Origin of the sequence: Synechococcus sp. HK01-R (assembly GCF_014217855.1) — a bacterium.
Lineage (GTDB): Bacteria > Cyanobacteriota > Cyanobacteriia > PCC-6307 > Cyanobiaceae > Synechococcus_C.
The window spans coordinates 1,173,846-1,225,983 of record NZ_CP059059.1; the positions used below are offsets into that span (position 1 = coordinate 1,173,846).

The following is a 52,138-nucleotide window of genomic DNA, read 5'->3' on the forward strand; positions in this document are numbered from 1 at the left end:
AGTGACGGCGATACAGCTTCTGCTGGGGCTTGTTACCGCTGACACGCACCTTGTCGGCATTGATGACGACCACAAAATCGCCAGTGTCGAGGTGTGGGGTGTAGCAGGCCTTGGTCTTGCCGCGCAGGACAGATGCCACCTCGGTGGCGAGTCGGCCGAGGGTCTGATTCTCAGCGTCCACCAGATACCACTGGCGTTCGATCGAATCGATGGAGGGAACGGATGTCTTGTTCATCACGCCGGCATGCCGGTTCGGGTATGCCCCACCTGAGCTGGCGGAGCTGGGCAGATGGGATCAGATTGCGTCACCGCCCTCTGATCCGAGCTCAAACAAAGAGCTTACCTCGTCGTGGATTCCTCCCTGGAACAGGGCTGATTGCTGATGAGGTGGCGGGCCGTCCTGGCCGGTGCAGCGAACGAACACTGCTTCCGGAATGGTTCAGTGGCGTTCTGGCATGGAAGGAGGATCCGGTGGCGGATCGCTCGATGCCAGAAAATACCGCGGTTGGCAATCGTACCACCCGCCCTCACTGAAGATTGCCTCGGCATACCCAGCTCGCAGCAGGCAGAGGCCCTGGGATGGCGCGGCCTCTTTGACTTCGTGGCGACGCCGTTCCCGCCAGCGTTGTTCGAAGGCGGAAGGGCTGAGTCGATGTTCTCCCACTGCCACGAGTTGTGCGGTGAGCAGTCGCACCATTCCATAGAGAAAACCACTGGCCTGGATGTCCATGACCACCAGGTCCCCTTGCCGTTCCAGATTCACATCCTGAATCGTGGTGCGGGCATGGGCGCGGCGGCTGCCGGCACGCATGAAGGCTGAAAAGTCATGCAGTCCCAGCATTCCCTCCAATGCCTGGGCCATCGCGCTCTCGTCGAGGCGCAGCTGGTAGCGGTGCCACGTCCAGGGGCTGAGGAACAGGTTCGGACGGCGCCCGTTGTAGATCGTGTAGCGATAGCGCCGGTAGGTGGCTGAGTGGCAGGCATGCCAGTCCAGAGGGCGTTCCACGGCTTCACGCACGCGGATGCTCTTGGGGAGGCGCCCATTGAGTGCCGGCGCCCAGCGGCTCGCAGGAATCGGTCCGCAGCAGTCGAAATGCACCACCTGGCCAGCGGCGTGAACTCCTGCATCGGTACGACCGGCAGCAACGGCCTGGATCGGGCGGAAGGGATCCAGCTCAGCGATCGCGTTCTCCAGGACCCCTTGCACGCTGGTGCCTTGGCGTTGCCGCTGCCATCCACAAAACAGGGAACCCTCGTACTGCACACTGATGGCGATCCGTTTCCGGATGGGGCCGTCAGAGACAGACGAGGGTTCGACAGTCGAGGGTTCGGAGAACAGCGCTGATGTCTGGATCAGACCAATTCGATGATCGCCATCTCGGCGTTGTCTCCACGACGGGGCACCGTGCGGGTGATTCGGGTGTAACCCCCGTTCCGGTCGCCGTAGCGATCCTGAGCCTTGTCGAACAGGGCATGAACGAGTTGCTTGTCAAAGATGTAGCCGATGGCGCGGCGGCGGGCTGCGAGGCTGCCGTCCTTGGCCAGCGTGATCATGCGCTCGGCCTCATCACGCAGGGCTTTGGCACGGGCCTTGGTGGTGGTCACACGACCCTCACGAATCAGCTGGGTGGTGAGGCCACGGAGCATGGCCTTGCGCTGGTCAGCCGGACGACCCAGCTGGGGAACTCGACATTGGTGACGCATGGTTCAGGTGCGGAGGTGGGACGAACGGATGGAATCAGGCGCTGGTGCGGCTCTGGGGGATCGAGATGCCGATGCGCTCGAGGGCTTCGATCACCTCATCGGCTGACTTGGAGCCGAAGTTCTTGATCTCAAGCAGGTCTTCGTAGCTGAAGCCCATGAGATCGGAGACGGAATTGACCTGGGCACGCTTCAGGCAGTTGTAGGCCCGAACCGAGAGGTTCAGTTCCTCGAGGGGGATCTGGGCCTCTGCGGATGGCTCGGGCTCGAGTCCGGGCTCCTCCACCATCGTGACCGTGGCCAGAGGCTGGAAGAGTTCGATCAGCTGGTTAGCCGCCTGAGCAATGGCGTCATCGGGAGTGATCGAACCGTCGGTGACCACCTCCATGCGCACCCGCTCACGAGCAGATCCACCTTCGGCAACGGCTGTTTCATCGATGCTGAAGTTCACCCGTTGCACGGGCATGAACACGGCATCGATCTGAAGCAGATCGATGGCACTGGTGTCTTCGTTGTGGCGGTCAACGGGGCGATAGCCGATGCCGCGCTCCACATGGACTTCCAGCTCGAGGCTGTGACCATCACTCACCGTTGCGATCGGTCGCTCCGGATCCACCACCTGCACCTGGGAGGAAAACTGCAGGTCACGGGCCTTCACCTCAGCGGGACCAGAGACAACAAGCCGACCGATTTCCAGCTCGCTGGTGCGGCTGTTGACGCTCAGCTGTTTGCAGTTCAGGAGGATGTCGAGAACGTCCTCTCGAACTCCGGGAACGGTGGCGTACTCATGGTTGACGCCGGCGATGCGTACCGCGGTGACGGCGCTGCCTTCCAGGCCTCCCATCAACACCCGACGCAGGGCATTGCCGAGGGTGGTTGCCTGGCCACGCTCCAGGGGACCGATGAGAAATACACCGGTCTGAGCGCGATCATCAGCGATCTGATGCTCGATACGGTCGATCTGGTATTGCAGCACGGTCTGTAGCGGGGAGGAGGGAAGGAAACCTGGGGGCGGAACGTCGCTCAGACGCGACGGCGCTTGGAACGGCGGCAGCCGTTGTGGGGAAGCGGCGTGACATCGCGGATCAGGGTGATCTCCAGCCCGGCCACTTGGAGGGCGCGGATGGCGGTTTCACGGCCTGAACCGGGGCCACGCACCAGCACCTCGATCTGACGCATGCCCTGCTCGAGAGCACGGCGGGCGGCTGCTTCGGCAGCGGTCTGCGCTGCGAAAGGTGTGCCTTTGCGCGCGCCTTTGAAACCGCTCGCTCCAGCCGACGACCAGGAGATGACCTCGCCGGTGGTGTCGGTGATCGAAACGATCGTGTTGTTGAAGGTGCTTTGGATGTGTGCAACGCCGTTCGGGACGTTGCGCTTGGCCTTCTTGGGGCCTGATTTCTTGGCGGGTTTGGCCATGGGCTGGGGCCTGGAGGCGAATAGGGGGAGATGTCAGGGGCGGGCGGTCGTTGACGACGGGCGTCAGCGGCTTCGCCTCACTTCTTCTTGCCAGCGACGGTTTTGCGCGCGCCACGGCGGGTGCGGGCATTCGTGCGAGTGCGCTGGCCGCGCACAGGAAGACTCATGCGGTGGCGACGGCCACGGACGCAGCCGATGTCCTGCAGGCGCTTAAGGGCCATGCCCTCCTGACGCCTCAGATCACCTTCGATTGTGTAGGCCTCGGTGGCGCCGCGCAGTTTCTGCACATCGCCATCCTCCAGATCCTTGACGCGGATGTCAGGGTTGACACCGGTCTTGGACAGGATGGTCCGGGCCCGGGTGGGGCCGATTCCATAGATGTAGGTGAGGGCGACTTCGATCCGCTTGTCGCGGGGAATGTCGACGCCAGCAATCCTTGCCACTGAGCAATCAATCGAAGGGGGGACGGGGGCCGACGGTGTCGGCAGTTGAGGCGATGGCCTGAGGGGCTCTGCTGTCAGAGCTGAACCTCAGGTCCGGCAGCTGGGGATCAGCCCTGGCGCTGCTTGTGCTTGGGGTTGGTGCAGATGACCATGACCCGGCCGTGGCGGCGAATCACACGGCACTTGTCGCACATTTTCTTGACCGAGGCGCGCACCTTCATGGGGTGTGGCTCTCCAAAATTCCAAACAGCTAACCTATCACAGCGGGTCTATCAAGACCCTTGAAGCGCTTGTTCGATCCGCTCGGTGATCGCCTCGACGCTGCCCTGGGCCTCGACCGAGAGCAGTAAGCCCTGCTGGCGGTAGTGGTCAATCAGTGGAGCGGTCTTCTCGCGATAGACCTCGAGCCTGTGGCGGATCACGTCTTCAGTGTCGTCAGCGCGGCCGCGGGCGAGCATTCGTTCAATGAGCACCGCGTCATCAAGCTCCAGAAGCACCACGGCTTCGAGGGGTTGCTTGAGTCCGTCGAGCAGTGGTGCCAGGGCCTCGGCCTGAACAACGGTGCGAGGAAAACCGTCAAGCAGCCAGCCCCCGCCATCCAGGCTGCCGAGCTGGGCCTTGACGATGGCGAGCACCAGGGTGTCGCTGACCAGTTCTCCCCTGTTCATGGCCGCTTCGGCTTCCTTGCCCAGGTCGCTGCCGGCGGCTACCTCGGAACGGAGCAGATCTCCGGTGGAGAGGTGCTTCATGCCGTGGCTTGCGCAGAGGCGTGCTGCCTGGGTTCCCTTGCCGGCGCCGGGGGGGCCGAGGAAGAGGAGGCGGTTCTTCATGGCTGTAGTCGTGGGAAGAGGGGGATCAGGGAATCGGGGGTGTATCAGGCAAAAAGCACGTTACCGTGCTCAATGCGTGTTTTTTGCGTATCGAGAACGTGCCTATTGCCGCACAAGTCCTTCGTAGCGCTGGGAGATCACGTAGGTCTGAACTTGCTTGGCGGTGTCAATCGCCACGCCGACCAGAATCAGGAGCGAGGTGGCACCCAGGCCCTGGAAGGTCGTGACTCCTGTGGCTCGCTCCACCGCGGAAGGGATGATCGCCACCGCACCAAGGAAGAGGCCCCCCAGCAAGGTGAGTCGGTTTTGCACCCCAGAGAGATAGGTCGCCGTGGCACTGCCTGGTCGCACCCCTGGAATCGCCACGCCTCCCTTTTTGAGATTGGAGGCGATATCGCTTGGATTTACGGTGAGCGAAGCGTAGAAATAGGCAAATCCCAGGATCAATGCGAAGAAGAGCAGGGCATAGGGCCAGGGATTCGGAGCGCCAGGGCTGAGGGCGCTGGAGGCGCGGATCAGCAGCGGATTCTTGGTGAAATTGGCGATGGTGATCGGCAAGAAGATCAGTGCCGAGGCAAAAATGATGGGCATCACGCCACCGGCATTGAGCTTCAGAGGCAAATAGCTCTGACGACTAGGGAGCAGGGCGGTGCCGCCCACCTGGCGCTTGGCGCTCACAATCGGCAGTCGACGGGCGCCCTCCTGCACGAAAATGATGCCCACGATCGTGACCAGGAACACCAGTACCAGAACAATGATGCCCAGGACATCATTGCGGTCTCCGGTCTGAGCCTTTTCGATCGTGGCCCCGAGCGCCTGGGGCAGGGTGGCCACGATGTTCAGGAAAATCACAAGCGAGGCGCCCTGACCGATGCCCCGTTCGGTGATGACCTCACTGATCCACATCACCACCATCGATCCCGTGACCAGTGCCAGGGCGGTCTGAACCACGAACACCGTCTCGCTGAGACCTTCCACTGCGTACTGGCGCAGGATCATTGCGAAGACGATGCTCTGCAGCAGTCCCCAGCCCAGAGCCACATAGCGGGTGATCTGGGCGATTTTGCGTCGCCCGGCCTCGCCCTCATTTTTCTGAAGGTCCTCGAGTTGCGGCAGCGCCGCTGTCAGCAGCTGAAGGATGATCGAGGCATTGATGAAAGGCAGGATCCCCAGGGCGAAGACGCCCAGGGTGGAGATGCCTCCTCCGGTGAAGATGTCGAGGAAGCCGATCAGCTGGCCGCCTTGCTTCAGGAAGTCCTGGAAGGCCACCCGGTCGATGCCGGGCATGGGGATGTAAATCCCAAGGCGCACGAGCATCAACAGACCGAGGGTGGTGAGCACTCGACCGCGCAGCTCTTTGTTCTGCACCAGCTGGGTGATCACCTCTCCGGCGCTGGGATTGCGACCCCGACTGACGAGCATGGATGAATGGAAATGAAAGGGCTTGATGCCAAAAAGCCGTCCGCAGACCAGGGGACTGCGGACGGCTCAGACCTTAGATCTGCACTGGCGGATCCGTGAGGATTCAGTCGAGCAGTTCGCAGCTGCCGCCAGCGGCTTCAATCTTGGTGCGGGCGGAGGCGGTGAAGGCCGCAGCCTGAACGGTGAGTTTCACCTTCAGCTCACCATTGCCAAGGATCTTGAGCGGATGCTTGGGGCTGGTCACAACCCCTTCCTTGACCAGGGAGTCGAGGTTGACGGTGCAGCCGGCCTTGAGCTCATTGAGGGCAGACACGTTCACCACAGTGAAGAACTTTGGGTTCACCAGTGGGAAGTGCTTGAGCTTCGGTACCCGGCGGTAAAGGGGCATCTGGCCACCCTCGAAGCCGGGGCGGGTGGGTCGGCCGGAACGTGACTTCTGGCCGCGCATGCCGAAGCCGCAGCTGGCGCCCTGGCCGGCGGCGATGCCGCGACCCTTGCGCAGTTTGCGGCGTCGGGCGCCGGCGTTGGCCTTGAGGTTGTCGAGTCGGAGAGTCATGGGGAATCAGGAGTAGATCTGCTCGAGGGAGATCCCCCGTTCCTTGGCGGTCTCCTTGTGGGTGCGGAGAGCCTCGAGGGCCACCATGGCAGCCCGCGCATTGTTGAGGGGAGTCTTGCTGCCCAGGCGCTTGGCAAGCACGTTCTTGATGCCGGCCAGTTCCAGCACGGTGCGGATCGAACCGCCCGCGATCACACCCGTACCAGGAGCGGCGGGGCGGATCAGCACGCTGGCGGCGCCATCGCGACCATTGGACAGGGTGGGAATGGAGTTGTGGCGGGTCAGAGGCACCTTCACCAGATGCTTCTTGCCATCGGCCACGCCCTTGCGAACAGCACCGATCACATCGCCGGCCTTGCCGACACCCACGCCGACCTGACCTTTCTCGTTGCCGACAACGACGATGGCTCGGAAGCTCATCTTCTTACCGCCCTTGACGGTCTTGGACACGCGGCGGATTTGCACCACGCGCTCCTGCCATTCGGAGTCACGCTCCTGGTTGCGGCGGTCGCCACGGCGTCCACCACCACGGCGATCACCGCGGTCGCGGTCGCCACGGCCCCGGCGCTGCTCCTGCTGCCCTTCGGCGGCTGCAGGCACATCGGATGCTGCCGGGATGTCGTTCGGGTTGGTCTGGGTGTTGGGTTCGGTCATGGTGAGAGCAGGGTCAGAATTGCAGGCCCGCTTCCCGGGCGGCATCGGCAAGGGCTTTCACCCGTCCGTGGTACAGGTTGCCGCCGCGATCGAAGACCACCTGTTGGATCCCCTTAGCGAGGGCGCGTTTGGCCACCAGTTCGCCAACGGCGACGGAGGCATCGCAGCTTCCAGCGTTGGCTTTGAGACTGGTGCGCAGGTCCTTGTCGACGGTAGAGGCTGAGCAGAGGGTGCTCTGGGACTCGTCGTCGATGACCTGGGCGTAGATGTGGTTGTTGGAGCGGAAAATCGCCAGCCGGGGACGCTCGGCGGAGCCGCTGATTTGGCGACGCAGGCGCCGGTGGCGCTTCTGGGTCTGTTGTTTGCGGGAAAGAGTCGACATGGTGGGAAATGCGGAAGGGGGTCTGGCAGGGGGTTACTTCTTGCCCGACTTGCCGGCCTTGCGCAAGATGCGCTCGCCCGCATATTTGATGCCCTTGCCCTTGTAGGGCTCAGGTGGGCGGATGGCGCGGATCTTGGCGGCTTCATTGCCCACCAATTCCTTGTCGGTTCCGGAGACGGTGACGTTGGTGTTGTTCTCCACCGCAAAGGTGATTCCGTCGGGAGGAATCATCTCAACGGGGTGGCTGTAACCGGCACTCACCACAAGGTTCTTGCCTTTCACCTGGGCACGGTTGCCCACACCGACGATTTCCAGTTTCTTGCTGAATCCGGTGCTGACACCTTCGACCATGTTGGCCACCAGGGTGCGGCAGAGACCGTGACGCTCACGGGAGCGGCGCTTGTCGCTGCTGGGAGCCACCACCAGAGTGTTCTCCACCTGGCTAATGGTCACACCCTCAGGGAGGGTGCGCTTCAGTTCGCCCTTCGGGCCCTTCACGGTGACCGCGAGACCATCGAGGCTCACGCTCACCTTGTCGGGGATGGGGATGGGGGATTTACCGATACGAGACATGGTTCTGGCTCCGGATCAATAGACGTAGCAGAGCACTTCACCACCGACGCCCTGCTTGCGGGCATCGCGGTCGCTCATCACACCCTTGGATGTGGAGATGATCGCCACTCCAAGACCGCCCAACACTTTGGGGAGGCCACGGGTGTTCTTGTAGATGCGCAAGCCCGGCTTGCTCACACGCTGCATGGAGCGAATGGTGGGCTGACGGTGCTTGCCGCTGTACTTGAGTTCGAGCACAAGGTGCGTCTGCACGCCTTCGCCTTCTTCGCTGATTTCAGCGATGAAGCCTTCCTGCTGCAGCACCTTGGCGATGCTGCGGGACATCCGAGAGGCGGGAACTTTGGTGGTCTGATGACGTTTCTCACTCGCATTGCGGATGCGGGTGAGCATGTCGGAAATAGGGTCGTGGTTGGCCATAGTGGTTTCCGAGGGGGGCTCAGTTGCTGCGGAATGGCATTCCCATCTCGCGGAGGAGGGCCCGGCCCTCTTCATCCGTGCGGGCAGTGGTCACGATGGTGATGTCCATGCCCCTGATGGCGTCGATCTTGTCGAAGGAGATCTCAGGGAAGATGATCTGCTCCCTCACCCCCAGGGTGTAGTTGCCACGGCCGTCAAAGCTCTTGGGGCTCACACCGCGGAAATCGCGGATGCGGGGCAGAGCCAGATTGATCAGACGCTCCAGGAAGGCATACATGCGGTCTCCACGAAGGGTGACGGCACAGCCGATTGGCATGCCCTGACGGATCTTGAAGCCGGCGATGGCCTTCTTGGCACGGGTCACCACAACCTTCTGGCCGGTGATCTGCGCCAGTTCCGTCACGGAGGCCTCAAGGGACTTCGCGTTCTGGGCGGCTTCGCCGAGACCCCGGTTGACGGTGACTTTCACCACCTTGGGGACTTCGTGGATGTTGGAGAGACTCAGGTCTTTCAGCAATTTGGGCTGAATGGTCTCCCTGTAGCGCTGTTTGAGTGACATAGCTGGGGGATGAGGACTTCTGGGCTTGGTCAGAAGACGGGCCGGGTGATCAATCGATCACTTCGCCGGTTTTCTTGAGGCGGCGCTTCTTGGTGCCGTCTTTTTCGATCACCACTTCAACGCGGCTGGCGACCTTCTTTTCGGTGGAGTAGAGCATCACGTTGGAGGCATGCAGTGAGGCCTCTTCTGTGACGATCCGACCGCTTTCACCTTCCTGGGTGGGCTTGACGTGGCGGGTGCGCAGATTGATGCCCTGCACGATCACGCGGTTCTCGTTTGGCAGGGTGCGCAGCACCTCACCGGTCTTGCCCTTGTCTTTGCCGGTGATCACCTGAACGGTGTCACCTTTGCGCAGACGCATCTTGATCCGCTCGCTCGTGCTGGTTTTGGGAGTTGCGGTTGCCATCTCAGATCACCTCCGGAGCAAGGGAGACGATTTTGGTGAAGTTGCGCTCGCGCAATTCCCGAGCAACCGGTCCGAAGACGCGAGTGCCCCGCGGATTGTTGTCCGCGTTGATGATCACGGCCGCGTTGTCGTCGAAGCGGATCGAGTTACCCGTGTCGCGACGGAGGGTGTGCCTGGTGCGGACCACCACAGCCTTGACCACATCGGACTTCTTCACGCCCATGTTGGGCATGGCGTCTTTGACAGCGGCCACGATCACATCACCGACATGGGCGTAGCGACGGTTGCTGCCCAGCACGCGGATGCACTGGATGCGCTTGGCGCCGCTGTTATCAGCGACGGTCAAATAGGTTTCCTGCTGAATCATTTCGCGGCCTCCTCAGCCTTGGCGCTGTGGCTGAGCACTTCGGCGACAGCCCAGCGTTTGTGACGGCTCAGTGGGCGGGTTTCGGTGATCCGAACCCGGTCGCCGACGCGGCAGCTGTTGTCCTCGTCGTGAGCTTTGTAGCGAGTGGTGCGGCTGACCGTCTTCTGGTAGATGGGATGAGGGAAGCGGTTCTCCACCGCAACCACCACCGTTTTGTCCATCTTGTCGCTGACGACGGTGCCGACCCTTTCCTTGGTTGCCATGTCTGGTTCTCCTTAGGGGGTCAGGAAGCGGCGGAGCGCTGACGCTCCGCTTGCACCGTCAGCAGCTGGGCCAGCTTGATGCGGCTTTGCTTGAAGCGGTGCGTATTGCTCAGCTGCCGGGTGGCTTGCTGAAAGCGCAGATCAAACAGTTCGCGGCGAAGGCCGTCGATCTGCTCGTTGATGTCTGCGTCGGTGAGCTGGCGCAGCTCGGAAGCATTGGGGCGTGCCATGGTCAGGCCTCCACGGTTGCGGTGGACGCTGCCTTGGCATCGCTGCCAGCGGCGGCTTTCTCCTGGTCGTCCAGGGAGATGAACTTGGTTTTCACGGGCAGCTTGTACTGCGCCAGGCGCATGGCCTCCCGTGCAATCTCGGGGGTGATTTCGGCACCGCCCATCTCGAAGAGCACCCGGCCCGGCTTGATCACAGCCACCCAGAATTCTGGGTTGCCCTTACCGGAACCCATACGGGTTTCAGCGGGGCGCATCGTGATCGGTTTGTCGGGGAAGATCCGGATCCAGATCTTGCCGCCACGTTTGACGTGACGGGTCATGGCACGACGGCTGGCCTCGATCTGGCGCGAGGTGATCCAGCCACACTCCTGTGCCTGCAGCGCGAACTGACCAAAGGCAATGGTGTTGCCTCGGGTGGCGATGCCGCGCATGCGGCCGCGCTGCTGCTTACGGAATTTGACGCGTTTTGGACTCAGCATGGTTCAGGCCTCCTGTTCAACCCTCGTTAGAGCGGTCTTCGAACTGTTGGGGCCTGCGACCGGCCCGACGCCGTGGGGTTGCCCCCACAGGCAGTTGCTGCCGGGCCTCGTCGCCCAGCACTTCGCCTTTGAACACCCACACCTTGATGCCCAGCACCCCGTAGGTGGTGCTGGCCACTTTGGTGGCGTAATCGATGTCGGCACGAAGGGTGTGCAGTGGCACACGTCCTTCACGCGTCCATTCGGTTCGGGCGATCTCGGCGCCATTGAGGCGGCCGCTCACCTGGATCTTCAGGCCGAGCACACCAGCCCGCTGGGCCCGTTGAACGGCCATGCGGATGGTGCGTCGGAACGCCACGCGCTTCTCGAGTTGCTGGGCGATGTACTCGGCCAGCAGGAAGGCATCAGCGTCGACACGCTCGACTTCAACCACGTTGATCCGCACCTGACGGCTCAGATCTCCGACGGTCTTTTGAATGCCACTACGCAGCTCTTCAATGCCGCTGCCCTGGCGGCCGACCAGCACGCCGGGGCGTGCTGTCTTGAGTTCAACCTCAAGCTGGTCGGCCTTTCGGGCGATCAGCACATCGCTGATGCCGGCAGCGCCGTATTTCTTGTGGATGAACTTGCGGATCCGATCGTCTTCTTGGAGAAGAGTCGGATAGCTCTTGCTGGAGGCGTACCAGCGGGACCGGTGCTCCTGGGTGATCCCCAGGCGTAAGCCGGTTGGATGGATTTTGTGTCCCATCAGTCGGTGTGCTCGGGGGTCAGGAGTCGGTCTGAGCTGCCACAGCAATGCTGATGTGGCAGGTCTGCTTCTTGATCGCGTAGGCGCGACCTTGGGCGCGGGGCCGATACCGCTTCATGGCAGGGCCCATGTCGGCACTGGCCTGGGAGATCACCAGGGAGGAGGGATCAAGGCCCAGGTTGTGCTCGGCATTGGCCACAGCCGACCGAAGCACCTTGGTGATCGGACCGGTGGAGCGATAGGGCATGAACTCGAGCATGATCAGCGCGTCGCGATAACTGCGGCCGCGGATCTGGTCGAGGACACGGCGCACCTTGGACACAGAGCCGCGGATGAAGCGACCGTGTGCCCGGGCGGTGGTGGCCGTTGGGGATGACGTGGTCATGGTCTCAGCGGCCTCCTTTCTTGTCTTTGATGTGGCCCTTGAAGGTGCGGGTGGGGGCGAATTCGCCCAGCTTGTGACCCACCATCTGCTCGGTCACAAAGACCGGCACGTGGGTTTTGCCGTTGTGAACGGCAATGGTGTGGCCGATCATCATCGGCAGGATGGTGGAGGCCCGAGACCACGTCTTGATCACCGACTTGTCGTCGGCGGCGTTTTGCTTTTCAACCTTGCGCAGCAGGCTGTCAGCAATGAAAGGGCCTTTTTTAAGTGAACGTCCCATGGCGGATTAGGCGAACGACAGATCGGTGAACAACATCAGGAGTCGCGTCCGCCACGGCTCCGCTTGGACGTCTTACGACGCTTGCGGAGGACGAACTTGTTACTCGGCTTGTTCCGCTTGCGGGTCTTGAGACCCAGGGCCGGCTTACCCCAAGGGGTGACAGGACCGGAGCGGCCGATCGGTGCCCGACCCTCACCACCACCGTGGGGGTGGTCGCAGGGGTTCATGACACTGCCGCGGACCTGAGGACGACGTCCCAGCCAGCGACGGCGACCTGCCTTGCCCAGGCTGGTGTTGCGGATCTCGGAGTTGCCCACTTCGCCGAGGGTGGCGTAGCACTCACGGCGGACCAGGCGCACCTCGGTAGAGGGCAATTTGAGGGCGACATAGTCGCCTTCTTTGGCCATCACCTGGGCACTGGCACCAGCGGTTCTCACCATCTGGCCACCGCGACCGGCATAGAGCTCGACGCAGTGAACACTGGAGCCGAGGGGAATGGCCGAGAGCGGCATTGCGTTGCCGTCCTCGATCGGTGCCTCAGGTCCTGAGACCACGGTCTGGCCGACCGTCACACCGGCCGGAGCCAGGATGTAGCGCTTCTCGCCATCGGCATAGAAGAGCAGGGCCAGCCGCGCATTGCGGTGGGGGTCGTAATGGATAGCGGCGACCTTGGCGGGCACGCCGTGCTTGTTGCGGCGGAAATCCACAACGCGATACAGACGCTTGTGGCCGCCACCGCGATGGCGGCAGGTGATCACACCGCGGTTGTTGCGTCCCTTGCGACGGTGCTTGGCCACCACAAGGGAACGTTCCGGCTTGCGGCCGGTGACCTCACTGAAGTCGGTGACCACCCGGGTGCGGGTACCGGGGGTGTAGGGGCGGAAAGTACGAATTGCCATGACGTTTCAGACCCCTCAGGACTCAGGGAAGAGTTGGATGGAGTTGCCCTCGGCCAGGCGCACCACGGCCTTCTTCACCTGGGCACGCTTGCCGGCGAAGCGACCGACGCGACGGCTGCGCCGCGGCGGGTTCATGGTGCTGATGCCCGTGACCTTGACATCGAAGAGCTGCTCAACGGCAGCCTTGATGTCGGGCTTGGCTGCGCGGTGATCCACCTCAAAGGTGTACTGGTTGAGTTCCAGTGCGCGGGTGGCCTTTTCGGTGATCAGCGGGCGGCGGATCACATCGGCCAGACGTCCGGTGAAGCGCTCAGTCATCGCCGTAGACCTCCTGAATCGTTGCGAGTGCGTCCTCGCCCATCACCAGGGAGTTGGCGTTGAGAAGATCGAAGACGTTGAGTTGATCGGCGGCGATCAGCTTCACCTTCTCCAGGTTGCGCACCGAGCGGCGCACCACCTCAGAGGGGCTGGAAAGGATGATCAGCACCTTGGCTCCATCGGCAATGCCGAGGCGACCGAGTGCATCAGTGATCTCACGGGTTTTCGGTGCTTCCAGAGAGCTGCCGAAATCCTTCACCACCGTGAGGTCTTCGATGCGGGCCATCAGCGCGGTGCGCAAGGCCAGGCGACGCTCCTTGCGGTTCATCGCAAGGTTGTAGCTGCGGGGCTTCGGTCCGAAGACGATGCCGCCACCGGGACGCAGAGGCGTACGGATTGAACCCTGGCGGGCTCGGCCGGTGCCTTTTTGCTTGTAGGGCTTGCGACCGCCACCGCGGACTTCCGCCCGGGTGAGGGTGCTGGCGGTGCCCTGACGGCTGTGGGCCTGCTGACGCAGGACGGCACGGTGCATCAGGTCGAGGGCGGTGGTCTCCTTGGCCACCTTCAGGTCAAGGCTTGCCTTGCCGGCTTCCTTGCCCTGCCAGTCACGAACAACACAGTTGGCCATCACTTACCTCCGTTGGCGGGCTTGTCACCCACACGCTTGGCGGGCCGGATGTTGAGCAGGGAGCCCGGCTTGCCCGGGACGGAACCCTTCACCACCAGCAGATTGCGCTCGCTGTCGATCTTCAGAATCGTGAGCCCACGGGTGGTGATTTTTTTGCCGCCATAGCGGCCGGCCATGCGCTTGCCGGGGTAGATGCGGCCCGGTGTCGTGCCGGCGCCGGTCGAACCCGGTTCGCGGTGGTTCTTGGAACCGTGGGTCATAGGACCGCGGCTGAACCCGTGGCGCTTCTGATAACCGGCGAAACCGCGACCCATGGTGTCGCCGCTCACGTCCACCTTTTGGCCCGCTTCGAAATCACCAACGGTGATGGCACCACCGAGCTCGAGTCCGGCCACGTCATCGACGCGGTACTCGCTCAGGTGGCGCAGCAGATCCTCGCCGGATTTGGCGAGGTGACCCTTAGCGGGCTTATTGATCAGTTTTTCGCGGGTTTCGCCAAAACCGATCTGCACGGCGGCATAGCCATCCGTGTCATTTGTTTTGAGTTGGGTGATGCGGCAAGGGCCCGCCTCGATCAGGGTGACCGGGACGGCTCTGCCTTGCTCGTCGAAGAGCTGGGACATACCCAGCTTCTTCCCAAGGATGCCGATGGACATGGGGGGTAGAAACGCCAGCGTGGACAACCTCCATCCGAGAAGGAAGGGGGCCTGGGGGGCGCTGATCGAAGTAACGCAGTCATGGCCGGGAACGCGTCGCCTGAGGGGACGTGATCCGGAATGGGGCTAGCGAGCGAATCAGCTGGCTGGGACTTGTCCGGAAGTGACCGGTCAGTTTCCCGGCAACATGCCCGAAGGCAGGGGTTGCACTGGCCTGGGGATCCGGCGCAATCGCCGGACCTGCTCTGTGAACTGGAGGCCCGGCTAGCGGACGGGCACAGAAACACGGAGCAAACAAAAAACTTACACCACGACGGTTCCCCCTCCCCTCAAGCCTCCTCCTGCTGCCAGACTCCCCCAAGCTGTTCTGGGTTCATGCCGCTGCTGCTCTCTGGACGGGGATTCCGCCGCGAGCTCGAGGCTGAGGGTTGCATGGCTGTTCATGCTCCTCTTGAAGGTGGTGCCGAGACGCGTTTGTTGCGTCGTTTGCGGGCAGCCGGTTATCGCACCCACATCACAACGGCGCGTGGCTTGGGTGATCCGGAGGTCTTCCTCTTCCAAAAGCATGGCGTCCGTCCGCCGCACCTCGGTCATCAGAGCGTTGGGCGCGGTGCCGCTGTCGGTGAGGTGCAGGAGGTCATGCCTCTGCTCGGTGAGCGCATGCTGGGCGATCAGCCTGTGGTGCTCTGGTTGCTTGAAGGGCAGGTCCTGTCTCGCTCCGAGCTGCTCTCCCTCTGCGCGCTCTGTCGACGGGAGCCGCGCTTGAAGGTGGTGGTGGAGATGGGTGGTGCCCGAGCTTTGCGTTGGCAGCCCATGACCCGTTTGCTGGGGGCCTGAGCCACCCCATGACCCTCGCTGCTGCGGGCGGCGATGCCGGTGAGCGAGCCCTGGCGCAGGGACGCTGGGTCAAGCTCATCTGCGGGGCCAGCAACACGGATTTGCCTTCGATCGCTGATCTGTGTGCGCTCTATGCCGTTGCCGGTGTGCACTGCGTGGATGTGGCCGCAGATCCTGCCGTCGTGCTCGCTGCACGGGAGGGTTTGGCCTGGGCTGAGGATCAGATCGGCAGTCGCCCATGGCTGATGGTGAGTGTCAGCGATGGCAGCGATGCCCATTTCCGTAAAGCCGAATTTGATCCGGGTCGCTGCCCTCCCGATTGCTCGCGGCCTTGCGAGCGGGTTTGCCCAGCACTGGCGATTGATCAGTTTGTGGGGGTTCTCCCTGACCGCTGTTATGGCTGTGGTCGCTGTCTGCCCGCCTGTCCTCTAGCCCTGATCACGAGCCGCGATTCGATCATCGGACGCGACGACCTGGCCGCCCTGCTTCGGGAGCTGCGGCCCGATGCCCTTGAGATCCACACGGCCCCTGGTCGGATCGCTGCCTTTCAGGCAACTCTGGCGCCCGTGATGCAGGCGGAGGTGCCCTTCAAACGCTTGGCTGTCAGCTGTGGGCTGGAAGGCCATGGCCTCACGGTCGACGATCTGGCACGGGAGCTTTGGATGCGCCACGCCGTTCTGCGTGCCTGCGGCCAACGCCCTCTATGGCAGCTGGATGGTCGACCCATGTCGGGGGATGTGGGCAGCGGCACGGCCCGAGCCGCTGTGAAGCTGTGGCAGCAGTTGCTCCCGTTCGCTCCCCCCGGGCCGCTGCAGCTGGCCGGTGGCACCAATGAGGCCACGATCACCCAGCTGCCTGAGGGGGTTGACTCAGCACCGGCTGGGGTGGCCTTCGGAGGGAAAGCCCGCACCCTGGTGCAGCCATGGCTCCTGGAGGCGCAGCAGCGAGGGCGGAATTTGCGTGACTGGCCTGAGGGTTGGTCACGAGCACTGGCTAGCGCCCGCGCGTTGATTCGACCCTGGTTGCAGCGTCACACTGGTCCGGAAGCCTGCTAGAAGGCCTTCATGGCTGGGTGAATGGTGGTGGGCCGAGGCGCATGAGCACCGAGCGGATCACTGACGATCTTGATCGCTTGCTGGCTCTGTTGCCGGCTGAGGTGCAGGTTGCTCTGCAGACGGAATCCTCCCGCGAGCAGTTGCTTGAGGTGGTGCTCGATCTGGGTCGGGTGCCCGAAGCGCGATATCCGGGCCGCTCACTGCCTCTTGGGGAGCGTTGTTTGCTCAGGGACGATCTACAGGCGACGGTGGAGCGGCTTGGTCGGTTCGGTGCTGACAACAGGGCTGGGATTGAGCGCACCCTGCACCGCATCAGTGCGATCCGCAACCGTCGCGGCGACGTGGTGGGGCTCACCTGCAGGGTTGGTCGCGCGGTCTTTGGCACCGTGGCGATGGTGCGGGATCTGCTCGATAGCGGTCAGTCCCTCCTGCTGATGGGGCGTCCTGGTGTGGGCAAGACCACGGCCCTTCGGGAGATCGCCAGGGTGCTGGCCGATGAGCTGGAGAAGCGGGTGGTGGTCATCGACACCAGCAACGAGATCGCCGGCGATGGCGACATCCCGCATCCTGCGATCGGCCGGGCCCGACGCATGCAGGTGGCCCGTCCTGAGCTGCAACACCAGGTGATGATCGAAGCCGTGGAGAACCACATGCCCGAGGTCATCGTGATCGATGAGATCGGCACTGAACTGGAAGCGCAGGCGGCCCGCACCATTGCGGAACGGGGGGTGATGCTGGTGGCGACCGCCCACGGCAATGCCCTGGCGAACCTGATTAAAAATCCGACCCTCTGTGATCTGGTGGGCGGCATTGAATCGGTCACCCTTGGAGACGAGGAAGCGCGTCGGCGCCGCAGTCAGAAAACGGTGTTGGAGCGGGCGGCCGAGCCCACCTTCCCCCTGGCCGTTGAGATGCATAGCCGGCATCGCTGGGCGGTGCATGCCGATGTCGGTCGCACGGTGGATCTCCTGCTGCGGGGGCAGACCCCTCGGCCAGAAGAAAGGGAGCTCTCTTCTGATGGATCCGTGCGCCGATGCGATCCATTGCCTGACAAGGGCACCGGCCTTGCGGTGCGGCTTCGGCCACCTCGGGACCTTCGGGAGCCGCCACGGCTCGCCATGGTGCCGACGCCGGATCCCAGTCACGTCTCGGACCAACGACAGCCTGAACTGGTATCGGAACCAGCCTCAGACGCAGCCCGCGAAGCAGCCCACAAAGCCGCCTCGACGCCGGATGTTCTTCAGGTGATCTGCTGTGGTCTCACCCCCCGCCTGGTGGAGGAGGCCAGTCGTCGCCATCGCTGGCCCGTGCAGCTTGTGGACGATCTATCCGCGGCTGATGTGGTTCTCAGTGTTCGGCAAGGCTTGGGCCGTCAACCCGACCTGCGCCGCCAGGCCCGGGAGGCGCGGGTGCCGATTCTGGTGATCAAGGCCGACACCCTGCCTCAGGTGGAGCGGGCGCTCGAGCGTTTGCTCTCGCGCCGCCTTGCTCCTGAAGCCCCCGCCTTGCCTGATGATCAGGCGGATGCGTTCGCCGCATTGGAGGAGTGTCGCCTGGCGGTCGAGCAGGTGGTTGTGCCCCAGGGGCGTCCGGTGGAACTCCTCCCTCGTAACGAGGAAGTTCGGCGCATGCAGGCCGATCTCATTGCTCGTTACCGCCTCCGTAGCGATGTGTTCGGCCAGGCGGATCAACAGCGACTGCGGGTGTTTCCGCCCTGATGACGGTCCCCTCAGCGTGCTTTTGCGGAGGGAATGGATTGACGAAGGTCACTCCGCTGTGGGTAACTATTCAAACGCCGTTCAGAGCTGCCGCGGGTAGCCACTGATTCGGAGTCAATGGGCCGTCGCCAAGTGGTAAGGCAGCGGGTTTTGGTCCCGCCATTCCTAGGTTCGAATCCTAGCGGCCCAGTTTTTCCGGTTCGATCGTGTCCAACTCCCCGTTGTTGGTCTTCGATTTCGATGGCGTGATCATCGATGGCATGGAGGAGTACTGGTGGGCTGCCAGGCAAGCCTCCATTCGTCTGATCGGCCCCGCAGCTGAAGCAGCGCTCCCTGTTGAGTTGCCCGCCCTGTTTCGCTCCAGTCGTCCCTGGGTCCATCACGGTTGGGAGATGGTCCTCCTCGCCGCTGAGCTGATGGATGCGGAGAGTCCCTTGCGGCGCCTCGGTGCCCCCCAGGACAGTGCTGACTATCTCCGTAGAACCGAGCGGTTGCTCGAGGCCCGAGGCTGGCAGCCCGCTGTGCTTCAGGAGGCGCTGGAGCAGGTGCGACGGGAGGCTGTCGCCAAGGACAGGACCTCCTGGTTGGCGTTGCATCGCCCGTTCCCTGGTGTGGTTGACCGGCTTCGCCGTTTTCAGTCGGAGGGTGTGGCTTGGTCTGTGCTCACGACCAAGGGCCGTGCCTTCGCCGCAGAGCTCCTTGACGCTCTCGATCTCCAGCCTGCTTTGCTGCATGGCCATGAAGATGGCAGTAAGCCGGAGGTGCTGCTCCAGCTGCGTGCCGTTCGCCGACTGCGAGGGTTCATCGAGGATCGCCGCGCCACCCTCGAAGCTGTGCATCGCACTCCCGGGCTGGACGATCTTCCCTGCTACCTGGTCAGCTGGGGATACCTGAAGCCCCAGGATCGCCATGGGTTGCCGGATGGAGTTCATTGGCTTGAGCCGGAGCTGTTTGCGTCCCCCTTGGCGAGCTGGCCCTGATTCGTTAACGTACATCTGTACTACATGGGACAGATGGCGTTTGGCAGGGCACTGAATGGTCTGTCCGGCGTCGGTCGTCCCGGTCGCAGCGCTTTCTGTGCTGTCCCGGCCCGTGGTCGTCAGCGCCCGTCAGCCCCTTACCGTTTCCATCCATGCCAGTCGACGTGAAATCCTCCCCGACCCCTGGTCCCGACTCTCGCCCCGGCGAGAGAGACAAAGCCCTCAATCTGGTGCTTGGCCAGATTGAACGAAATTTCGGCAAGGGTTCGATCATGCGTCTGGGAGATGCCTCCCGGATGCGGGTCGAAACGATCCCCACCGGCGCACTCACCCTCGATCTCGCCCTTGGTGGTGGCTATCCGAAAGGACGGGTGGTCGAGGTCTACGGGCCGGAAAGCTCGGGTAAGACCACGCTGACCCTCCATGCGATTGCCGAGGTGCAGCGCCGCGGCGGTGTGGCGGCTTTTGTGGATGCGGAGCACGCTCTGGATCCGGTCTATGCAGCGTCTCTGGGCGTTGATATCGAGAATCTGCTGGTCTCTCAGCCGGATACCGGTGAGATGGCCCTAGAGATCGTCGATCAGCTCGTCCGCTCCGCCGCCGTCGATATCGTCGTCGTCGATTCCGTCGCCGCCCTGACGCCTCGGGCGGAGATCGAAGGGGAGATGGGCGATCTGGCTGTCGGCAGTCAGGCCAGGCTGATGAGCCAGGCGATGCGCAAGATCACCGGCAACATCGGCAAGTCCGGTTGCACGGTGATTTTCCTCAACCAGTTGCGCCTCAAGATCGGTGTCACCTACGGGAACCCTGAAACCACGACCGGTGGTAACGCTCTGAAGTTCTATGCCTCGGTGCGTTTGGATATTCGTCGTATCCAAACGCTCAAGCGCGGCACCGAGGAGTACGGCATCCGGGCCAAGGTCAAGGTGGCGAAGAACAAGGTTGCTCCTCCCTTCCGCATCGCCGAGTTCGACATCCTGTTTGGCCGCGGCATCAGCACCCTGGGCTGCCTGCTCGATTTGGCCGAAGAGACCGGCGTGGTGACCCGTAAGGGTGCTTGGTACAGCTACGAGGGCGACAACATCGGTCAGGGGCGTGACAACACCATCACCTGGCTTGAACAGAACCCTGAGGCGAAGGATGCCATTGAGGTGCTTGTCCGTCAGAAGCTCACGGAGGGATCTGAGGTGACGGCCAACTCGATGCGCCCTCTTGCTGCTGCAGCCAGGAGTGCTTCGGCTGCTCCTAAGGCTTCCGCGACGGACGACAGCTCGGCGGCTTGATCGATCAGCGGGGGAGCGTCAGCTCCCCCGGTCTGCTCATCGCTGGGCTGTCTTGACCGTCTCGTGAACGGACTCTTCAGACGGCTGCTGAAGGAACTGTGTCACCCTCTGCAGCTCCTGGATGGCCTCAGCGCCTTCGAGTTTTACCAGTTCGCGACCATTGCGGGATTCCACCCAACTGATCCCGAAATCAGAGACCAGAAAACGCACCATGTGCTGGTCTCCCAGTTGGGCCACAAACGAGGCCCCATGGTCATCCCGGCCGTCATCACAGACGTAGCAGGTGGCCGTGACTCCACGCTTCTTGAGGCTGGTGGCCAGAGCCTGGAGGCTCATCACCAAGTCCTTGACCACCGATCGATATTGCTGAGCAAGGCGAGGAAACATGGCGACCACCAACCTGTCCCAACAATCTTAAATGTTTTCTTCAGGTTTCGCTGAACGCACTGTGTCCTGGGCTGCTGACGAAAGTCTGTGCGGAGGGTGGGACGAAACCGCTGCTTCGGCGTGATGCTCCTGGGCGAAGCCGTGCAGCGGTCCGCTGGGCAACAAGGGCATCGCGGGTCGCTCTCTACAGTGGCCCACGGCTCTCTCCTGCCGGTTGATGACGAAAGTTCTGGTTTCCGATCCCATTGATCAGGCAGGGATCGACATCCTTGGTCAGGTGGCCCAGGTTGATCAGCGCACCGGGCTTAGCGCTGAAGAACTCAAGGCGATTATTGGTGACTACGACGCCCTGATGATCCGCTCAGGCACCCAGGTGACCGCGGATGTGATCGCGGCCGCTGATCGTCTACGCATCATTGGCCGGGCCGGCGTTGGTGTTGACAACGTCGATGTGCCGGCCGCCACCCAGCGAGGGGTGCTGGTGGTGAACTCGCCGGAGGGCAACACCATTGCCGCAGCGGAGCACGCTCTGGCCCTGCTGCTTTCCCTGTCTCGCCACGTACCCCAGGCCCATGCCTCGATGCGCAATGGCGCTTGGGACCGCAAGAAATACGTTGGCAACGAGCTCTACAAAAAAACGCTCGGTGTCGTCGGTCTGGGCAAGATCGGCTCCCATGTGGCTCGCGTGGCCAAAGCGATGGGGATGGATGTGATCGCTTACGACCCGTTCATCTCCGCCGACCGCGCCCAGCAGATGCAGGTGCGCCTCACCCAGCTGGATGAGCTGTTTCGCAGCGCGGACTACATCACCCTGCATATCCCCCGGACTCCGGACACTGAGAACCTCGTCAACGCCGAGCTGCTGCGCAGCATGAAGTCCACCGCTCGCATCGTGAACTGCGCTCGCGGCGGCATCGTGGATGAGTCGGCCCTGGCCGAAGCGATCGACAACGGAGTGATTGCCGGAGCCGGTTTGGATGTCTTTGCCAGCGAGCCTCTCGCCGCTGACTCCCCTCTCCGGTCTGTGGAGCGAGGGCTGGTGCTGACGCCTCACCTGGGGGCATCCACCGAGGAGGCCCAGGAAAACGTGGCGATCGATGTGGCGGAGCAGATCCGTGATGTGCTGCTGGGGCTGCCGGCTCGCAGCGCCGTGAACATTCCCGGTCTGAGTGCCGAAATCATGGAGCGTCTTAAGCCCCATTTGCAGTTGGCGGAAACGCTGGGCCTGCTGGTCAGCCAGCTCTCAGGAGGGCAGGTTCAGGAGCTGGAGGTGCGGCTTCAAGGTGAGTTCGCCGAGCATCCTTCTCAACCTCTCGTGGTGGCCGCTTTGAAGGGGCTTCTCTCGAGTGCCCTCGGCGATCGGATCAACTATGTGAATGCGGCGCTGGAGGCAAAGAGCCGGGGCATTCACGTTCTGGAGGTGAAGGACGATGCCAGCCGCGATTTTGCCGGTGGATCCCTTCAGCTCACCACCCGTGGCGGGCAGGGTGGCCACAGCGTGACCGGTGCCGTGTTTGCCGATGGTGATCTGAGGGTCACCAGCATTGATGAATTCCCGGTCAATGTGCCTCCGAGCCGTCACATGCTCTTCACCAGGCATCGGGATATGCCTGGAATCATTGGCCATCTCGGATCCCTGCTCGGCGAGCACAACGTGAATATCGCCTCCATGCAGGTGGGGCGCCGGATCGTGCGCGGTGACGCGGTGATGGTGCTCAGCATCGATGATCCGATCCCTCCCAGCCTTCTGGCCACCATTCATGCCATCAATGGCATTCAGGAAGCCCATCCCGTGACGCTCTGAGCGCAATCAACCCATGACAGGCTCCGCTCCTTTGCGCTGGTGGCGACTTTCGTTGCCACTGGCGCCTGAACTGGAGGAGTCACTCCTCTGGAAGCTCGACAGTCTCGGTCTGCATCGTCTGTCGGTGGAACATGCGCCGGAAACCCCCGATCGGCGCACTCTTCAGCTTTGGCTGCCGGCGCCGGAATGGCCCCTGGACGAGCGCGCTGCACTCATCGCTGCCCTAGAGCCTCTGGCTTCCACCTTCGGCCTTGCCCTCCCTCAGCCGAGTTGGGTTGAGCTCGACGATGAGGACTGGAGTCTCACCTGGAAGCAGCACTGGGAGCCCGATCCTGTGGGCCGTGGCTTGCTGATCCTGCCCGCTTGGCTTGAGGTGCCCCCGGAGCACGCTGATCGCCTCGTGCTGCGGATGGACCCAGGGAGTGCTTTTGGGACGGGCAGTCATCCCACCACCAGACTCTGCCTAGAAGCGCTGGAGGAGCAGCCTCCCCTGGGGTTGAGGGTGGCGGATCTCGGTTGTGGCAGCGGCATCCTGGGGCTCGCAGCCCTTGGCTTGGGCGCTGAGGCGGTGTTGGCGGTGGACACGGACAGCCTGGCTGTCAGGGCCACCAGCGATAACGCCAGCTTGAGCGGAGCGCTGGCTGAACGACTGGAGGTCCGTCAGGGGTCGGTGGAAACCCTTGAGCAGCTGCTGGAGGGGCAGCCAGCTGACTTGCTGCTTTGCAACATCCTGGCGCCAGTGATCGAAGCCCTGGCTCCCCGTTTTCAGGCCGTTCTGCGTCCGCAAGGCCGAGCGCTGCTGAGTGGCCTTCTGGTGGATCAGGCGGCACGGTTGACGGCGGTGCTGGACGATCTGGGCTGGCAGGTGACCGCTCAGACGGCCCAGGGGCGCTGGGGCTTGCTTGAGATCCGTCGACGCGTTGCCTAATAAGCCAGCCTTATCTGTTGGTCGCCGTTTGATTGGCCTTGGCGGAAATGCTTCAAGGAAGCGCCTGTCATTGGCCCAGGCCGATGTAGATAAGTGCGGTCCTGCGGATTCGATCTTTTCGGATCTTGCACACTCCAACCATCCATGGCTTCCTACAAGGTCACTCTGATCAGCGAGAGCGAAGGTCTGAACAAGACCATCGAGGTGCCCGACGATCAGTACATCCTCGACGCCGCTGAAGAGCAGGGCATCGATCTCCCCTATTCCTGCCGTGCAGGCGCTTGCTCCACCTGCGCAGGCAAGATCACCGCTGGCACCGTGGATCAGTCCGACCAGAGCTTCCTGGACGACGATCAGATCGAAGCCGGTTTCGTGCTGACCTGCGTGGCCTACCCCACCTCCGACTGCACCATCAAGACCCACGCCGAGGAAGAGCTCTACTGAGTTCGCCCCTGCAATCGTTCGCCTTCCGAACGACTGTCCATCAGCCACCCCAAGGGGTGGCTTTTTGCTGGCAGCGTGTCAGCGTTTTCAAAGCCCGGGTCGTTGAATGACAGAGCTGCTTGAGCACGGCACGGTGCACACGAGCCCGGGGGGGCAATACAGCTTCCGGGTCATTGGCCCCTGCTGCCGTTTGTTTGACCGTGAAGAGCTTCCCTGGCCCTGCTGTCGCCTCGTCTGGCGCAGCAAGGAGCCCAGCTGGCGTCGGGTCGGCCGCCGCTTTGTGCCCGATCTTGCGGCCCGTCGCTGCCCCTCTTATGCCGTGGAGCTCTTGCAGCCCGGTTCCCGCCCGACGGCCACCGTCTTGACCCTCTTCTCCGTGCGGTTTAGTTCCGAGCTTCAGGAGTGGTGGTACAGCCGCCATCCACGGTCCCTCGATCCTGCCAATCTCTACCCGGCTTCAGCGGCGACAGAGGCATAAAAAAAACCGCCCCCCTAGGGGCGGTTCAACGACATCTCCTGGATGCCAGGTGATCGATCGGATCAGAAGTAGATCTTGCCGCCGCCCCACTGGTTCCCCTGCACCTTCGGGGCCACCAGGATGTAGCCCGCCATCAGGCGCAGGTCCTCATCGGTCAGGTCGCGCATCTGAACGAAGAGGTCGCTGCTGCGCATGCTGGGATGCACGTCAGCGATGCTGTACTCACCGTCGTAGGACGTGGGGTCCTTCATGTAGTCCACCAGGGCGTCGACGTTGTCGCGTGCCGGGGTGGCGAGGGCCAGGGTCTCGGGGTCAAGGCCAACGTTGTGGTTGGTCTTGGTAATGCCACCGGCGTGGCAGGTGCCGCAGCTGGTGTTGAAGACTTTGCGGCCGGACTTGATCTCCTGTTCGCTGAACGTCACCAGATCGCCGTTGGCATCAGCGGGAACGGTGAGCGTTTCGGCATCCCACTGGGCTGCCAGAACCGGAGAGCTGAAGGCGAGACCGATCAGCACGGGCAGCACGAGCAGCAGCCGGCTCAGGGACCGTCGCAGGGAATTGAAAAGAGAGGCCATGGAGGACGCCAGGATCTGACGGGTACACCGCACCAGGTTCTTGTATCACGGGGGGGAGGCCATCCGCCCGGGTCAGAGCGCAGCTGATCATGAACTGTTGCAGCCGAGCCCTCAGTTCGTCGGGTTCACCTCGAGGGTGAGGAAGTCTTTGGCCAGGGTGGTCTCGGGAAAAATCGCCTGCGCCTCAGCGAGCAGGTCATCCGCGGTGATGGCGTTCCCAGGTGCGTAACGGGGGCTCAGATGGGTGAGCACAAGCTGCTTCACACCTGCTTCAGCAGCCGTTTGGGCGGCCATCGTGCTGGTGGAGTGCTGCCGCTGGAAGGCCATCTCCGCTTCGCTATGGGCGAAGGTCGCCTCATGGATGAGCAGGTCGGCGCCGCGGGCGAGCTCCACAGCCGCTTCGCTGAAGACGGTGTCGGTGCAATAAACCACGCTCACTCCGGGGCGATCCGGACCGCAGAGGGTGCGCCCGTCGATGCGGCGACCGTCCTCCAGGGTGACGGTCTCGCCCCGTTTGAGGGCCGCGTAGATCGGACCAGGGGGGATCTTCAATGCCTTGGCTTGATCCACATCGAATCGACCGGCGCGGGGTTTCTGTTCGATCCGATAGGCGTAAGCCGGTACCCGGTGGGTGAGGGGGGTCGCTCGAACCAGGATGTCGTCATCCTCGAGCACCAAGGTTCCCGCTTCGGCCGCCTCCTTCACACGATGGACCGCGAGTGGATATCCGATCCGGGTGGAGCTGGTGCGCAGCACTCCTTGCAGATAGGCCTCCAGGGGATCGGGGCCGTAGAGATCCACCCCAGAGCTGCTGCCGGCTAATCCCAGGCTGGCAAGCAGTCCTGGCAGTCCGAAGACATGGTCCCCATGCATGTGGGTGACAAACACCCGCCGCAGTTGCGACAGCCTCAGGTCGCTGCGTAGGAACTGGTGCTGCGTGCCCTCGCCGCAGTCGAACAGCCAGAGCTCTGAGCGCTGGGGGAGCCGCAGGGCGACGGCGGAAACATTGCGGGCCCGGGTGGGAACACCGGAACTTGTCCCGAGGAAGGTGACCTGCACGGTCTGTTGCTCTCAACCTGCTGGTCTCATTCATTAAACCTGGCCCCCCCCTGGATGGCTGCGCCCTTGCGCGGCACACTGGGCTGCCCTGGATGCCTTTGGTTGTGGTCAGGCTGCAGCCTCTTGTCTCCCTTGGCTTGTCATCGCTCGGGCTTTCCTCAGGCCTGCTGCTCCTGGGGGGCACTCACCAAGCGGTGGTGGCGGCCAGGGAGCCTGACATTCGCGTGTTGCTGCAGGAGAGCGAGCAGATCTCCCTGCGGGCTGATGCTGATCGTCCCTTTCGGTTAACCGGGCCGGATCTGGGCCGCATCGACCTGACGCGTTTACAGATCGAGCTCAGTTCTGGAGGGCTCAGCCTGGTGATGGAGGAGGCCGGTGCCCCGGCGGATCGACCGATGCGACGACGGCTTCCCACCTCCGCCCAGCTCCGTCTTGAAACGGACGATCCCCGCGGGCTCTGGCTGGGAAAGCGGCGCTATGGGGGCAGCTTGCGGCTTTTGGTTCACAAGGGCCGGATTGCGGTGGTGAATCACCTGGGGATTGAGGACTATCTCCCCAGTGTTGTGGGCAGTGAAATGCCCCAGGAGTGGCCGATGGCAGCCCTGCAGGCGCAGGCTGTTGCCGCTCGCACCTACGCCCTGCGTCAGCGGGGGCGAGCTGGGCTGTTTGATGTGCAGGCGACTGTGGCCAGCCAGGTGTATCGGGGGTTGGAATCGCAAACACCCCGCACACTGGAGGCGGTGCAAAGCACCCGCTCGCTGGTGTTGGTGCATGCCGGCCAGTTGATCAATGCCGTTTTTCACAGCAGTTCCGGTGGTGCCACCGAAGCCAGTGGCGAGGTCTGGCGCTCCCAGCTGCCTTATCTGGTGAGTGTTCCCGATCACGATCAGCAGAGCCCGGTGCATCGCTGGGAGACGCGTTTCGATGCAGACCAGCTCCGCCGTGCGTTTCGAGAGACCGGTGGCGTGGAGCGCCTGGAGGTTCTGGAAAGCAGCACGACAGGACGGGTGCGGGCTCTACGGGTGCGTGGCCCGGTAGGGGTGCTTCGGATCAGTGGCAGCGAACTGCGGCAGCGCCTGGGGCTGAAGAGCACGATGGTGGAGTTCAACTGGCTGGCTGCTGGGGAGGTGGAGGGGGAACCCTCACCCTCGACACCGCCCTCGCAGTTGTCTTCCCGCTGGGTTGGGTTTCTGGTGGATCCCGATGGTGATGGGATCTCCGAGCAGCTGTCGCCCCCTCCTCCCCTCCCGCAGCAGCTGCGTCTGCGTCGTCGTCGTCCTCAGCCGGTGCTGGAAGTTCGCGGTCGTGGCTACGGCCACGGTGTGGGCATGAGTCAGTGGGGGGCTCGGGCGCTGGCGGAGCAGGGGGCTGAATTTCGGCAGATCTTGCAGCACTACTACCAAGGTGTGGAGATTCGGCCCTTCCGCCCCAGTGACGATCCGGCGGTGGCACGCCTACCTCAAGTCGAGCCAGCCTGGAGGGGCTGATCACGTCGCGCTGCCCCGTGCCCATGGATCCTTTCAGGCTCATCACCCGGTCGGATTCAGCCCTCTTGATGGAGGACTTGGTGGATCACTGGGAGCAGCGGCTGCGGGAGCGTCTGGCTGAGCCCGCTCCGCAGCCGATGGGGCTGGCCACAGGTCGAACCATGGACCCCTTTTATCGGCTGTTGGTGCAGCGCCTGCGCTCGTGGCCCCAGAAGGATTTCGAGCGGTTGCGGCAGGGCTGGCTCAGCTTCAACCTTGATGAATACGTCGGTCTGCCTGCTGCTGCAGAGACCAGTTTTGCCGCCACCATGCGGCGGCACCTGGGAGAGCCACTGGCACTCCGAAGCGATCAGCTCCGCTTGCCGGATGGGGCGGCGTCGGATCCTGAGGCGGAGGCCGAGCGTTACGCCAGTGCGCTGCAGATGGCTGGGGGCCTAGGGATTCAGCTGCTCGGTCTCGGCATCAATGGCCATGTGGGGTTCAATGAGCCCCCCTGCAGCGATGCGGTGCGCTGTCGGGTTGTGCAGCTGAGTGATGCCACCCGTCGCCAGAACGCGGAGGACTTCGCCACTGATCCGCAGGGGGTTCCCCTGCAGGCGATCACCATCGGGCTGGGCGAGATCCTGGCGGCTGGCGAGGTGCATCTGGTGGTGACCGGTGCGGCCAAGGCCGCCATCCTGCAGAAGGTGCTCTGTGCAGAGCCCACGCCGGCGGTGCCGGCGAGTTGGTTGCGGCAGCATCCCCGTCTCTGGGTATGGGCTGACGCTGAGGCTTTGGCGCTGGTCAGAGCGACAGCGATGCCTGAAGCGCCTCAGGAAGTTCCAGGTTTGTACTGACGCTGCTGACGTCATCAAGGTTGTCCAGGACCTCCAGCAGCTTCAGGCACTGTCTGGCGGTGTCCTCATCGTCCACAGGAGCAGCGGTGAGGGGATGCCAGCAGTGCTCCCACTCGAGCACGGTCCAGCCCTGATCCCTTAGCCCATCCTGCAGGGCCTCGAGACTTTCGAAGCCGCCGTGGACCACCGCCCGGTTCTCTCCCTCCAGCTGGTAGCCCTCAGCATCGAGTTCGAGGAGTGCCTCGAGGAGCGTCTCTTCCGACAGCGTGTCTGCCTGGATGCGTACGTCGCTGCGGTGGTCGAAGAGATAGCTGACGCAGCCCGACTCCCCGAGGTTGCCGCCGTTCTTGCTGAAGGCCAGGCGCAGGTCGGCGGCGGTGCGGTTGCGGTTGTCTGTGAGCGCCTCCACCAGCACAGCCACACCTCCTGGGGCATAGCCCTCGTAGCGGATGGCTTCCAGCTGGTTCGCCGCTCCTCCCTGGCCTGATCCCTTGGCGATCGCCCGTTCGATGTTGGCGGCAGGCACTCCTGCGGCCTTGGCCTTGGCGATCGCAGTGCGCAGCTGGAAGTTGCCAGCTGGATCAGCGCCGCTGCGGGCGGCCACGGTGATTTCGCGACCGATGCGGGTGAAAACGGCACCGCGCTTGGCATCCACCACTGCTTTGGTGCGTTTGATCTGGGCCCATTTGCTGTGGCCGGCCATCGCTTGCCTGTTTGCGTGTCCCCTGGCTGTGCAGGGTACCGAGCCCATGGCGTGAACTCACCCCCGGGCGTCGAAGACCACCTTGGGGCGAAGGCTTCCCGGTTCCTCGTGCAAACCGAGGCCGATCATGCGGCCCTCGCCATCGAGGACGACCACCGGTCCTGCGCTCATCTCGGGTTGGAGGCTGAGGCGCCGCCCACAGCGCCAGTCTTCCACCTCCGACTCGGAGGCGATCCGCTGCGGTCGATCGGCCAGGGGCTGCTGCGGTGGGATCAGCTCGGCAGTCCACTCCCCATCCGCTAAGTGAACCGCTTGTTCGATTCGAAATCCCATGGCCTGCACCCGACGCAGGCTTGCCAGGCATCCACCGCAGCCCAGTCGCTCGCCAAGGTCACGGGCGAGGGAGCGGATGTAGGTACCGGCGGAGCAGTGCACCTCCAGCTCCAGAACGCCGCATGCGGAATCCCAACGCAACAGTTCAAGACGGTGGATCGTGACCGGCCGGGGCGGCAGATCCATCCACTCACCTCGCCGGGCCCTGGCATGGGCGCGCTCCCCATCGACATGCACGGCGGACACCTGAGGCGGGCGCTGATCAATGGCCCCCCTGAAGGTCTCAAGCTGAACGTCTAGCTCAGGGATGCTGAGCTGGGGCCAGGGCTGATCCTCCAGGAGCTCTCCTTCCAGGTCATCCGTCGTGGTGCGTCGTCCCAGCTGGATCGATCCGCGGTAAGTCTTCTCTCCAGCGAGGTAGGGCAACAGCCGGGTGGCTTGTCCGACGGCGATTGGTAAGACCCCGGTCACCGCTGGATCGAGGGTGCCGCCATGGCCGACCCGGCGGGTTCCCAGCTGGCGACGCAGGCGGGAAACGCAGGCATGGGAGGTGAGTCCCGCCGGCTTGTCAATCACCACAAACCCAAGGGGGCCTTCCACGCCAACCTGCTCGACGGCACGTCAATGAATGTGGCATCCAGGCCCGGCGTTTAGGTTGCTCCCACCAGATCCATTGCCCATGCAGCCGGTCAGCAGAGCTACCTCGATCGATGTGGCTGCTTTTCTTGCCGACGGCTTTGATCTACGCCGCCATCTCGCTCGTCAGCTCAACTGCTCGCTGGAGGAGTTGGAAGCCCGTCTGCCCGTTGGTAAGGACGATCTCGCCGCCCTCCATCCCGGGGCCTTCCAGCCAGAGGATGCAGCCTCTTTTTATGAAGACACCGTCGGCACGGGCCATCTGCTGGAGCTGGCCGCCTGGCACCTGAGCAGCGCCGATTACATCGCCGATACCCTCCGGCTCCAGCAGCAGTTTGCCCGCGGTCGGGTGCTGGATTTCGGTGGTGGCATCGGCACCCATGCCCTTGCAGCGGCAGCCCTGCCGCAGGTTGATCACGTCTGGTTCGTGGATCTCAATCCCCACAACCGGGCGTTTGTTGCAGCCCGTGCGGCCTCCCTTGGACTCGCCGATCGCCTGTCGGTGCACCGTGCCCTCAGCGACTGCACCGTCCAGGATGGCGCCCCATCGCGATCAGGGCCGCTGCAATTCGACACGGTTGTCTGCCTTGATGTTTTGGAGCATCTGCCGGATCCTTCCGCTCAATTGCTGGAGTTTCACGGGCTGATGGCGCCCGGCGCCACCGCACTGCTCAATTGGTATTTCTTCAAGGGGCATGAGGGTGAATATCCCTTCCACTTCGATGATCCAGAGCTGGTGGAGCGTTTCTTCCGCACCCTGCAGTCTCGTTTTATCGAGGTGTTTCACCCTTGGCTGATCACAACGAGGGCTTACCGTCCGGCCTGAGTCACTCCAACGATCCACGATGCAACGCCCATCCGGCTCGGGTCAGTGGCTGCTCCGTCTGATCGTGATCAAAAAAGTTCTGATTGCCTTGCTCCTCTTGCTGGTGAGCATGGCAGCCCTGGCGGGCAGTCGGGAGTTTGATCAGATCTCCCATTTCGCTGAGATCTGGGGAGCCTCCAACCGTGAGCTGCTTGTGCAAGCGGCCGATCAGGCCCAAATGCTCGGTCCGACACGGTTGGGACGCCTGGCCGTTGTGAGTGGCTTTTACGCCGCCTTGATCCTGCTGGCTGCATGGGCCACCTGGGTGGGGCGGCATTGGGGCGAATGGCTGCTGGTGGCCGTGTTCGTGATGGCTTTGCCCCTTGAAATCAGGCATGTGTTGCATGAGCAAAGCCCCAGAACCGTGCTGGTCCTGGGGCTCACGCTGGTCGGTCTGCTGCTGACGCTGCGTCAGGCAACCGCTGGATTCAGTTGGCGGCAGCGACGCTGATGCGTTTGCGGTTGCGCAGGCCGCGACGGATGGTCTCGAAGGTCACGATGCCATCGGTGAGGGCGAAGAGGGTGTCGTCCTTGCCCTGACCCACATTGAGGCCTGGGAGCACGGAGGTGCCGCGCTGACGGATCAGGATCGAGCCAGCCGTGACGGTTTCGCCGCCATAGGCCTTGACTCCAAGACGCTTGGAATTGGAGTCGCGGCCGTTACGAGTGGAGCCTGTGCCTTTCTTATGTGCCATGGGGAAGTCGGAATGTGGTTCGGGCGTTGATGGGATCGGTCAGCTGATGGCCTTGCCGCCAACGGAGATGGACTGGACCATCACCCGGGTGAGCTCCTGCCTGTGACCATTCTTGCGACGGGTCTTCTTCTTGGGGCGCATCTTGTAAACGATCACCTTGGGGCCGCGGCGATGGTCCATCACCTTGAGCTCCACGGAGGCGCTCTTCACATAGGGCTGGCCAAGGGTTATGCCCTTGGAATCCTTCACGAGTAGAACGTTCTCGAGGGTGACGGTGTCGTACACCGCAGCTTGAAGCCGGTCCAGATCGTAATAACGATTGGGCTGCAGCCAGAACTGCTGGCCGGAAGCCTCGACAATCGCGTAGGTCTCGTTGCTGGGGTCTGCCATGGGCTGGAAGTGACGCGGCCAGGCTCGATGTCCAACGGTCCCCATTGCTGGGAAGGATCGGACTTCGATTGGGCCTGTACCGCAATCGAAAGACAAACAAAGATACTCGCCCTTCGAAGCGCTCTTCGTCAAGATTCAGCCTATGGATCCCTGTTCCGCTGGATGACCGGCCCGGCCCTCACCATTGCTCTGCTGCTGAGGACGCCCAAGCTGATTGAGGCCAGCCGCCAGTGGTTGCCGGAGAATCGCTACACGCCGGTGGATCTTGGCCTCGATGGCGGAGCCGTCGATGTGGAGTCGGTGCTGGAGAGGCAGCGAGAAGCCGTCGATGCGGTGGTGATCGAGCAGTCGCTGCTCACCGGGGAGGTGCGCGAATCGCTGCTCCGGGCGGGTTTGCTGTTCCCCGCCGTGGTGGTGGGCGAGGTGATGGGCCACGTGGATTACCACCCGGAAGAGGTGCATCTGCCGGTCGATCAGCTTGAGCAGCTCGGTTACAACGTTGATGCCGCCATTTCCCGGTTTCTGCGCCAGGGCCAGAAGGATGACCGCCAGGGTGGTGGTGCCGTTGATGTCGAAGGTGGCGAAGCGGTGGAGGCCAGTGCCTGGCGTCTGTCGAGTCGACTTCAGGAGCGGCTCGGTTACCTGGGTGTCTTCTACAAGCGGGATCCTTCCCGCTTCCTCAGCCATCTCCCCCCGGATGAACAGGCGGAACTGCTCAAGTCGCTGCAGCGCACCTACCGAGATCTTCTGCTCAGTTACTTCCGCGATCCGGCGGCAGCGAACCAGGCCCTCGAGAGCTTTGTGAACACGGCCTTTTTCGGTGATCTGCCGATCACCCGCGCCGTGGAGATTCATATGAACCTCATTGACGACTTCTGGAAGCAGCTCAGACTTGAAGGGCACAAAAACGATTTCCTTCAGGACTATCGACTGGCCCTGCTGGACGTGATGGCGCACCTCTGTGAGATGTATCGACGTTCGATCCCTCCAGATGTGCCCCTTGTTTCCACGGCAGCCCTCCAGCGCAAGGACACAGTTGTTGCCACCGATCGGGAGGTGTCGCCATGAGCCCACGCAAGACCTACATCCTCAAGCTCTACGTCGCCGGGAACACGCCCAATTCCATGCGGGCGCTCAAAACCCTGCGCAACATCCTTGAGACCGAGTTTCAAGGGGTTTACGCCCTCAAAGTGATTGATGTGCTCAAGAATCCGCAGCTCGCGGAAGAGGACAAGATCCTGGCCACGCCAACGCTGTCCAAGATCCTTCCGCCTCCGGTTCGACGGATCATCGGTGACCTCTCCGACCGCGAACGGGTGCTGATCGGTCTAGACCTGCTTTATGACGAACTCTCCGACAGCGGGCTGACCTCCACGTTGATGGATGCGTTGGAAGATGCCGACACAGACAGCACAGATTCTTAAGCGGGGCTGTGCTGATGCGGGTGAACCGCTGAAATCTCCTTAGCGTTCCAACAGAACGTCGGCGTCATGCAGATCTCCAGCTCCAGCAGCTCACCTCAGATGCAGGTGCAGAAGCTCCCGACAGGGATCGAGGGCTTCGATGACGTCTGCCAGGGAGGCTTGCCGATCGGGCGCAGCACCCTGATCAGCGGCACCTCCGGCACCGGTAAGACGGTGTTTTCCCTCCACTTCCTCCACAACGGCATCGCCCATTTCGACGAGCCGGGGATCTTCGTCACCTTTGAGGAATCGCCCCTCGATATCCTCCGCAACGCGGCCAGCTTCGGTTGGAATCTTCAGGAGATGGTTGAGCAGGACAAGCTGTTCATCCTCGATGCCTCCCCTGATCCCGATGGGCAGGATGTGGCCGGCAGCTTTGACCTCTCGGGTCTGATCGAGCGGATTCATTACGCAATCCGCAAGTACAAGGCGAAACGGGTGGCGATCGACTCGATCACCGCGGTGTTCCAGCAATACGACGCCGTGTTCGTGGTGCGTCGTGAGATCTTCCGCCTGATCGCACGGCTCAAAGAGATTGGTGTCACCACGGTGATGACGACCGAGCGGATCGATGAATACGGTCCAATTGCTCGCTACGGGGTGGAGGAATTTGTCTCTGACAACGTGGTGATCCTCCGCAACGTGCTCGAGGGGGAACGGCGTCCCGCACCGTGGAGATCCTCAAACTGCGTGGCACGACCCACATGAAGGGAGAGTTCCCCTTCACGATGGGTGCCCACGGCATCAGCATCTTCCCGCTCGGAGCGATGCGACTGACCCAGCGCTCCTCAAACGTGAGGTTGAGCTCCGGGGTTCCTCGTCTCGATGAGATGTGCGGCGGCGGATTCTTCAAGGATTCGATCATCCTTGCCACCGGTGCGACGGGCACCGGTAAGACCCTGCTGGTTTCGAAGTTCATCGAGGACGCATGCAGGAATAAGGAGCGGGCGATTCTGTTCGCCTATGAGGAGTCGCGGGCGCAGTTGCTGCGTAACGCCACGAGTTGGGGCATTGATTTCGAGCAGATGGAGCAGGACGGGCTGCTCAAGATCATCTGCGCCTATCCCGAATCCACAGGCCTGGAAGACCACCTTCAGATCATCAAAACGGAGATCAGTCAGTTCAAGCCCTCACGGATGGCGATCGATTCCCTTTCGGCCCTGGCCCGAGGTGTGAGTCACAACGCCTTCAGGCAGTTTGTGATCGGCGTGACCGGCTATGCCAAACAGGAGGAAATCGCCGGCTTCTTCACTAACACCTCCGAGGAGTTCATGGGAAGCCATTCGATCACCGACTCCCATATCTCCACGATTACCGACACGATCCTGCTGCTGCAGTACGTGGAAATCCGTGGCGAGATGGCTCGTGCCTTGAACGTGTTCAAGATGCGCGGTTCTTGGCATGACAAGGGCATCCGCGAGTTTGTGATCACCGGAAACGGACCTCAAATCAAGGATTCCTTCTCCAACTTCGAGCGGATCATCTCCGGTGTGCCCCATCGGGTCACCACGGACGAACGCAGTGAGCTCTCCAGGATCGTTCGCGGTGTGACATCCGACGACTGAAGGCGGCCGGCTGAACATTGCCCTGGACGCTGACACCCTCAGGCGCTCAGCTTTTCCTCCAGCTCCTGCTCCTGCAAGCGCTTTTGTCGATCCGACTGCAGTTGCAGTTCAGCCTCATCGCTCTGGGCTAAAGCCAAATCGAACCAGAAGGTTGTGCCCACCTCCGGTTCGCTCACCATCCGAATCGTGCTGCCGTGCTTCTCGATGATGCCGCGCACGATCGATAGCCCAAGGCCGGTGCCGACCTCTGAATGCACAGCATTCTCGACGCGATAGAAGCGGTCGAAGATCTTCTGCTGATCAGCGGCGTCGATGCCGCAGCCGGTGTCGGCCACTTCGATCCTCACCCGCGGAAGGGGGGAGACCAGCTCGCAGTGGGGGGCCGGCTCGTCATTGCGAACAGCCTCGTCCTGATCAACAGCCTTCACCAGGGCCGCTGAAGTCGAACTCGGCAGTTCAGAGACAAAGCAGCTGTCGGGCCAGGTGTAAGCCCGCAAGGCCAGAGTTCCACCCTTGCGGGAGAACTTCAGGGCATTGCCGACCAGATTGTCGAGCACCTGCAGGAGCAGATCCCAGTTGCCGAGGATGTCAGGCAATTCCATCGGTAGATCAAGCTCCAGCTTCACCTCCTTGTCGTCGGCATTCAGTCGGTAATTGCGCAGGGTCTGCTCGAGCGCCGGGCTGAGTGCCATCGGTTCGAACTGAACGGGCCGATTGGATTCCAGTTTTGAGAGGTCAAGCACGTCGTTGACCAGGCGGGTCAGCCGGTCGGTTTCGGCGTTGGCTACCCCTAGGAACTCGATTTTCTCCTCGTCGGTGAGCTGATCTCCCATGTCATAGAGCGTCTCCACATAGCTCTTGATGTTGAACAGGGGAGTACGCAGTTCATGGGAGACGTTGCTGATGAATCGACTCTGAGCTGCATTCAGCTCCACCTCACGGGTGAGGTCTTGAAGGGTCACCGCGATGCCCTTGAGGGATTCGCCACTGGCATCCCGCACCGACTGGAGCACGATGCGCAGCGTGCGGGCCGGTTCCTCGATGCTTCGGCGTAGATCCTCGCTGTCGCTGATGCCGTTGATCAGTGAATCGAGGGCACTGTGCAGTTCGATCGCCAACAGGTGAGGCAGTTCATCCAGAAGATCCCGGCCTTCGAGCTTGCGTCCTTCCCATCGGAACAACCGGCGCGCGGTGGGGTTGGCGAGCACGATTCGCCCCTCCGCATCCAGCAGGATGGCACCGTCGGCCATGGTGGCGATCAGGGAGGCCTGCTTCACCTGAGCAGCGGTGAGTTCTTCGATGTTGGCGGCGTCGTAAGCCTGTAGTTGGGACGCCATGGCATTGAAGCCATCGAGTAGTTCGCCCAGTTCACCGCCCACGGGCAGGGCAATGCGGGCCTGGAAGTCTCCGGAGGCAATGGAGCGCACCCCGCGCAGCAGCTCTTTGACCGGTCGGGTGATTGTGAGCGCGTTGAACACGGCGCCAAGGATCACCAGAACCCAGATGGAGATGAACACCGCGACCGTGACCTCTCGGGTGAGGGCCGCGCTGGCCAGGGCGGTTTCATTGGGATTCACCCCCAGGGCCAGAACCCCGAGATAGCGACCCTCGCGCAGCAGGGGCACGAACACATCGGTGACCTGTCCCTGGGGAGTGAGGTGCTGTCTCACCAGTGGGTTTTGGGGGCGATTGCGCAATTCGGCCGGCAGTTCGAGGCGCCTGCTCAGTCGCAGTTCACTGACGGGATCGTTGCTGCTGCCGCTGATCGGGATGCCCAGGTAGACGATGCCATCCGGATCGGCGAAGAAGATGTAGCGAAGACTTTGGCTGGAGCGCCAGAACTGTTCGGCCACGTTGGCCAGTTCCCGATCGCGCCCTTCCGCGACCAGTTCGCTCACATTGCCGGCCAGGAGCAGGCCTAGATCGCGGGCGTAACGGGTGTCATTGCGTACCGCATCCCGTTGAATCCCATTCAGGGCAAAAAAAGTAATGCCCGTCATCATCAGGCTCACCACCAGGGTGGCGATGGCCAAGAGCTTGGTTTGGAGGCTGAACTCCGCCCACCAAAGGCGGATGCTCTGCCACCATCCCGACGCTTGTGGTTCGGTGCCGTTGGCGGCTGAAGAGCTGCTGGCCATTCCGCAGGCGCGCGTCGGCTGAGCCTAGGACTGACGCACCTGGTGGCCGATGTCCCGTCGGAACTGCATGCCATCGAAGGCGATGCGATCCAGAGCGTGGTACGCGGCAGCAAAAGCCGAGTCGAAGTCATCCCCCTGAGCCGTCATCGTCAGCACCCGACCGCCGGCAGTGAGGAGTTGGCCCTCGGCGCTGCGACTGGTGCCTGCATGGAACAGTTGCTGTGACTCAGTCGGCGTCAGCCTGTCTTCGATGGGATCCCCTTGTCTGGGGGAATCCGGATAGCCGGCTGCGGCAGCCACCACGCAGACGGAGCAGCGATTGCTGATCTTGAGCTCAGGGGCCAGGTCCAGTCGGCCGAGGGCGCAGGCCTGCAGCACCCTGGCCAGTTCCGGACCCATGAGTGGCATCAGCGTTTGGCATTCCGGATCGCCAAAGCGGCAGTTGAACTCGATCACCTGGGGACCATCAGCGGTGAGCATCAGCCCTGCGTAAATCACGCCTCGGTAGTTGATGCCTCGGGCACGCAGGGCCCCGAGGGTGGGCTCCAGCACCAGTCGTCGCACCTCCTCAAGACCAGCAGCATCCAGGAGGGGGGCGGGGGCATAGGCGCCCATGCCTCCGGTGTTAGGCCCCTGGTCGCCTTCCAGCAGGCGTTTGTGGTCCTGGGCGGGGGGAAGGATCAAGAGGCGCTTCCCGTCGCAAAGGGCGAAGACGGACACTTCCGGCCCCTGCAGTCGCTCTTCCAGCACCAGTCGTTCTCCGGCGGATCCGAACCGGCCGTTGAAGGCATCACGGATGGCCGCGGCGGTGGCTTCCACCGTGTCGGCCACCGTCACACCCTTTCCGGCGGCAAGGCCATCGGCCTTGACCACCAGAGGCCTTTGCAGGTTGGCCAGCACCTCCATCCCCTCCTCTTCGCTGGCGACGGCCCAGTGCCCTGCGGTGGGGACCCCGGCCTCCTGCATCAGCTGTTTGGCCCAGGCTTTGCTCGCCTCGAGCTGGGCGCCGGCGCCGCTGGGACCGAACACCGCCAGCCCCGCCTCCCGCAGGCTGTCGGCCAGGCCGGCCGCCAATGGGGCCTCGGGTCCGATCACCACCAGGTCGATCGCCTCGTTGCGGCAGAGGGTTAGAAGGCCGGAGCTATCGGTCTCTGCGATGGCTTGTTTGCGGCCGAAGGGGCCGCCGTTCCCCGGACTGACCCACACCGTTTCGATCTCTGGGCAGCGCTCAAGGGCCCAGCAGAGGGCCTGCTCCCTTCCGCCGCTGCCCACCACGAGCACCCGCTGGAGAGGTGGCAGGGTCTGGGGACGGGAGGGGGAGATGGCCATGGCAAACAAGCAGACGGGAGGAGCCCCTTAGGTTTGAACGGTTTCGCAGGGGCGTTCGCGCCACAGCGCGAATCCTTTCCATCTTTGTTGACGGCTGTCCCGATGGGGATCTCCTCCCTGCCCCTCACCCTGCTGCTTGCTGCCGCACCACTCCCGGTGCAGCCTGCGGCCAAGCCCGCTCCCCAGCCGCCTGCAGAGCCGATGTCGGAGCTGGCTTATCAAAGGGCTCTGCTTCAGGGCGGATTACCTGAACTGACCATCGCTTGTGTGGATGCGGCACGGTTCGGGCTGGATGGTCGCCTGCAGCAACTCAGGGATCGTCTGATGTTGGTCAGGCCCGCACCGCAACCCTTCCCGGTGGTGATGGCCAATGCCCAGGCCCTGATCTTTTGCAAGGCGCCTGATAGTGCCCAGACGGTGCTTAATCGCTTCGGCCCTGGGCCCGGCCTGCAGCGACGTGAGTGGTTGTTGCTCTCCTGGCGGGCGGCCTCAGCAGCGCTCGATCACGAACGAGCAGCCCTGGCCCTGCGCCGCCTGGCGGCGGGGAATCTCGCCGCTCTTGATGCTGAACAGCTTGTGGTGGCGCAGCCGGAGGGGGGGGAGCCCCTCACCCGTTCCGCCCTCGATCTTCTGGCTGAATACGAAGCGAGCGCTGGCCATCTCGACAGGGCCGCGGAGGTGCTTCTTGCCGGAAGGACCCCGGGGGTGGTGGCTGCCCAGCGCTACGGGCAGGTGGCGGTGTGGGTCCAGCGTCTAGGGCAGGAGCGCACCGACAGCCTGTTGGAGGCAGCCCTCGATCAGGCTGCCGCGGAGCAGGCCTGGTCGCTAGCTGAAGATCTGCTCAGGTTGCAGTTGCGCCTCAATCTGGAGGCGGGAGGTGATGGCCAGCGCGCCCGGCAGCGGCTGGAGCGCTTAGCCACCAGGGTCGATGACCGTTTCACCCTCTGGGAGTTGCTCCAGGACGATCCGGATCTGGCGCGGCAGCTCCGCTCTCCCCGTGCTCCAGGAGGGCATGCCGCCCTGGGAGAATCGGGACCGGTTTCACCGTCCGCCTCGCCCATCCGCCCATGAGCGTTATACCCGGTCCGCTGCTTTACGAAGGCAAGGCCAAGCGTGTCTTCGCCTCAGACCGGGAGGACGTGGTGCTGGTGGAGTTCAAGAATGATGCGACCGCATTCAATGCGCTCAAGCGCGAACAGCTTGAGGACAAGGGACGCCTGAACTGCCAGATCTCCGCTCGTCTGTTTGAACTGCTGGAGCGGGAGGGGATTCCCACCCACTACCTGGGGCTCCTGGATGAAACCTGGATGGCCGTGCAGCGCGTTGAGGTCATCCCCCTGGAGGTGGTGCTGCGCAACGTGGCCACGGGGTCGCTTTGTAAGCAGACACCGATCCCTGCGGGAACCTCGCTGGAACCGGCTCTGTTGGATGTCTATTACAAGGACGACAGCCTGGGGGACCCTCTGCTCACTGAGGCCAGGCTTGAGCTGCTGCAGCTGGTCACTCGGGAGCGGCATCGGGAGATGGAGACACTGGCCAGGCGGGTCAACGCAGCCCTGATTCCTTTCTTCCAGGGGCTTGAGCTGCAGCTGGTGGATTTCAAGCTGGAGCTCGGCTGCAACGGCCAGGGTGAACTGCTGGTGGCCGATGAGATCAGTCCTGATACCTGCAGGCTCTGGGACCTGCGCACCCAGGATCCGCAGGCAAGGATTCTCGATAAGGACCGCTTCCGCCAGGACCTCGGCGGCGTCATCGAGGCCTACGGGGAGGTCTGCAAACGGGTCCAAGGGGCCTGCCCGAATCCCCGCAACTACAGGTAAGGTCTGCGGACGTTTGCGGCTGAATGCAGCCGACCGCTGCTCCTTCCATGGTGAACTTCTCCTCAGGCCGAACCACGGATGCCGTTCGGCGAGGAGCCCTCGGCATTGCCCTGGCCATGCCCCTGATTGCGACTGTGCCTGCCAGGGCTCAGGGAGATGCCCCAGCACAGCAGCCCGAGGGGGCTGTTGAGGTGCAACAGCCCGATCAGGAGCCGTCTGGTCTTGAGGAGCCTGCCCAGCCCCGAGTGCTGATCAGTGAGGTGGTGATCGAGGGAATTGCTGGCCACCCGGAACAGGAGCGGCTTGAACTTGCCGCCTACGACGCGATGACCGTGCGTCCGGGTAGCCGCGTTACCCGCGATCAACTCAAGACCGATCTCGATGCGATCTATGCCACCGGTTGGTTCTCCGATGTGCGCATTGAGCCGATCAACGGTCCCTTGGGCGTGCAGCTGGTCGTGCAGGTGGTGCCGAATCCTGTGCTGACCAAGGTGGAGCTGGAGCCTGCCGACGACAAGATCAAGCCTGAGGTCATTGAGGAGACCTTCAGTTCGGATTACGGGCGCACGTTGAATCTCAACGAACTGCAGCTGCGCATGAAGGAGCTGCAGGGTTGGTATGCCAAGCAGGGCTACTCCTTGGCCAGGGTCTCGGGCCCCAGTCGCGTCAGCCCAGAAGGGGTGGTGCAGCTGAAGGTGGTGATCGGCACCGTGGCTGGTGTTGAGGTGCAATTCCTGAATAAGGAAGGGGAGACCACCAACGACAAGGGCCAGCCAATCAAAGGCAAGACCAAGCCCTGGGTGGTCTCCCGAGAGATCTCGATCAAGCCGGGTGAGGCCTTTAACCGCAATCAGCTGGAGGGTGACATCAAGCGCCTGTACGGCACCTCTCTCTTCAGTGACGTCAAGGTCACCTTGAAGCCGGTGCCTGCGGAGCCAGGTCAGGTGACCATCATCCTCGGCATCGTCGAACAGTCCACTGGTTCTCTCTCCGGCGGTCTCGGCTACAGCCAGAGCCAGGGTGTGTTCGGCCAGGTGCAGCTGCAAGACAGCAACCTGTTTGGACGGGCCTGGAACCTTGCGCTCAATCTCACCTATGGCCAGTACGGCGGCCTGGCGAATTTCACGTTCACCGATCCCTGGATTAAGGGCGATAAGTACCGCACATCCTTCCGAACCTCGATCTTCTTGAGCCGGGAAGTGCCCCAGGTGTTCCAGAGCCAGAACAACGGAGGAATTGTTGCTGTTGAGGACTACGTCAATAATAATTCGAAGTACGCCTACGAGATCAACTCCAGCAATAATCCTGCCGGTCGAAAGTTTAATAACGTCACGAACGCTGATAATCAGTTTCCTGAGTACAGCTGGTTTGATTACGAAGGCGATTCGGTTGCCTTGCAGCGTGTTGGCGGCAATCTGATCTTCGCTCGGCCTCTGAATGGCGGAGACCCCTATAAGTCAGTTCCCTGGAATGTGCTTGTCGGCCTGAACGTGCAGAACGTCCGTCCGATCAACTTCGCTGGTGATACGAGGCCCTACGGCGTCCCTAACGAGAACATCAAAAACGATCGGGTTCCCAATGACCAGGTGATCTGTATCGCCTACAGCAACTCGAGTAATTGCGCAACAGAGAACAATCTGGCTGGCGTCCGCTTTGCTGCCACCTACAACAAGCTGAATGATCCTCGCAATCCCACATCGGGCAATTTCTTCAGCTTTGGTACCGAACAATTCATTTCCGTCGGTGAGAACTCACCCACCTTCAACCGCCTCAGGGCCAGCTACACCCAGTTCTTCCCAGTGAACTGGTTGAAAATCGCTAAGGGTTGCCGTCCAAAGCCTGGTGAGAAAGCTGATTGCCCGCAGGCCATCGGTGTGCAGCTCAAGGCCGGAACGGTGCTCGGCCAGTTGCCTCCCTACGAAGCCTTCTGCCTCGGCGGCTCCAACTCGGTGCGTGGTTGGTACGACTGCGATCTGGCCGTGGGTCGCAGCTTTGGTGAGGCCACGCTTGAGTATCGCTTCCCGATTATCAGCATCTTTGCTGGTGAACTGTTTGTGGACGCAGGAACCGACTTCGGTTCCCAGGCCAATGTGCCTGGTCAGCCCGGCAATCTGCTCAACAAGGCCGGCTCGGGTTTCTCCGTCGGTACCGGTGTGATCGTCACCACTCCAGTGGGCCCACTACGTCTAGAGGTGGCCAGTCAAGACTTCACCGGCGACTGGCGTTTCAACCTTGGTGTGGGCTGGAAGTTCTGATGGGCCGATGGCCGGCTGATTACGACGGGGCCTGGACCCTCGCCGCTTCTGTTGCCCGCTCCGGGGTAGGTCTGCACAGCGGCGCCATGGTGTCGGTGACCCTGTGCCCTTCCGAACAGGCCGGCATCCAGGTGTCCTGGGAGGAGGACGGTGCATCCGGAGAGCGACTCAGCCTCGCGCCCTCTCAGGTGCGAGACAGTCAGCTCTGCACGACCCTGGAGTTGGGGACGCGGCGCCTCGCCACGGTTGAGCACCTGCTGGCAGCCCTAGGAGGCACAGGTCTCACCCATGTGCACCTGCGGGTGAGTGGTGCTGAAATCCCCCTGCTGGACGGATCGGCCCAAGGCTGGGTGGAGGCGATCGCCGAAGCGGGCATCGTTCCTGCGGCATCACCCCGTTTGGAGCGCCCCAGGTTGGAGCAGCCGATCGTTCGTCATCGGGGGACCAGCGTAATCTCAGCAACCCCTGCAGAGGTTTTTCAGTTGGTTGGGGTGATCGATTTCCCCCAGGCCGCGATCGGCCGTCAGCAGCTGGCGCTGACCCTCACTCCGGAGCGGTTTGTGGACGAGATCGCGCCGGCTAGGACCTTCGGCTTCCGTGATCAGGTTGAGCAGCTGCGGGCGGCGGGCTTGATTCAGGGTGGTGCTCTCGACAATGCCCTGGTCTGCGATGGAGATCACTGGCTCAATCCCCCCCTGCGCTTCGAGGATGAACCGGTGCGCCATAAGCTCTTGGACCTGATCGGAGATCTGGCCCTAGTGGGTTTCCCTCGGGCTCAGGTTCTGGTTTACCGGGGCTCCCACGGCCTGCATACCGATCTGGCCGCTGCTCTCGCCAGCCCGTCCTCCTCCCGCTGCTGAATCTTTTGACCGTCACCCCCGCCACGGCTGCATCGTCTGAGCCTGTGCTCACCAGTGAGCAGATCATGGGGCTGCTGCCCCATCGCTACCCCTTCGCTCTCGTGGATCGGGTGCTGGAGCATGAACCGGGAGTGCGGGCCGTTGCGATCAAGAATGTGACCCTCAATGAGCCTCAGTTTCAGGGTCATTTCCCCGAGCGGCCGCTGATGCCAGGGGTGTTGATTGTCGAGGCGATGGCCCAGGTGGGTGGCCTGATCGTCACCCAGATGCCCGAGTTGCCCAAGGGGTTGTTTGTCTTTGCTGGGATCGATGGTGTTCGCTTCCGTCGTCCCGTCGTTCCTGGAGATCAGCTACGCATCAGCTGTGAGCTGCTCAGTCTCAAGCGTCAGCGTTTCGGCAAGGTGAAAGCGGAAGCCACGGTGGATGGCCAGCTCGTCTGTTCAGGTGAGCTGATGTTCTCCCTCATGGATTGATCGTGATGCCGGAGACCCCTTCCACTTCCTTAATCAGCGAAGATCGCCCTGTGCAGATCCATCCCCTGGCCGCTGTTGACCCCCGGGCCGAACTGGCCGAGGGCGTGGTGATTGGACCCGGTGCCGTTGTGGGCCCTGAGGTCACGATCGGAGCGCGCACCTGGGTCGGCCCCCATGCCGTCTTGGATGGTCGGCTCACCATCGGCGCTGACAACCGGATCTATCCCGGTGCTTGTCTGGGGCAAGAGCCTCAGGATCTCAAATACCGCGGTGCCCCGACCGAGGTGGTGATCGGTGATCAGAACACGATTCGGGAATGCGTGACGATTAACCGTGCCACCGATGAGGGTGAGATGACCCGGATCGGTGACAGGAACCTGTTGATGGCCTATTGCCATCTTGGCCACAACTGTCTGCTCGGCAATGACATCGTCATGTCGAACGGCATCCAGGTGGCCGGGCATGTGGAGATCGAGGACCGGGCTGTGATCGGCGGCTGTCTTGGCATCCATCAGTTCGTTCACATCGGTGGATTGGCCATGGTTGGCGGCATGACCCGAGTGGATCGCGATGTGCCTCCTTACTGCTTGGTGGAGGGTCACCCCGGTCGTGTGCGTGGATTGAACCGCGTCGGCCTGCGTCGCCGGGGCCTCGATCAGCGGCAGGGAGGGGAGGAGCTGCGGCAGCTCCAGGACATCTGGACGCTGATCTATCGCTCTGATCTTGTGATCGCTGAAAGCCTCAAGCAGGCCCGTGCTCAGGAGCTTCTTCCCGCTGCTGATCACCTCTGCAGCTTCCTGGAAGCGTCGATTCGCCAGGGTCGCCGCGGGCCCATGCCGGCTGCGATCGGTCGCTGATGGTGCGATTGCTCATCAGCACCGGGGAGGTCTCCGGTGATCTGCAGGGAAGCCTGCTGATCGAAGCCCTGCATCGCCAGGCTCAGGCCCGTGGAATCTCCCTTGAGGTGCTCGCCCTTGGCGGAGAGCGCATGCAGGCGGCGGGCGCTGAGCTGCTGGCGGATACGGCGCCGATGGGGGCCATCGGCCTCTGGGAGGCCCTGCCGCTGGTCGTACCCACCTTGCGGCTGCAAGCTCGCGTCAATGAAGTTCTGGAAGCGCGCCCACCTGATGCGGTGGTGTTGATCGATTACATGGGGGCCAATGTGCGCCTGGGCCTCAACCTGCGTCGGCGGCTTCCGACGGTGCCGATCAACTACTACATCGCCCCTCAGGAATGGGCCTGGCGACTTGGAGACGGGGGGACGACCCGACTGCTGCGCTTCACCGACCGGATCCTGGCGATCTTTCCAGCTGAGGCCGAGTTCTATGCCGCCCGAGGTGCCCAGGTGACCTGGGTCGGCCATCCACTGCTGGATCTTGCTGTCCGTCGTCCGGAACGTCAGCAGGCTCGTCAGGCTTTGGGGCTGTCCGGTGATGATGGGCGTCTGCTGCTGCTGCTGCCGGCCTCTCGCCCTCAGGAGCTTCGCTACTTGATGCCGGTGCTGGTGGAGGCTGCTGCGCGGCTTCAGGCGATCGATCCAGCCTTGGACGTGATGGTGCCGGCGGGGCTGCGCGCCTTTGAGGAGCCCTTGCGCAAGGCCTTGGCAGAGGCTGGTGTCCGAGGTCGGGTGGTGCCCGCTGCTGAGGCGGATGCCCTGAAGCCGAGCCTCTTTGCTGCGGCTGATCTGGCCCTCGGTAAGTCGGGCACGATCAACCTCGAACTCGCCTTGCAGGATGTTCCCCAGGTGGTGGGCTATCGGGTGAGTCGTCTCACCGCCCTGGTCGCTCAATACGTGCTTCGCTTTCAGGTGGACCACATCTCACCCGTCAATTTGTTGCTCAAAGAGCGGCTGGTTCCCGAGCTGCTGCAAGGTGAGTTCACCGCAGAAGCCTTTGTGGAGCAGGCGCTGCCTCTGCTGCAGCCATCGCCGGCCCGGGAGCGCATGCTCGATGGTTACAAGCGCTTGCGCAACACCCTTGGGGAGCCTGGGGTGACCGACCGGGCGGCGGCGGCGATTCTGGAGCCGCTGTTGAAATGAAGCGGTTGTCGTGGGCTGTTCAACGGAGAGGGTCCGCCTGGGGCAGGGCGGTGCTTCGGAGTGTTGTTCTGGTCTTTCTGTTGCTGGTGACCATCGGTGGCGCCGGTCGCCCTGCCCTGGCGGCGCCGGTTCAGGAGGCCGTGTTTGCTGGAGGTTGCTTCTGGTGCCTGGAGCATGATCTCGAACACCTTCCCGGTGTGCTTTCCGCTGAGAGTGGTTACAGCGGTGGCCATGTGCAGCAACCGACCTACGAGCAGGTGAGTGGTGAGCGGACGGGCCACCAGGAGTCGGTGCGGGTGCGCTTTGATCCCGGCAAGATCTCCTACGCCACCTTGCTGCGCAGCTACTGGCGCAATGTGGATCCCCTCGATGGGGGTGGGCAGTTTTGCGACCGTGGTGATTCCTATCGGCCTGTGATCTTCACCCGCGGCAAAGAGCAGGAGGAGCAGGCCCGTCAGAGTGCTGCGTCAGCGGCCCGGGAGCTGAAACAACCGGTTGATCGTCTCAAGGTTCAGATTCGCCAGGCCGTGCGTTTCTGGCCAGCTGAGGGGTATCACCAGAACTATGCGGAGCGGAATCCGCTGCGTTACCGCTTTTATCGGACCGCCTGTGGTCGTGACCGACGCCTGGATGCCGTGTGGGGGGCGCGGGCTCGCACCGGCAAGCCGTGGAGTTGACAAGGAAATCGGTGGAAAATCTAAAGGCCGCTGTATCAAAAGGCTCAGCCACTTCTCAGTGAAGGTGCGGGTTTTCCCCCATTCCAATCCCCAGCCACTTTGATTACCATCTGTCAGAGAATTGAGGGAGGAGATGTATGTATCTGCTGACCATCAAGGACGGTCTTTTGACCCGACACATTGGTCCGTATCCGTCACCGAAGCAGGCATCCGATGATCTCGAGCGGGTGATGGCCTCGTTTTCGGAGCGGGCGCGCTGGCAGATCCATGCGCTCGAGTGCCCGACGAGTCTGAGGCTGGTGCACCCATCGCCTCAGGAGGATCGCTCCATGTCTGCGGCTGCTTCTTGAACAGCCTTGCTGCGGGGATACCCCCGCAGCAGACCGCTTTCGATCATTAAGCCCACTCCAGCGTTGATACAGACCAGGCTGAGGGTTCCGTACCAAAACCAGGGCCCACCATCCTTGCCGAGGGTCTGGAGAATGCGTCGGGTGAGCGCTTCTCCGAAGAGGCACAGCCCAGCCGGCAGCAGCAGGATTCCCAGCTGTGCCCTCAAATACCAGCGAAACGGGCGGGAGGCCATGAAGTCGTTGTCGGTCTCGCTGGGAATTTAGGCGTTAGCCCCAGCGCCACCGCCGCAGATCCAGTTCACCAGGGTGCGCACGCCATACCCCGTGGCACCTGCTGGGTCGAGACCCCGACCTTTGTCGCTCCAGACCGTGCCTGCGATATCCATGTGGGCCCAGGGAATCTCCCGGTCAACGAACTCGCGAAGGAACAGGGCCGCTGTGATCGAACCACCCGGACGAGGTCCGGTGTTCTTGAGATCCGCCAGCAGCGATTTCAGCCCCTCCCGGTAGCTGGACTGCATCGGCATCCGCCAGAGCCCCTCACCGGCCTGCTCGGCCGCTTGCCGCAGGCCATCGGCTAAATCGTCGTGGTCGCTCCAGAGGCCGGCGATCTCCTCGCCAAGAGCGATCACACAGGCGCCCGTCAGGGTGGCGAGGTCCACGATGGCATCGGGCTTGAGCTCGCTGGCGTACACGAGGGCATCGGCGAGGGTCAGGCGCCCCTCCGCATCGGTGTTGTTGATTTCGATCGTGGTGCCGTTGGAGGCGGTCACGATGTCACCGGGATGCACCGCTGAACCATTGACCATGTTTTCGCAGGAGGCCACCAGCATGTGCACCTCCACCCCCTCGGGGCGCAGTTCGGCGATGGCGCGCATCGCTCCGATCACGGCGGCGCTGCCGCCCATGTCGTACTTCATCATGTCGATCTGGGCGGCGCCCACCTTGAGGTTGTAACCGCCTGAGTCGAAGGTGAGGCCTTTGCCCACCAACACCAGTCGCTTGCGGACCGCACCGTTCGGGCGGTAGGTGAGGTGGATGAATTTCGGATCGAGATCTGAGCCCTGGCTGACGGCCAGATAGGCCCCCATGCCCCGCTTGGCGCAGTCCGCACGTTCAAGCACTTTCAGCTCGAGGCCATGGGCCTGGGCAATGGTCGCGGCACTGTCTGCCAGGGCAGCAGGGGTGACGCTGTTCGGTGGTGCGGCCACAAGCTCACGGGCGAGTTCGACCCCCGCGCAGATCGCACCGACACGCTCCAGGGCACTGGCGGTGTCCGCCGGAAGCGTGCCGAGCAGCTCGAATCGCTCTGGCAGGGTGCGGGGGTCTGGTTTGCTGCGGAAGCGAACGTCGCTGTAAAGCGCTAGGCGGATCGCTTCAGCGACGGATAAGGCCTCGGCTGTTGCCTGGGCCGGTTGCTCGCTCCAGGGCAGTAGAACGCCGACACTGCCGCTTTCTGCTTTGCAGCCCTTGGCGGCGTTGGCGGCCGCCTGACGCAGGGCCGGGAGTTGTGGACTGGCGGCAGCACCCAGTCCCACGAGGATCAGGCTGCTGATTTCAGGGCGCAGCAGCTGGAGTTTGGCCAGTTCGCCTCCCTTGCCCTCAAAGCGCTGCCGCTTAAGCCAGGGAGCGATCGCGAGCCCCAGGCGCGTCTCCAGCTCTCCGATCAGACCCTGGGGATCCTGTTCATGGACGCCGACCACCAGGACGGATCCGCTCCAGGCCGAGAGGTTGGCCGGCGATAGCGAGAACTGCATGGCGTCAAGACGGTTGTCGCGATGCTACGGATCCGGCCTGATCTGCTGCTGCAGCAGGGTTAGCCATCGGCATTGAACGGTGTGGCCCAGCGTTCACGGGTTTCCTTGTTGAACGGCGGCAGCCAGGTTTGGATCAGTTGTTGTTCCAGGCGCCTTCGGCTGCGGGTCTCGCGCGGAACATCCCCCCAGAAGCGGATGCTGGTTTGGCCGCGCAGGCCCACGGCGCTGAGCGCCTCGCTGTAGCTCGCGAGATAGCTCTTGCAGTCGTGCTCGCCCTTCCAGCGGCGATCGGCCGCCACGGTTTCGCCGACATAGAGAAGGATTGGGGTGCTCAGATCCTCGGGGCGATCCATCACCAAGTAGATCGCCGGTCCCTGATGGGGACTCTCCGGCCAGCGCCAGAAGCTGAGGGGAAGGGGCTGCAGGGTCAGGGGTGCGAACCGCTCGAGGGGCTCGGTGCTGGCGAACAACTGGGTCTGCTGCACAGAGCCTGGCCCGGCGGGGGCAGCGAAGAGGGGGGCCTGGTGGCGCTGGATCCGCCTCTGCCAGTCGCGCAGGACCGATGCGCTGAGGGCGAGCTGTGGTTCGTTGGTGACTGTTCCTTCAGGCGGACTCTGGGCGAAGAGATCACCCTGACGGGGTTCTGGTGGCATCGTTCAGCAGCCAGGAGGCAGGCTGGGGCCAGGTCGCCGCTCCCCGAAGCGGACCCGGCCAATCAGTTGCTCCACCACTTCCGGCGGCAGGCAGAGCCGTTCCTGCAGGTCGGCCAGGTTGTCGAAGGGGCGACGGCGGCGTTCTTGGATCAGCCGCTGAAGGCGATCGGCAGGCCAGAGCAACGCCGCCGTGAGTCGCTCCGGAGCAGCAGCATTGAGATCGAGAGGGGGAGCTGGGGGCTGGGGGGGGGCATCCCCATACCAATGGATGACCAGGTGGGGGCGCCAGCGCTCCGCTAGCTCGGGAGGCAGATCGAGCAACTGAATCAGATCCTCAGCCTGGCTGAACTGCACGCCTCCCCGCTGAAGACGCAGCAGCAGATCCACCATGGCCTCACTGCAGCCAGGCAGTTGTCGCCACTGGGAGGCGCTGGCCCGGTTCACATCCACAACCCAGCTGGGTGGCTCGGGGGGGGCTGCTGGGGCTGGCCGTGCCGATGGTTCGGCCGGCAACTCACCCATGGCCTGCAACACCTTGCGGGCCAGCGGATCGAGCCAGTGGCCGCGGGTCATCGCTGCTGCCTCCCGGTTGCTTCCCGCAGGACCTTACCCAGACTCCCTCGGTCCCTGCCAGCGGGGCGGCCGGGCTGGCAGCTCCACCAGGCCATCGCGGAAGGCCATCACCACCGCATGGGTGCGGTCTTTCGCCGGTAGTTTGCGCAGCACGCTGCCGACGTGGGATTTCACCGTGTCGATGGACACCACAAGGGCATCCGCGATCTCCCGGTTGCTCATGCCCCGGCAGAGCCCCCGCAGCACGTCTTCCTCCCGCAGGCTGAGCTCCGCAAGGGGGCCTTGGTCTGAGCCTTTCCCCAGTCGACCGTGACGAAGAACGCCGCTGATCATCGGATCGATGTATTGATCGTCGCTGTCGATCGCGTTGAGGGCGGCAAACACGGTGCCTGAACCGACGTTTTGGTGGGCGCAGAGCCCATCAGATCCGGCATCAATCGCCTCAAGAATCGTGCGCACGATCGGCCGCTGGATCAGCATCAGGATCTTCAGCTGCGGATACGCCACCCTGGCTCGACGCACCAGGCTGACGCCGCTGCCCGCTTCCAGGAGATCCGTGCAGAGCAGGAGGTCTGCCTCGCTGCTGCCGAGGCTTTGCAGGCATTCCTCCTCGCTGGTGGCTGCTGTGACCAGCGGACCCAGACCTTCAAACAGGCTCACCCAACTGGTGAGCAACATTCGATCGGCGGTGGCGATCGCCGTTCGGCTGCGTCGGAGCAGGCGATGGCCTTCACGCACGCGATTCTGCAGGGTGGGAATTCTTTGGCTGAAATCCACGCAAGGCCGCGGCGATGCGCCGCAGGTGGCATTGCTCCCATGTTCACCCCGTTCAGGGGGCAGGGATCCGCACTGTTAAGAGACGGCGGAATTGTTCAGACTCGCTTTCAGTTGATCAGCGGGCCATGGCGTTCTTCGACTCCGAGATCGTTCAGGAGGAGGCCAAGCGACTGTTCGGCGACTATCAGCAACTGATGCAGCTCGGCTCCGACTACGGAAAGTTTGACCGGGAGGGCAAGAAGAAGTTCATCGACACGATGGAGGAGCTGATGGGGCGCTATCGGGTGTTTATGAAGCGCTTCGAGCTCTCGGAAGATTTCCAGGCCAAGCTCACCGTGGAGCAGCTCCGCACCCAGCTCGGTCAGTTCGGGATCACTCCCGAGCAGATGTTCGAGCAGATGAATCAAACCCTCGAGCGCATGAAGAGCCAGCTGGATCAGTCGCCCTCCTGAAGGAGCAGCGGGGAAGTGGGCCGGCTGGCCCCGTACGATCCGCACGGATTCAGTGCTCCTCTGCCATGGCTGATGCCTCTTCTTCCCTGCCGCATTGGCTGGCGCGGGGCATGGCCGATCTCTTTCCGGCCGGAGACCCCTCCGACCCGGATCAAGCTCTGGGCGCCCGGCTCAAGGCAGCCGACAAGGCCGGCCGGCCCCTGCGCATCAAGCTGGGCATCGACCCCACCGGAAGCGACATCCACCTGGGACACAGCATTTTGTTCCGCAAGTTGCGGGCTTTCCAGGATGCGGGCCACACGGCGGTGTTGATCATTGGTGACTTCACAGCACGCATCGGCGATCCCACCGGCAAGAGCGCCACGCGGGTGCAGCTCAGCAAGGAGCAGGTGGAAGCCAACGCCACCACCTACCTGCGTCAGCTCGGCCAAGGGCAGCCCAAGGAGCGGGCCCTGCTGGATTTCGAGACCCCGGGCCGACTTGAGGTGCGCCGCAACAGTGAGTGGTTGGAGGGCTTGGATCTGCCTCAGGTGATCGGCTTGCTGGGGACTGCCACCGTGGGCCAGATGCTGGCGAAGGACGACTTTTCCAAGCGCTATGGCAGCGGCACCCCCATCGCGTTGCATGAGTTCCTCTATCCACTGCTGCAGGGCTACGACTCGGTGGCGGTGGAGGCTGACGTGGAGCTCGGGGGCACGGATCAGAAATTCAATGTGGCGATGGGCCGTGACCTGCAGCGCCATTTCGGCAAAGGCACCCAGTTCGGGTTGCTGCTGCCGATCTTGGTGGGTCTTGATGGTGTCCAGAAGATGAGCAAGAGCCTGGGCAACACCGTTGGCCTCGAGGACGATCC

67 protein-coding genes, 1 tRNA gene and 1 pseudogene (2 of these 69 only partly in view) are annotated in these 52,138 nt (G+C 62.9%); 28 read left to right on the forward strand and 41 right to left on the reverse strand.

Going from position 1 to position 52,138, the window contains the following annotated elements:
* The 27 genes from rplM to rplC form a co-directional block, all read right to left on the reverse strand.
* Positions 1 to 235 carry the 5' portion of a 50S ribosomal protein L13 gene (gene rplM / locus H0O21_RS06030; protein ID WP_131454735.1) on the reverse strand. Its footprint begins 218 nt before the window's first position, so only the first 235 of its 453 coding nucleotides appear in the window; its start codon is at positions 233 to 235; its stop codon lies beyond the left edge, outside the window.
* A gap of 204 nt (positions 236 to 439) precedes the next feature.
* Positions 440 to 1,339, reverse strand: coding sequence for a tRNA pseudouridine(38-40) synthase TruA (gene truA, locus H0O21_RS06035; RefSeq protein WP_185190907.1), 900 nt, complete (start codon positions 1,337 to 1,339; stop codon positions 440 to 442).
* 14 nt (positions 1,340 to 1,353) lie between these two features.
* On the reverse strand, positions 1,354 to 1,704 hold the full coding sequence (rplQ, locus tag H0O21_RS06040; protein ID WP_131454733.1) for a 50S ribosomal protein L17: 351 nt from the start codon (positions 1,702 to 1,704) through the stop codon (positions 1,354 to 1,356).
* A 34-nt stretch (positions 1,705 to 1,738) separates the two neighbouring features.
* Positions 1,739 to 2,677, reverse strand: a complete 939-nt coding sequence (locus tag H0O21_RS06045; RefSeq protein WP_131454732.1) for a DNA-directed RNA polymerase subunit alpha — start codon at positions 2,675 to 2,677, stop codon at positions 1,739 to 1,741.
* Between the two features lie 47 nt (positions 2,678 to 2,724).
* On the reverse strand, positions 2,725 to 3,117 hold the full coding sequence (gene rpsK / locus H0O21_RS06050; RefSeq protein WP_006854807.1) for a 30S ribosomal protein S11: 393 nt from the start codon (positions 3,115 to 3,117) through the stop codon (positions 2,725 to 2,727).
* Positions 3,118 to 3,194: 77 nt separating this feature from the next.
* Positions 3,195 to 3,560: a 30S ribosomal protein S13 gene (rpsM, locus tag H0O21_RS06055; RefSeq protein ID WP_131454731.1), complete on the reverse strand. Its 366-nt coding sequence runs from the start codon at positions 3,558 to 3,560 to the stop codon at positions 3,195 to 3,197.
* A gap of 107 nt (positions 3,561 to 3,667) precedes the next feature.
* Positions 3,668 to 3,781 carry a 50S ribosomal protein L36 gene (rpmJ, locus tag H0O21_RS06060; protein WP_006173336.1) on the reverse strand — a complete coding sequence of 38 codons (114 nt, stop codon included), beginning with the start codon at positions 3,779 to 3,781 and terminating at the stop codon, positions 3,668 to 3,670.
* A 51-nt stretch (positions 3,782 to 3,832) separates the two neighbouring features.
* The gene (locus H0O21_RS06065; protein ID WP_185190738.1) at positions 3,833 to 4,390 is read right to left on the reverse strand and encodes an adenylate kinase; all 558 of its coding nucleotides are present in this window, start codon (positions 4,388 to 4,390) and stop codon (positions 3,833 to 3,835) included.
* Positions 4,391 to 4,492: 102 nt separating this feature from the next.
* Positions 4,493 to 5,812 (reverse strand): preprotein translocase subunit SecY, encoded by a 1,320-nt coding sequence (secY, locus tag H0O21_RS06070; RefSeq protein ID WP_131454729.1) that lies wholly within the window; start codon positions 5,810 to 5,812, stop codon positions 4,493 to 4,495.
* A 103-nt stretch (positions 5,813 to 5,915) separates the two neighbouring features.
* Complete coding sequence (gene rplO, locus H0O21_RS06075) at positions 5,916 to 6,368, reverse strand: 50S ribosomal protein L15 (protein ID WP_185190739.1); 453 nt, start codon at positions 6,366 to 6,368, stop codon at positions 5,916 to 5,918.
* Between the two features lie 6 nt (positions 6,369 to 6,374).
* Positions 6,375 to 7,022: a 30S ribosomal protein S5 gene (rpsE, locus tag H0O21_RS06080; RefSeq protein WP_131454727.1), complete on the reverse strand. Its 648-nt coding sequence runs from the start codon at positions 7,020 to 7,022 to the stop codon at positions 6,375 to 6,377.
* 13 nt (positions 7,023 to 7,035) lie between these two features.
* Positions 7,036 to 7,404: a 50S ribosomal protein L18 gene (rplR, locus tag H0O21_RS06085; RefSeq protein WP_185190740.1), complete on the reverse strand. Its 369-nt coding sequence runs from the start codon at positions 7,402 to 7,404 to the stop codon at positions 7,036 to 7,038.
* A 33-nt stretch (positions 7,405 to 7,437) separates the two neighbouring features.
* On the reverse strand, positions 7,438 to 7,977 hold the full coding sequence (gene rplF / locus H0O21_RS06090; protein ID WP_131594222.1) for a 50S ribosomal protein L6: 540 nt from the start codon (positions 7,975 to 7,977) through the stop codon (positions 7,438 to 7,440).
* 15 nt (positions 7,978 to 7,992) lie between these two features.
* Positions 7,993 to 8,394 (reverse strand): 30S ribosomal protein S8, encoded by a 402-nt coding sequence (rpsH, locus tag H0O21_RS06095; RefSeq protein ID WP_131454724.1) that lies wholly within the window; start codon positions 8,392 to 8,394, stop codon positions 7,993 to 7,995.
* A gap of 19 nt (positions 8,395 to 8,413) precedes the next feature.
* Positions 8,414 to 8,953 carry a 50S ribosomal protein L5 gene (gene rplE / locus H0O21_RS06100; RefSeq protein WP_131454723.1) on the reverse strand — a complete coding sequence of 180 codons (540 nt, stop codon included), beginning with the start codon at positions 8,951 to 8,953 and terminating at the stop codon, positions 8,414 to 8,416.
* Positions 8,954 to 9,002: 49 nt separating this feature from the next.
* The gene (gene rplX / locus H0O21_RS06105; protein WP_185190741.1) at positions 9,003 to 9,359 is read right to left on the reverse strand and encodes a 50S ribosomal protein L24; all 357 of its coding nucleotides are present in this window, start codon (positions 9,357 to 9,359) and stop codon (positions 9,003 to 9,005) included.
* Between the two features lies 1 nt (position 9,360).
* Positions 9,361 to 9,726 carry a 50S ribosomal protein L14 gene (rplN, locus tag H0O21_RS06110; RefSeq protein WP_131454721.1) on the reverse strand — a complete coding sequence of 122 codons (366 nt, stop codon included), beginning with the start codon at positions 9,724 to 9,726 and terminating at the stop codon, positions 9,361 to 9,363.
* Positions 9,723 to 9,989 carry a 30S ribosomal protein S17 gene (gene rpsQ, locus H0O21_RS06115; protein WP_131454720.1) on the reverse strand — a complete coding sequence of 89 codons (267 nt, stop codon included), beginning with the start codon at positions 9,987 to 9,989 and terminating at the stop codon, positions 9,723 to 9,725. The genes rplN and rpsQ overlap by 4 nt, the downstream gene beginning before the upstream one ends.
* 20 nt (positions 9,990 to 10,009) lie before the next feature.
* The gene (rpmC, locus tag H0O21_RS06120; protein ID WP_131454719.1) at positions 10,010 to 10,219 is read right to left on the reverse strand and encodes a 50S ribosomal protein L29; all 210 of its coding nucleotides are present in this window, start codon (positions 10,217 to 10,219) and stop codon (positions 10,010 to 10,012) included.
* A 2-nt stretch (positions 10,220 to 10,221) separates the two neighbouring features.
* Entirely contained in the window at positions 10,222 to 10,698 is a 477-nt protein-coding gene (rplP, locus tag H0O21_RS06125) for a 50S ribosomal protein L16 (RefSeq protein ID WP_131454718.1), read from the reverse strand.
* Positions 10,699 to 10,714: 16 nt separating this feature from the next.
* On the reverse strand, positions 10,715 to 11,446 hold the full coding sequence (gene rpsC / locus H0O21_RS06130) for a 30S ribosomal protein S3 (protein ID WP_131454717.1): 732 nt from the start codon (positions 11,444 to 11,446) through the stop codon (positions 10,715 to 10,717).
* 19 nt (positions 11,447 to 11,465) lie between these two features.
* Positions 11,466 to 11,831, reverse strand: coding sequence for a 50S ribosomal protein L22 (rplV, locus tag H0O21_RS06135; RefSeq protein ID WP_131454716.1), 366 nt, complete (start codon positions 11,829 to 11,831; stop codon positions 11,466 to 11,468).
* Positions 11,832 to 11,835: 4 nt separating this feature from the next.
* Positions 11,836 to 12,111 carry a 30S ribosomal protein S19 gene (gene rpsS, locus H0O21_RS06140; protein ID WP_006042208.1) on the reverse strand — a complete coding sequence of 92 codons (276 nt, stop codon included), beginning with the start codon at positions 12,109 to 12,111 and terminating at the stop codon, positions 11,836 to 11,838.
* Between the two features lie 35 nt (positions 12,112 to 12,146).
* Positions 12,147 to 13,010 (reverse strand): 50S ribosomal protein L2, encoded by an 864-nt coding sequence (gene rplB, locus H0O21_RS06145; protein ID WP_131454715.1) that lies wholly within the window; start codon positions 13,008 to 13,010, stop codon positions 12,147 to 12,149.
* Positions 13,011 to 13,025: 15 nt separating this feature from the next.
* Positions 13,026 to 13,328 (reverse strand): 50S ribosomal protein L23, encoded by a 303-nt coding sequence (locus H0O21_RS06150; RefSeq protein ID WP_131454714.1) that lies wholly within the window; start codon positions 13,326 to 13,328, stop codon positions 13,026 to 13,028.
* Positions 13,321 to 13,956 carry a 50S ribosomal protein L4 gene (rplD, locus tag H0O21_RS06155; protein ID WP_131454713.1) on the reverse strand — a complete coding sequence of 212 codons (636 nt, stop codon included), beginning with the start codon at positions 13,954 to 13,956 and terminating at the stop codon, positions 13,321 to 13,323. Before rplD ends, H0O21_RS06150 begins: the two co-directional genes overlap by 8 nt.
* Positions 13,956 to 14,612 (reverse strand): 50S ribosomal protein L3, encoded by a 657-nt coding sequence (gene rplC, locus H0O21_RS06160; RefSeq protein ID WP_131454712.1) that lies wholly within the window; start codon positions 14,610 to 14,612, stop codon positions 13,956 to 13,958. Before rplC ends, rplD begins: the two co-directional genes overlap by 1 nt.
* A gap of 375 nt (positions 14,613 to 14,987) precedes the next feature.
* Between rplC and H0O21_RS06165 the strand changes: the two genes are divergently transcribed.
* The 6 genes from H0O21_RS06165 to recA all read left to right on the forward strand — a co-directional run bounded on the left by H0O21_RS06165 (position 14,988) and on the right by recA (position 20,485).
* The gene (locus H0O21_RS06165) at positions 14,988 to 15,449 is read left to right on the forward strand and encodes an NAD(P)H-quinone oxidoreductase subunit N (protein WP_131454711.1); all 462 of its coding nucleotides are present in this window, start codon (positions 14,988 to 14,990) and stop codon (positions 15,447 to 15,449) included.
* Positions 15,450 to 15,457: 8 nt separating this feature from the next.
* Positions 15,458 to 16,504, forward strand: coding sequence for an LdpA C-terminal domain-containing domain (locus tag H0O21_RS06170; protein WP_185190742.1), 1,047 nt, complete (start codon positions 15,458 to 15,460; stop codon positions 16,502 to 16,504).
* 41 nt (positions 16,505 to 16,545) lie between these two features.
* Positions 16,546 to 18,222, forward strand: a complete 1,677-nt coding sequence (locus tag H0O21_RS06175; RefSeq protein ID WP_185190743.1) for an AAA family ATPase — start codon at positions 16,546 to 16,548, stop codon at positions 18,220 to 18,222.
* Positions 18,223 to 18,340: 118 nt separating this feature from the next.
* Positions 18,341 to 18,412, forward strand: a tRNA-Gln gene (locus tag H0O21_RS06180).
* 16 nt (positions 18,413 to 18,428) lie between these two features.
* Positions 18,429 to 19,202, forward strand: a complete 774-nt coding sequence (locus H0O21_RS06185) for an HAD family hydrolase (protein ID WP_185190744.1) — start codon at positions 18,429 to 18,431, stop codon at positions 19,200 to 19,202.
* A gap of 152 nt (positions 19,203 to 19,354) precedes the next feature.
* Positions 19,355 to 20,485 (forward strand): recombinase RecA, encoded by a 1,131-nt coding sequence (gene recA / locus H0O21_RS06190; RefSeq protein WP_131454707.1) that lies wholly within the window; start codon positions 19,355 to 19,357, stop codon positions 20,483 to 20,485.
* Between the two features lie 36 nt (positions 20,486 to 20,521).
* Here the strand turns inward: recA and H0O21_RS06195 are convergent, their stop codons facing one another.
* The gene (locus tag H0O21_RS06195; protein WP_185190745.1) at positions 20,522 to 20,872 is read right to left on the reverse strand and encodes a DUF1815 family protein; all 351 of its coding nucleotides are present in this window, start codon (positions 20,870 to 20,872) and stop codon (positions 20,522 to 20,524) included.
* A gap of 217 nt (positions 20,873 to 21,089) precedes the next feature.
* On the opposite strand from H0O21_RS06195, the gene serA reads away from it, so the two are divergent.
* From serA to H0O21_RS06215, 4 genes are all read left to right on the forward strand, one after another.
* The gene (gene serA / locus H0O21_RS06200; protein ID WP_185190746.1) at positions 21,090 to 22,676 is read left to right on the forward strand and encodes a phosphoglycerate dehydrogenase; all 1,587 of its coding nucleotides are present in this window, start codon (positions 21,090 to 21,092) and stop codon (positions 22,674 to 22,676) included.
* A 13-nt stretch (positions 22,677 to 22,689) separates the two neighbouring features.
* Entirely contained in the window at positions 22,690 to 23,604 is a 915-nt protein-coding gene (prmA, locus tag H0O21_RS06205; protein WP_131454704.1) for a 50S ribosomal protein L11 methyltransferase, read from the forward strand.
* Positions 23,605 to 23,748: 144 nt separating this feature from the next.
* Complete coding sequence (locus H0O21_RS06210) at positions 23,749 to 24,048, forward strand: ferredoxin (RefSeq protein ID WP_131454703.1); 300 nt, start codon at positions 23,749 to 23,751, stop codon at positions 24,046 to 24,048.
* Between the two features lie 106 nt (positions 24,049 to 24,154).
* Positions 24,155 to 24,526: a hypothetical protein gene (locus tag H0O21_RS06215; RefSeq protein ID WP_185190747.1), complete on the forward strand. Its 372-nt coding sequence runs from the start codon at positions 24,155 to 24,157 to the stop codon at positions 24,524 to 24,526.
* Between the two features lie 62 nt (positions 24,527 to 24,588).
* Here H0O21_RS06215 and psbV read toward each other — a convergent pair whose 3' ends face one another.
* Complete coding sequence (gene psbV / locus H0O21_RS06220) at positions 24,589 to 25,101, reverse strand: photosystem II cytochrome c-550 (RefSeq protein ID WP_221625470.1); 513 nt, start codon at positions 25,099 to 25,101, stop codon at positions 24,589 to 24,591.
* Positions 25,102 to 25,212: 111 nt separating this feature from the next.
* Complete coding sequence (locus H0O21_RS06225) at positions 25,213 to 26,160, reverse strand: ribonuclease Z (RefSeq protein WP_131454700.1); 948 nt, start codon at positions 26,158 to 26,160, stop codon at positions 25,213 to 25,215.
* Between the two features lie 92 nt (positions 26,161 to 26,252).
* Between H0O21_RS06225 and H0O21_RS06230 the strand changes: the two genes are divergently transcribed.
* Together H0O21_RS06230 and H0O21_RS06235 are read left to right on the forward strand one after the other, a co-directional pair.
* Positions 26,253 to 27,647, forward strand: a complete 1,395-nt coding sequence (locus tag H0O21_RS06230) for a SpoIID/LytB domain-containing protein (RefSeq protein WP_185190748.1) — start codon at positions 26,253 to 26,255, stop codon at positions 27,645 to 27,647.
* Positions 27,648 to 27,670: 23 nt separating this feature from the next.
* Positions 27,671 to 28,483, forward strand: coding sequence for a glucosamine-6-phosphate deaminase (locus tag H0O21_RS06235; RefSeq protein WP_255441166.1), 813 nt, complete (start codon positions 27,671 to 27,673; stop codon positions 28,481 to 28,483).
* Here the strand turns inward: H0O21_RS06235 and H0O21_RS06240 are convergent.
* Positions 28,431 to 29,186, reverse strand: coding sequence for a YebC/PmpR family DNA-binding transcriptional regulator (locus tag H0O21_RS06240; RefSeq protein ID WP_185190749.1), 756 nt, complete (start codon positions 29,184 to 29,186; stop codon positions 28,431 to 28,433). The genes H0O21_RS06235 and H0O21_RS06240 overlap by 53 nt on opposite strands.
* Positions 29,187 to 29,243: 57 nt before the next feature.
* Positions 29,244 to 30,119, reverse strand: coding sequence for a tRNA pseudouridine(55) synthase TruB (gene truB, locus H0O21_RS06245; protein ID WP_185190750.1), 876 nt, complete (start codon positions 30,117 to 30,119; stop codon positions 29,244 to 29,246).
* A gap of 79 nt (positions 30,120 to 30,198) precedes the next feature.
* Here truB and H0O21_RS06250 point away from each other — a divergent pair, with 79 nt between their 5' ends.
* Together H0O21_RS06250 and H0O21_RS06255 are read left to right on the forward strand one after the other, a co-directional pair.
* Positions 30,199 to 30,981 carry a bifunctional 2-polyprenyl-6-hydroxyphenol methylase/3-demethylubiquinol 3-O-methyltransferase UbiG gene (locus tag H0O21_RS06250; protein ID WP_185190751.1) on the forward strand — a complete coding sequence of 261 codons (783 nt, stop codon included), beginning with the start codon at positions 30,199 to 30,201 and terminating at the stop codon, positions 30,979 to 30,981.
* Between the two features lie 19 nt (positions 30,982 to 31,000).
* Positions 31,001 to 31,471, forward strand: a complete 471-nt coding sequence (locus H0O21_RS06255; RefSeq protein ID WP_185190752.1) for a DUF2127 domain-containing protein — start codon at positions 31,001 to 31,003, stop codon at positions 31,469 to 31,471.
* Here the strand turns inward: H0O21_RS06255 and rpmA are convergent.
* Both rpmA and rplU read right to left on the reverse strand, forming a co-directional pair.
* Positions 31,449 to 31,715, reverse strand: a complete 267-nt coding sequence (gene rpmA / locus H0O21_RS06260) for a 50S ribosomal protein L27 (protein ID WP_131454694.1) — start codon at positions 31,713 to 31,715, stop codon at positions 31,449 to 31,451. The two genes, H0O21_RS06255 and rpmA, sit on opposite strands and share 23 nt — an antisense overlap.
* Before the next feature lie 39 nt (positions 31,716 to 31,754).
* Positions 31,755 to 32,105: a 50S ribosomal protein L21 gene (rplU, locus tag H0O21_RS06265; protein WP_185190753.1), complete on the reverse strand. Its 351-nt coding sequence runs from the start codon at positions 32,103 to 32,105 to the stop codon at positions 31,755 to 31,757.
* Between the two features lie 162 nt (positions 32,106 to 32,267).
* On the opposite strand from rplU, the gene H0O21_RS06270 reads away from it, so the two are divergent.
* From H0O21_RS06270 to kaiC, 3 genes and pseudogenes are all read left to right on the forward strand, one after another.
* On the forward strand, positions 32,268 to 33,173 hold the full coding sequence (locus tag H0O21_RS06270) for a circadian clock protein KaiA (protein WP_131454692.1): 906 nt from the start codon (positions 32,268 to 32,270) through the stop codon (positions 33,171 to 33,173).
* Complete coding sequence (gene kaiB, locus H0O21_RS06275) at positions 33,170 to 33,529, forward strand: circadian clock protein KaiB (RefSeq protein ID WP_131454691.1); 360 nt, start codon at positions 33,170 to 33,172, stop codon at positions 33,527 to 33,529. The genes H0O21_RS06270 and kaiB overlap by 4 nt, the downstream gene beginning before the upstream one ends.
* Before the next feature lie 66 nt (positions 33,530 to 33,595).
* Positions 33,596 to 35,133: pseudogene (gene kaiC, locus H0O21_RS06280) on the forward strand (circadian clock protein KaiC).
* 38 nt (positions 35,134 to 35,171) lie between these two features.
* Here the strand turns inward: kaiC and H0O21_RS06285 are convergent.
* Both H0O21_RS06285 and purD read right to left on the reverse strand, forming a co-directional pair.
* The gene (locus H0O21_RS06285) at positions 35,172 to 37,271 is read right to left on the reverse strand and encodes an ATP-binding protein (protein ID WP_185190754.1); all 2,100 of its coding nucleotides are present in this window, start codon (positions 37,269 to 37,271) and stop codon (positions 35,172 to 35,174) included.
* Between the two features lie 24 nt (positions 37,272 to 37,295).
* Entirely contained in the window at positions 37,296 to 38,600 is a 1,305-nt protein-coding gene (gene purD / locus H0O21_RS06290) for a phosphoribosylamine--glycine ligase (protein WP_185190755.1), read from the reverse strand.
* 102 nt (positions 38,601 to 38,702) lie between these two features.
* Between purD and H0O21_RS06295 the strand changes: the two genes are divergently transcribed.
* The 9 genes from H0O21_RS06295 (at position 38,703) to H0O21_RS13380 (ending at position 47,073) form a co-directional block, all read left to right on the forward strand.
* The gene (locus H0O21_RS06295; RefSeq protein ID WP_185190756.1) at positions 38,703 to 39,671 is read left to right on the forward strand and encodes a hypothetical protein; all 969 of its coding nucleotides are present in this window, start codon (positions 38,703 to 38,705) and stop codon (positions 39,669 to 39,671) included.
* Positions 39,668 to 40,420 (forward strand): phosphoribosylaminoimidazolesuccinocarboxamide synthase, encoded by a 753-nt coding sequence (gene purC / locus H0O21_RS06300; protein ID WP_185190757.1) that lies wholly within the window; start codon positions 39,668 to 39,670, stop codon positions 40,418 to 40,420. Before H0O21_RS06295 ends, purC begins: the two co-directional genes overlap by 4 nt.
* A 47-nt stretch (positions 40,421 to 40,467) precedes the next feature.
* Positions 40,468 to 42,675, forward strand: coding sequence for a BamA/TamA family outer membrane protein (locus H0O21_RS06305; RefSeq protein ID WP_185190758.1), 2,208 nt, complete (start codon positions 40,468 to 40,470; stop codon positions 42,673 to 42,675).
* Entirely contained in the window at positions 42,675 to 43,535 is an 861-nt protein-coding gene (gene lpxC, locus H0O21_RS06310) for a UDP-3-O-acyl-N-acetylglucosamine deacetylase (RefSeq protein WP_185190759.1), read from the forward strand. Before H0O21_RS06305 ends, lpxC begins: the two co-directional genes overlap by 1 nt.
* Before the next feature lie 65 nt (positions 43,536 to 43,600).
* Complete coding sequence (gene fabZ / locus H0O21_RS06315; protein ID WP_185190909.1) at positions 43,601 to 44,008, forward strand: 3-hydroxyacyl-ACP dehydratase FabZ; 408 nt, start codon at positions 43,601 to 43,603, stop codon at positions 44,006 to 44,008.
* A gap of 5 nt (positions 44,009 to 44,013) precedes the next feature.
* Positions 44,014 to 44,865, forward strand: a complete 852-nt coding sequence (lpxA, locus tag H0O21_RS06320; RefSeq protein WP_185190760.1) for an acyl-ACP--UDP-N-acetylglucosamine O-acyltransferase — start codon at positions 44,014 to 44,016, stop codon at positions 44,863 to 44,865.
* A complete protein-coding gene (gene lpxB / locus H0O21_RS06325) occupies positions 44,865 to 46,046 on the forward strand; it encodes a lipid-A-disaccharide synthase (RefSeq protein WP_185190761.1) in 1,182 nt (393 codons plus the stop codon). Before lpxA ends, lpxB begins: the two co-directional genes overlap by 1 nt.
* A 50-nt stretch (positions 46,047 to 46,096) precedes the next feature.
* Positions 46,097 to 46,723, forward strand: a complete 627-nt coding sequence (gene msrA, locus H0O21_RS06330) for a peptide-methionine (S)-S-oxide reductase MsrA (protein WP_255441168.1) — start codon at positions 46,097 to 46,099, stop codon at positions 46,721 to 46,723.
* Between the two features lie 137 nt (positions 46,724 to 46,860).
* The gene (locus H0O21_RS13380) at positions 46,861 to 47,073 is read left to right on the forward strand and encodes a hypothetical protein (protein WP_131454680.1); all 213 of its coding nucleotides are present in this window, start codon (positions 46,861 to 46,863) and stop codon (positions 47,071 to 47,073) included.
* Here the strand turns inward: H0O21_RS13380 and H0O21_RS06335 are convergent.
* From H0O21_RS06335 to H0O21_RS06355, 5 genes are read right to left on the reverse strand one after another with little or no spacing between them, the layout of a single operon-like run.
* Positions 47,037 to 47,306, reverse strand: coding sequence for a hypothetical protein (locus tag H0O21_RS06335; RefSeq protein ID WP_185190763.1), 270 nt, complete (start codon positions 47,304 to 47,306; stop codon positions 47,037 to 47,039). The two genes, H0O21_RS13380 and H0O21_RS06335, sit on opposite strands and share 37 nt — an antisense overlap.
* A 27-nt stretch (positions 47,307 to 47,333) precedes the next feature.
* Complete coding sequence (locus H0O21_RS06340; protein WP_185190764.1) at positions 47,334 to 48,830, reverse strand: leucyl aminopeptidase; 1,497 nt, start codon at positions 48,828 to 48,830, stop codon at positions 47,334 to 47,336.
* Positions 48,831 to 48,889: 59 nt separating this feature from the next.
* Entirely contained in the window at positions 48,890 to 49,483 is a 594-nt protein-coding gene (locus H0O21_RS06345; RefSeq protein WP_185190765.1) for a GIY-YIG nuclease family protein, read from the reverse strand.
* A 3-nt stretch (positions 49,484 to 49,486) separates the two neighbouring features.
* Positions 49,487 to 50,056 (reverse strand): general secretion pathway protein GspK, encoded by a 570-nt coding sequence (locus H0O21_RS06350; RefSeq protein WP_185190766.1) that lies wholly within the window; start codon positions 50,054 to 50,056, stop codon positions 49,487 to 49,489.
* Between the two features lie 33 nt (positions 50,057 to 50,089).
* Positions 50,090 to 50,833 carry a response regulator transcription factor gene (locus tag H0O21_RS06355; RefSeq protein WP_185190767.1) on the reverse strand — a complete coding sequence of 248 codons (744 nt, stop codon included), beginning with the start codon at positions 50,831 to 50,833 and terminating at the stop codon, positions 50,090 to 50,092.
* A 125-nt stretch (positions 50,834 to 50,958) separates the two neighbouring features.
* Between H0O21_RS06355 and H0O21_RS06360 the strand changes: the two genes are divergently transcribed.
* Both H0O21_RS06360 and tyrS read left to right on the forward strand, forming a co-directional pair.
* Complete coding sequence (locus H0O21_RS06360) at positions 50,959 to 51,285, forward strand: DUF1825 family protein (protein WP_131454674.1); 327 nt, start codon at positions 50,959 to 50,961, stop codon at positions 51,283 to 51,285.
* Between the two features lie 65 nt (positions 51,286 to 51,350).
* Positions 51,351 to 52,138, forward strand: partial view of a tyrosine--tRNA ligase gene (tyrS, locus tag H0O21_RS06365; protein WP_185190768.1) — the 5' portion only. It continues 460 nt past the right edge of the window; 788 of the gene's 1,248 nt are visible here — the first part of the coding sequence; the start codon lies at positions 51,351 to 51,353; its stop codon lies off the right edge, out of view.

Coding starts and splice junctions, on each gene's coding strand:
- rplQ (WP_131454733.1), bottom strand. CDS start 1,704: ATGCGTCACCAATGTCGAGTTCCCCAGCTGGGTCGTCCGGCTGACCAG.
- rpsK (WP_006854807.1), bottom strand. CDS start 3,117: ATGGCCAAACCCGCCAAGAAATCAGGCCCCAAGAAGGCCAAGCGCAAC.
- rpmJ (WP_006173336.1), bottom strand. CDS start 3,781: ATGAAGGTGCGCGCCTCGGTCAAGAAAATGTGCGACAAGTGCCGTGTG.
- H0O21_RS06065 (WP_185190738.1), bottom strand. CDS start 4,390: ATGAAGAACCGCCTCCTCTTCCTCGGCCCCCCCGGCGCCGGCAAGGGA.
- secY (WP_131454729.1), bottom strand. CDS start 5,812: ATGCTCGTCAGTCGGGGTCGCAATCCCAGCGCCGGAGAGGTGATCACC.
- rplO (WP_185190739.1), bottom strand. CDS start 6,368: ATGACTCTCCGACTCGACAACCTCAAGGCCAACGCCGGCGCCCGACGC.
- rpsE (WP_131454727.1), bottom strand. CDS start 7,022: ATGACCGAACCCAACACCCAGACCAACCCGAACGACATCCCGGCAGCA.
- rplR (WP_185190740.1), bottom strand. CDS start 7,404: ATGTCGACTCTTTCCCGCAAACAACAGACCCAGAAGCGCCACCGGCGC.
- rplF (WP_131594222.1), bottom strand. CDS start 7,977: ATGTCTCGTATCGGTAAATCCCCCATCCCCATCCCCGACAAGGTGAGC.
- rpsH (WP_131454724.1), bottom strand. CDS start 8,394: ATGGCCAACCACGACCCTATTTCCGACATGCTCACCCGCATCCGCAAT.
- rplE (WP_131454723.1), bottom strand. CDS start 8,953: ATGTCACTCAAACAGCGCTACAGGGAGACCATTCAGCCCAAATTGCTG.
- rplX (WP_185190741.1), bottom strand. CDS start 9,359: ATGGCAACCGCAACTCCCAAAACCAGCACGAGCGAGCGGATCAAGATG.
- rplN (WP_131454721.1), bottom strand. CDS start 9,726: ATGATTCAGCAGGAAACCTATTTGACCGTCGCTGATAACAGCGGCGCC.
- rpsQ (WP_131454720.1), bottom strand. CDS start 9,989: ATGGCAACCAAGGAAAGGGTCGGCACCGTCGTCAGCGACAAGATGGAC.
- rpmC (WP_131454719.1), bottom strand. CDS start 10,219: ATGGCACGCCCCAATGCTTCCGAGCTGCGCCAGCTCACCGACGCAGAC.
- rplP (WP_131454718.1), bottom strand. CDS start 10,698: ATGCTGAGTCCAAAACGCGTCAAATTCCGTAAGCAGCAGCGCGGCCGC.
- rpsC (WP_131454717.1), bottom strand. CDS start 11,446: ATGGGACACAAAATCCATCCAACCGGCTTACGCCTGGGGATCACCCAG.
- rplV (WP_131454716.1), bottom strand. CDS start 11,831: ATGACCACGTCATCCCCAACGGCCACCACCGCCCGGGCACACGGTCGC.
- rpsS (WP_006042208.1), bottom strand. CDS start 12,111: ATGGGACGTTCACTTAAAAAAGGCCCTTTCATTGCTGACAGCCTGCTG.
- rplB (WP_131454715.1), bottom strand. CDS start 13,010: ATGGCAATTCGTACTTTCCGCCCCTACACCCCCGGTACCCGCACCCGG.
- H0O21_RS06150 (WP_131454714.1), bottom strand. CDS start 13,328: ATGACTGAGCGCTTCACCGGACGTCTGGCCGATGTGATCCGCCGCCCG.
- rplD (WP_131454713.1), bottom strand. CDS start 13,956: ATGGCCAACTGTGTTGTTCGTGACTGGCAGGGCAAGGAAGCCGGCAAG.
- rplC (WP_131454712.1), bottom strand. CDS start 14,612: ATGTCCATCGGCATCCTTGGGAAGAAGCTGGGTATGTCCCAGCTCTTC.
- H0O21_RS06165 (WP_131454711.1), top strand. CDS start 14,988: ATGCCGCTGCTGCTCTCTGGACGGGGATTCCGCCGCGAGCTCGAGGCT.
- H0O21_RS06170 (WP_185190742.1), top strand. CDS start 15,458: ATGACCCTCGCTGCTGCGGGCGGCGATGCCGGTGAGCGAGCCCTGGCG.
- H0O21_RS06175 (WP_185190743.1), top strand. CDS start 16,546: ATGAGCACCGAGCGGATCACTGACGATCTTGATCGCTTGCTGGCTCTG.
- recA (WP_131454707.1), top strand. CDS start 19,355: ATGCCAGTCGACGTGAAATCCTCCCCGACCCCTGGTCCCGACTCTCGC.
- H0O21_RS06195 (WP_185190745.1), bottom strand. CDS start 20,872: ATGTTTCCTCGCCTTGCTCAGCAATATCGATCGGTGGTCAAGGACTTG.
- serA (WP_185190746.1), top strand. CDS start 21,090: ATGACGAAAGTTCTGGTTTCCGATCCCATTGATCAGGCAGGGATCGAC.
- prmA (WP_131454704.1), top strand. CDS start 22,690: ATGACAGGCTCCGCTCCTTTGCGCTGGTGGCGACTTTCGTTGCCACTG.
- H0O21_RS06210 (WP_131454703.1), top strand. CDS start 23,749: ATGGCTTCCTACAAGGTCACTCTGATCAGCGAGAGCGAAGGTCTGAAC.
- H0O21_RS06215 (WP_185190747.1), top strand. CDS start 24,155: ATGACAGAGCTGCTTGAGCACGGCACGGTGCACACGAGCCCGGGGGGG.
- psbV (WP_221625470.1), bottom strand. CDS start 25,101: ATGGCCTCTCTTTTCAATTCCCTGCGACGGTCCCTGAGCCGGCTGCTG.
- H0O21_RS06230 (WP_185190748.1), top strand. CDS start 26,253: ATGCCTTTGGTTGTGGTCAGGCTGCAGCCTCTTGTCTCCCTTGGCTTG.
- H0O21_RS06235 (WP_255441166.1), top strand. CDS start 27,671: ATGGATCCTTTCAGGCTCATCACCCGGTCGGATTCAGCCCTCTTGATG.
- H0O21_RS06240 (WP_185190749.1), bottom strand. CDS start 29,186: ATGGCCGGCCACAGCAAATGGGCCCAGATCAAACGCACCAAAGCAGTG.
- H0O21_RS06250 (WP_185190751.1), top strand. CDS start 30,199: ATGCAGCCGGTCAGCAGAGCTACCTCGATCGATGTGGCTGCTTTTCTT.
- H0O21_RS06255 (WP_185190752.1), top strand. CDS start 31,001: ATGCAACGCCCATCCGGCTCGGGTCAGTGGCTGCTCCGTCTGATCGTG.
- rpmA (WP_131454694.1), bottom strand. CDS start 31,715: ATGGCACATAAGAAAGGCACAGGCTCCACTCGTAACGGCCGCGACTCC.
- rplU (WP_185190753.1), bottom strand. CDS start 32,105: ATGGCAGACCCCAGCAACGAGACCTACGCGATTGTCGAGGCTTCCGGC.
- H0O21_RS06270 (WP_131454692.1), top strand. CDS start 32,268: ATGACCGGCCCGGCCCTCACCATTGCTCTGCTGCTGAGGACGCCCAAG.
- kaiB (WP_131454691.1), top strand. CDS start 33,170: ATGAGCCCACGCAAGACCTACATCCTCAAGCTCTACGTCGCCGGGAAC.
- H0O21_RS06285 (WP_185190754.1), bottom strand. CDS start 37,271: ATGGCCAGCAGCTCTTCAGCCGCCAACGGCACCGAACCACAAGCGTCG.
- purD (WP_185190755.1), bottom strand. CDS start 38,600: ATGGCCATCTCCCCCTCCCGTCCCCAGACCCTGCCACCTCTCCAGCGG.
- H0O21_RS06295 (WP_185190756.1), top strand. CDS start 38,703: ATGGGGATCTCCTCCCTGCCCCTCACCCTGCTGCTTGCTGCCGCACCA.
- purC (WP_185190757.1), top strand. CDS start 39,668: ATGAGCGTTATACCCGGTCCGCTGCTTTACGAAGGCAAGGCCAAGCGT.
- H0O21_RS06305 (WP_185190758.1), top strand. CDS start 40,468: ATGGTGAACTTCTCCTCAGGCCGAACCACGGATGCCGTTCGGCGAGGA.
- lpxC (WP_185190759.1), top strand. CDS start 42,675: ATGGGCCGATGGCCGGCTGATTACGACGGGGCCTGGACCCTCGCCGCT.
- fabZ (WP_185190909.1), top strand. CDS start 43,601: ATGGGGCTGCTGCCCCATCGCTACCCCTTCGCTCTCGTGGATCGGGTG.
- lpxA (WP_185190760.1), top strand. CDS start 44,014: ATGCCGGAGACCCCTTCCACTTCCTTAATCAGCGAAGATCGCCCTGTG.
- lpxB (WP_185190761.1), top strand. CDS start 44,865: ATGGTGCGATTGCTCATCAGCACCGGGGAGGTCTCCGGTGATCTGCAG.
- H0O21_RS13380 (WP_131454680.1), top strand. CDS start 46,861: ATGTATCTGCTGACCATCAAGGACGGTCTTTTGACCCGACACATTGGT.
- H0O21_RS06335 (WP_185190763.1), bottom strand. CDS start 47,306: ATGGCCTCCCGCCCGTTTCGCTGGTATTTGAGGGCACAGCTGGGAATC.
- H0O21_RS06340 (WP_185190764.1), bottom strand. CDS start 48,830: ATGCAGTTCTCGCTATCGCCGGCCAACCTCTCGGCCTGGAGCGGATCC.
- H0O21_RS06345 (WP_185190765.1), bottom strand. CDS start 49,483: ATGCCACCAGAACCCCGTCAGGGTGATCTCTTCGCCCAGAGTCCGCCT.
- H0O21_RS06350 (WP_185190766.1), bottom strand. CDS start 50,056: ATGACCCGCGGCCACTGGCTCGATCCGCTGGCCCGCAAGGTGTTGCAG.
- H0O21_RS06360 (WP_131454674.1), top strand. CDS start 50,959: ATGGCGTTCTTCGACTCCGAGATCGTTCAGGAGGAGGCCAAGCGACTG.